The organism is Bradyrhizobium australiense, assembly GCF_013114825.1.
In the GTDB taxonomy this organism is placed as follows: domain Bacteria; phylum Pseudomonadota; class Alphaproteobacteria; order Rhizobiales; family Xanthobacteraceae; genus Bradyrhizobium; species Bradyrhizobium australiense.
In genome coordinates this window covers 674367-730315 of sequence record NZ_JAAVLX010000002.1, presented here as the reverse complement: position 1 = coordinate 730315, position 55949 = coordinate 674367, and the positions used below count along the sequence as shown (strand labels likewise).

General features: G+C 62.5%; 54 protein-coding genes and 1 pseudogene (2 of these 55 cut by a window edge). 22 read left to right on the top strand and 33 right to left on the bottom strand.

What is annotated here, in order from left to right; genetic code table 11:
- Together HCN58_RS07080 and HCN58_RS07075 are read right to left on the bottom strand one after the other, a co-directional pair.
- Positions 1–629, bottom strand: partial view of a PQQ-dependent dehydrogenase, methanol/ethanol family gene (locus tag HCN58_RS07080; protein WP_171578605.1) — the beginning only. The gene continues 1081 nt to the left of window position 1, outside the view; 629 of the gene's 1710 nt are visible here — the first part of the coding sequence; its start codon is at positions 627–629; its stop codon lies beyond the left edge, outside the window.
- Positions 630–815: 186 nt separating this feature from the next.
- Positions 816–1304, bottom strand: a complete 489-nt coding sequence (locus HCN58_RS07075) for a copper chaperone PCu(A)C (RefSeq protein ID WP_171578604.1) — start codon at positions 1302–1304, stop codon at positions 816–818.
- 345 nt (positions 1305–1649) lie between these two features.
- On the opposite strand from HCN58_RS07075, the gene HCN58_RS07070 reads away from it, so the two are divergent.
- Positions 1650–2648: an aldo/keto reductase gene (locus HCN58_RS07070; protein WP_171578603.1), complete on the top strand. Its 999-nt coding sequence runs from the start codon at positions 1650–1652 to the stop codon at positions 2646–2648.
- Positions 2649–2729: 81 nt separating this feature from the next.
- Here the strand turns inward: HCN58_RS07070 and HCN58_RS07065 are convergent, their stop codons facing one another.
- The 11 genes and pseudogenes from HCN58_RS07065 to HCN58_RS07015 form a co-directional block, all read right to left on the bottom strand.
- Positions 2730–3569: an SMP-30/gluconolactonase/LRE family protein gene (locus tag HCN58_RS07065; RefSeq protein WP_171578602.1), complete on the bottom strand. Its 840-nt coding sequence runs from the start codon at positions 3567–3569 to the stop codon at positions 2730–2732.
- Positions 3570–3572: 3 nt separating this feature from the next.
- On the bottom strand, positions 3573–4541 hold the full coding sequence (locus HCN58_RS07060) for a zinc-binding dehydrogenase (protein WP_171578601.1): 969 nt from the start codon (positions 4539–4541) through the stop codon (positions 3573–3575).
- Between the two features lie 31 nt (positions 4542–4572).
- Positions 4573–5568, bottom strand: a complete 996-nt coding sequence (locus HCN58_RS07055; RefSeq protein ID WP_171578600.1) for an NAD(P)H-dependent flavin oxidoreductase — start codon at positions 5566–5568, stop codon at positions 4573–4575.
- Positions 5569–5848: 280 nt separating this feature from the next.
- Positions 5849–6937 carry a ketopantoate reductase family protein gene (locus tag HCN58_RS07050; protein ID WP_171578599.1) on the bottom strand — a complete coding sequence of 363 codons (1089 nt, stop codon included), beginning with the start codon at positions 6935–6937 and terminating at the stop codon, positions 5849–5851.
- A gap of 158 nt (positions 6938–7095) precedes the next feature.
- On the bottom strand, positions 7096–7527 hold the full coding sequence (locus HCN58_RS07045; RefSeq protein ID WP_171578598.1) for a CBS domain-containing protein: 432 nt from the start codon (positions 7525–7527) through the stop codon (positions 7096–7098).
- Between the two features lie 270 nt (positions 7528–7797).
- Entirely contained in the window at positions 7798–9093 is a 1296-nt protein-coding gene (gene oxlT, locus HCN58_RS07040) for an oxalate/formate MFS antiporter (RefSeq protein WP_171578597.1), read from the bottom strand.
- 231 nt (positions 9094–9324) lie between these two features.
- Positions 9325–10824 carry a tripartite tricarboxylate transporter permease gene (locus HCN58_RS07035; protein ID WP_171578596.1) on the bottom strand — a complete coding sequence of 500 codons (1500 nt, stop codon included), beginning with the start codon at positions 10822–10824 and terminating at the stop codon, positions 9325–9327.
- Positions 10825–10851: 27 nt separating this feature from the next.
- Positions 10852–11349, bottom strand: a complete 498-nt coding sequence (locus tag HCN58_RS07030; RefSeq protein WP_171578595.1) for a tripartite tricarboxylate transporter TctB family protein — start codon at positions 11347–11349, stop codon at positions 10852–10854.
- Positions 11350–11537: 188 nt separating this feature from the next.
- On the bottom strand, positions 11538–12551 hold the full coding sequence (locus HCN58_RS07025) for a Bug family tripartite tricarboxylate transporter substrate binding protein (RefSeq protein ID WP_171578594.1): 1014 nt from the start codon (positions 12549–12551) through the stop codon (positions 11538–11540).
- A 486-nt stretch (positions 12552–13037) separates the two neighbouring features.
- The gene (locus tag HCN58_RS07020) at positions 13038–13175 is read right to left on the bottom strand and encodes a hypothetical protein (RefSeq protein WP_171578593.1); all 138 of its coding nucleotides are present in this window, start codon (positions 13173–13175) and stop codon (positions 13038–13040) included.
- Between the two features lie 203 nt (positions 13176–13378).
- Positions 13379–13711: pseudogene (locus HCN58_RS07015) on the bottom strand (CoA transferase); the annotation flags it as partial.
- A gap of 373 nt (positions 13712–14084) precedes the next feature.
- Between HCN58_RS07015 and HCN58_RS07010 the strand changes: the two are divergent.
- On the top strand, positions 14085–14525 hold the full coding sequence (locus tag HCN58_RS07010; protein ID WP_171578592.1) for an EF-hand domain-containing protein: 441 nt from the start codon (positions 14085–14087) through the stop codon (positions 14523–14525).
- A gap of 377 nt (positions 14526–14902) precedes the next feature.
- On the opposite strand, the gene frc is transcribed toward HCN58_RS07010, so the two are convergent.
- From frc to HCN58_RS06995, 3 genes are all read right to left on the bottom strand, one after another.
- On the bottom strand, positions 14903–16180 hold the full coding sequence (gene frc / locus HCN58_RS07005) for a formyl-CoA transferase (protein WP_171578591.1): 1278 nt from the start codon (positions 16178–16180) through the stop codon (positions 14903–14905).
- 63 nt (positions 16181–16243) lie between these two features.
- The gene (gene oxc / locus HCN58_RS07000; RefSeq protein WP_171578590.1) at positions 16244–17974 is read right to left on the bottom strand and encodes an oxalyl-CoA decarboxylase; all 1731 of its coding nucleotides are present in this window, start codon (positions 17972–17974) and stop codon (positions 16244–16246) included.
- 66 nt (positions 17975–18040) lie between these two features.
- Positions 18041–18736 (bottom strand): GntR family transcriptional regulator, encoded by a 696-nt coding sequence (locus tag HCN58_RS06995; protein ID WP_171578669.1) that lies wholly within the window; start codon positions 18734–18736, stop codon positions 18041–18043.
- Between the two features lie 218 nt (positions 18737–18954).
- Between HCN58_RS06995 and HCN58_RS06990 the strand changes: the two genes are divergently transcribed.
- From HCN58_RS06990 to HCN58_RS06980, 3 genes are all read left to right on the top strand, one after another.
- Entirely contained in the window at positions 18955–21120 is a 2166-nt protein-coding gene (locus tag HCN58_RS06990) for an acetate--CoA ligase family protein (RefSeq protein WP_171578589.1), read from the top strand.
- A gap of 197 nt (positions 21121–21317) precedes the next feature.
- Complete coding sequence (locus tag HCN58_RS06985) at positions 21318–22166, top strand: IclR family transcriptional regulator (RefSeq protein WP_171578588.1); 849 nt, start codon at positions 21318–21320, stop codon at positions 22164–22166.
- A 209-nt stretch (positions 22167–22375) separates the two neighbouring features.
- Positions 22376–23437: a ketopantoate reductase family protein gene (locus tag HCN58_RS06980; RefSeq protein WP_171578587.1), complete on the top strand. Its 1062-nt coding sequence runs from the start codon at positions 22376–22378 to the stop codon at positions 23435–23437.
- Positions 23438–23464: 27 nt separating this feature from the next.
- Here the strand turns inward: HCN58_RS06980 and HCN58_RS06975 are convergent, their stop codons facing one another.
- The 4 genes from HCN58_RS06975 to HCN58_RS06960 all read right to left on the bottom strand — a co-directional run bounded on the left by HCN58_RS06975 (position 23465) and on the right by HCN58_RS06960 (position 25159).
- The gene (locus HCN58_RS06975; protein WP_171578586.1) at positions 23465–23719 is read right to left on the bottom strand and encodes a hypothetical protein; all 255 of its coding nucleotides are present in this window, start codon (positions 23717–23719) and stop codon (positions 23465–23467) included.
- A 23-nt stretch (positions 23720–23742) separates the two neighbouring features.
- Positions 23743–24405: a tetratricopeptide repeat protein gene (locus tag HCN58_RS06970; protein WP_171578585.1), complete on the bottom strand. Its 663-nt coding sequence runs from the start codon at positions 24403–24405 to the stop codon at positions 23743–23745.
- Between the two features lie 56 nt (positions 24406–24461).
- On the bottom strand, positions 24462–24821 hold the full coding sequence (locus HCN58_RS06965) for a tetratricopeptide repeat protein (RefSeq protein WP_171578584.1): 360 nt from the start codon (positions 24819–24821) through the stop codon (positions 24462–24464).
- Positions 24822–24916: 95 nt separating this feature from the next.
- Entirely contained in the window at positions 24917–25159 is a 243-nt protein-coding gene (locus HCN58_RS06960; protein ID WP_171578583.1) for a hypothetical protein, read from the bottom strand.
- On the opposite strand from HCN58_RS06960, the gene gcl reads away from it, so the two are divergent.
- The 4 genes from gcl (at position 25158) to HCN58_RS06940 (ending at position 29187) form a co-directional block, all read left to right on the top strand.
- A complete protein-coding gene (gene gcl, locus HCN58_RS06955; protein WP_171578582.1) occupies positions 25158–26957 on the top strand; it encodes a glyoxylate carboligase in 1800 nt (599 codons plus the stop codon). The genes HCN58_RS06960 and gcl overlap by 2 nt on opposite strands.
- A gap of 15 nt (positions 26958–26972) precedes the next feature.
- On the top strand, positions 26973–27758 hold the full coding sequence (gene hyi / locus HCN58_RS06950; RefSeq protein WP_171578581.1) for a hydroxypyruvate isomerase: 786 nt from the start codon (positions 26973–26975) through the stop codon (positions 27756–27758).
- Positions 27759–27785: 27 nt separating this feature from the next.
- Positions 27786–28673 (top strand): 2-hydroxy-3-oxopropionate reductase, encoded by an 888-nt coding sequence (locus HCN58_RS06945; protein ID WP_171578580.1) that lies wholly within the window; start codon positions 27786–27788, stop codon positions 28671–28673.
- Between the two features lie 130 nt (positions 28674–28803).
- On the top strand, positions 28804–29187 hold the full coding sequence (locus HCN58_RS06940) for a DUF1236 domain-containing protein (protein WP_171578668.1): 384 nt from the start codon (positions 28804–28806) through the stop codon (positions 29185–29187).
- 57 nt (positions 29188–29244) lie between these two features.
- Here HCN58_RS06940 and HCN58_RS06935 read toward each other — a convergent pair whose 3' ends face one another.
- From HCN58_RS06935 to HCN58_RS06925, 3 genes are all read right to left on the bottom strand, one after another.
- On the bottom strand, positions 29245–29598 hold the full coding sequence (locus HCN58_RS06935; RefSeq protein WP_171578579.1) for a VanZ family protein: 354 nt from the start codon (positions 29596–29598) through the stop codon (positions 29245–29247).
- Positions 29599–29808: 210 nt separating this feature from the next.
- A complete protein-coding gene (locus HCN58_RS06930) occupies positions 29809–30417 on the bottom strand; it encodes a thiamine pyrophosphate-dependent enzyme (protein ID WP_171578578.1) in 609 nt (202 codons plus the stop codon).
- 8 nt (positions 30418–30425) lie between these two features.
- Positions 30426–30980 (bottom strand): thiamine pyrophosphate-binding protein, encoded by a 555-nt coding sequence (locus HCN58_RS06925; protein WP_171578577.1) that lies wholly within the window; start codon positions 30978–30980, stop codon positions 30426–30428.
- 351 nt (positions 30981–31331) lie between these two features.
- Here HCN58_RS06925 and HCN58_RS06920 point away from each other — a divergent pair, with 351 nt between their 5' ends.
- From HCN58_RS06920 to HCN58_RS06910, 3 genes are read left to right on the top strand one after another with little or no spacing between them, the layout of a single operon-like run.
- Positions 31332–32381, top strand: coding sequence for a hydroxyacid dehydrogenase (locus HCN58_RS06920; RefSeq protein ID WP_171578576.1), 1050 nt, complete (start codon positions 31332–31334; stop codon positions 32379–32381).
- Positions 32382–32410: 29 nt separating this feature from the next.
- Positions 32411–33292: an alpha/beta fold hydrolase gene (locus HCN58_RS06915; RefSeq protein ID WP_171578575.1), complete on the top strand. Its 882-nt coding sequence runs from the start codon at positions 32411–32413 to the stop codon at positions 33290–33292.
- 3 nt (positions 33293–33295) lie between these two features.
- Positions 33296–34132: an SDR family NAD(P)-dependent oxidoreductase gene (locus HCN58_RS06910; RefSeq protein ID WP_171578574.1), complete on the top strand. Its 837-nt coding sequence runs from the start codon at positions 33296–33298 to the stop codon at positions 34130–34132.
- 297 nt (positions 34133–34429) lie between these two features.
- Here HCN58_RS06910 and HCN58_RS06905 read toward each other — a convergent pair whose 3' ends face one another.
- The 8 genes from HCN58_RS06905 to HCN58_RS06870 form a co-directional block, all read right to left on the bottom strand.
- Positions 34430–35722: an aspartate aminotransferase family protein gene (locus HCN58_RS06905; protein ID WP_171578573.1), complete on the bottom strand. Its 1293-nt coding sequence runs from the start codon at positions 35720–35722 to the stop codon at positions 34430–34432.
- A 4-nt stretch (positions 35723–35726) separates the two neighbouring features.
- Positions 35727–36812 carry a phosphotransferase gene (locus tag HCN58_RS06900; RefSeq protein WP_210265883.1) on the bottom strand — a complete coding sequence of 362 codons (1086 nt, stop codon included), beginning with the start codon at positions 36810–36812 and terminating at the stop codon, positions 35727–35729.
- 5 nt (positions 36813–36817) lie between these two features.
- A complete protein-coding gene (locus HCN58_RS06895) occupies positions 36818–37693 on the bottom strand; it encodes a 2-hydroxyacid dehydrogenase (RefSeq protein WP_235983422.1) in 876 nt (291 codons plus the stop codon).
- A gap of 77 nt (positions 37694–37770) precedes the next feature.
- Positions 37771–39378, bottom strand: a complete 1608-nt coding sequence (locus HCN58_RS06890) for an ABC transporter ATP-binding protein (protein WP_171578571.1) — start codon at positions 39376–39378, stop codon at positions 37771–37773.
- A gap of 2 nt (positions 39379–39380) precedes the next feature.
- Positions 39381–40220: an ABC transporter permease gene (locus HCN58_RS06885; RefSeq protein ID WP_171578570.1), complete on the bottom strand. Its 840-nt coding sequence runs from the start codon at positions 40218–40220 to the stop codon at positions 39381–39383.
- Complete coding sequence (locus HCN58_RS06880) at positions 40217–41188, bottom strand: ABC transporter permease (RefSeq protein WP_171578569.1); 972 nt, start codon at positions 41186–41188, stop codon at positions 40217–40219. The genes HCN58_RS06885 and HCN58_RS06880 overlap by 4 nt, the downstream gene beginning before the upstream one ends.
- A gap of 73 nt (positions 41189–41261) precedes the next feature.
- Positions 41262–42815 carry an ABC transporter substrate-binding protein gene (locus HCN58_RS06875; protein ID WP_171578568.1) on the bottom strand — a complete coding sequence of 518 codons (1554 nt, stop codon included), beginning with the start codon at positions 42813–42815 and terminating at the stop codon, positions 41262–41264.
- Between the two features lie 52 nt (positions 42816–42867).
- Positions 42868–43656 (bottom strand): class II aldolase/adducin family protein, encoded by a 789-nt coding sequence (locus HCN58_RS06870; RefSeq protein ID WP_171578567.1) that lies wholly within the window; start codon positions 43654–43656, stop codon positions 42868–42870.
- A 127-nt stretch (positions 43657–43783) separates the two neighbouring features.
- On the opposite strand from HCN58_RS06870, the gene HCN58_RS06865 reads away from it, so the two are divergent.
- Entirely contained in the window at positions 43784–44524 is a 741-nt protein-coding gene (locus HCN58_RS06865; RefSeq protein ID WP_235983420.1) for a GntR family transcriptional regulator, read from the top strand.
- Positions 44521–45546 carry a histone deacetylase family protein gene (locus HCN58_RS06860; RefSeq protein WP_171578565.1) on the top strand — a complete coding sequence of 342 codons (1026 nt, stop codon included), beginning with the start codon at positions 44521–44523 and terminating at the stop codon, positions 45544–45546. The genes HCN58_RS06865 and HCN58_RS06860 overlap by 4 nt, the downstream gene beginning before the upstream one ends.
- A gap of 371 nt (positions 45547–45917) precedes the next feature.
- On the opposite strand, the gene HCN58_RS06855 is transcribed toward HCN58_RS06860, so the two are convergent.
- On the bottom strand, positions 45918–46769 hold the full coding sequence (locus tag HCN58_RS06855) for an Mrp/NBP35 family ATP-binding protein (RefSeq protein WP_171578564.1): 852 nt from the start codon (positions 46767–46769) through the stop codon (positions 45918–45920).
- Positions 46770–46776: 7 nt separating this feature from the next.
- Entirely contained in the window at positions 46777–48816 is a 2040-nt protein-coding gene (locus HCN58_RS06850) for a 4Fe-4S binding protein (protein WP_171578563.1), read from the bottom strand.
- A gap of 189 nt (positions 48817–49005) precedes the next feature.
- Here HCN58_RS06850 and HCN58_RS06845 point away from each other — a divergent pair, with 189 nt between their 5' ends.
- From HCN58_RS06845 to HCN58_RS06810, 8 genes are all read left to right on the top strand, one after another.
- Positions 49006–49740 carry a biotin/lipoate--protein ligase family protein gene (locus HCN58_RS06845; protein WP_171578562.1) on the top strand — a complete coding sequence of 245 codons (735 nt, stop codon included), beginning with the start codon at positions 49006–49008 and terminating at the stop codon, positions 49738–49740.
- 7 nt (positions 49741–49747) lie between these two features.
- Positions 49748–50323 (top strand): DUF6505 family protein, encoded by a 576-nt coding sequence (locus HCN58_RS06840; protein WP_171578561.1) that lies wholly within the window; start codon positions 49748–49750, stop codon positions 50321–50323.
- Positions 50320–51342 (top strand): DUF6352 family protein, encoded by a 1023-nt coding sequence (locus HCN58_RS06835; protein ID WP_171578560.1) that lies wholly within the window; start codon positions 50320–50322, stop codon positions 51340–51342. Before HCN58_RS06840 ends, HCN58_RS06835 begins: the two co-directional genes overlap by 4 nt.
- A 93-nt stretch (positions 51343–51435) precedes the next feature.
- Entirely contained in the window at positions 51436–51945 is a 510-nt protein-coding gene (locus HCN58_RS06830; protein ID WP_171578559.1) for a DUF3305 domain-containing protein, read from the top strand.
- Positions 51942–52607 carry a DUF3306 domain-containing protein gene (locus HCN58_RS06825; RefSeq protein ID WP_171578558.1) on the top strand — a complete coding sequence of 222 codons (666 nt, stop codon included), beginning with the start codon at positions 51942–51944 and terminating at the stop codon, positions 52605–52607. The genes HCN58_RS06830 and HCN58_RS06825 overlap by 4 nt, the downstream gene beginning before the upstream one ends.
- A 121-nt stretch (positions 52608–52728) precedes the next feature.
- Complete coding sequence (locus tag HCN58_RS06820; RefSeq protein ID WP_171578667.1) at positions 52729–53517, top strand: molecular chaperone TorD family protein; 789 nt, start codon at positions 52729–52731, stop codon at positions 53515–53517.
- A 28-nt stretch (positions 53518–53545) separates the two neighbouring features.
- Positions 53546–53755 carry a twin-arginine translocation signal domain-containing protein gene (locus tag HCN58_RS06815; RefSeq protein WP_171578557.1) on the top strand — a complete coding sequence of 70 codons (210 nt, stop codon included), beginning with the start codon at positions 53546–53548 and terminating at the stop codon, positions 53753–53755.
- 10 nt (positions 53756–53765) lie between these two features.
- Positions 53766–55949 carry the 5' portion of a formate dehydrogenase subunit alpha gene (locus HCN58_RS06810; RefSeq protein WP_171578556.1) on the top strand. Its footprint extends 768 nt past the window's final position, so 2184 of the gene's 2952 nt are visible here — the first part of the coding sequence; its start codon is at positions 53766–53768; its stop codon lies beyond the right edge, outside the window.

Genomic DNA, 55949 nt, shown 5'->3' with positions numbered 1-55949 from the left:
TCCTTCTGGGTCGTGAGGTCGGTGGCGGCGATCCAGCCACGGATACCGTACTCGGCGCCGGCCACGCCGGTGATCGCCATGTTCTTGACGATCAACGGCGCGCCGGTGATCACCTCGCCCTTGTCGGGATCGGCAACAGTGCGCTGCCAGGCGACCTGGCCGGTTTCCTTGTTGGTCGCGATCAGCCGGCCATCAAGCGTATGGGAAATGACGAGATCACCCCACAATGCGACGCCGCGGTTGTCGACGCCGCAGCATGCCACAGCACCAGCCCAGTCACGGTCCGTCTTGGGATCCATCTTCCAGAGCAGCACGCCGCGGCCACCATGCGCATCGATCTTGTAGACTGAACCCCATCCATCGGTGACGTAGAGAAAGCCGTTCTCGGCAATCGGAGTGCCTTCCAGCCCGCCATGGCTCCAGATGCCGCCGCCCTCGATGCCGCCGAGATGCATGGTCCAGGCGACCTTCAGGTTCTTCACGTTATCGCGGTTGATCTCCTTCAGACTGGAGAACCGGTGAGCCGAGTAATTCTGATGATGATGGAGCCAGTTGCCCGGCTCCTTGTCGACATTGAGCAGCCGTTCCTGAGTAACCTGGTCTGCAGCGGAGACTGGCAATGCAGCCATCGTGCCTCCGGCAGTAATTGCAACTGCAAGTAGACGCGCCCCCGTGAAGGTGCTTGAGTGACCTGAGAACCTCTTCATGAGCAGTAATCTCCCTTTGGCAGTTCATGCTGGATTGAGCGTCCGGCACATCCGGGCGTTCAGCTGAGAAGCCTTTTGTTCAGCGAACTCTCCGGTCCGCTGTCGCGATCAGGGCGTTCGTGAAACCTGCACCTCCGTTTCTTTGGTCCCGCCATTCTGGAAAACGACGGCGCATGTAAACGTCTCGCCGTCGGCAAGCTTCTGCCGCGTCTGCAGCAGCATCACGTGATATCCGTCGTGCCTGAGTTCGGTCGTCTTGCTCTGCGGGATTGGAATGGACTTGATCTCGCGCATGGCCGGCGCGCCTTCGCCGCGATCGACCGCGTGCTTTACGGCGAAGTTCGCGAACGGACAGCGGACGCGCAACAGGACGTCGGCTTCGGCCGCATCGTTCCTGATCGTCATCACAAGCGGGAGATCGATCCCGATCTGATCGGACGCGGGCACCCGGGCGTTCGTCACTTGCAGCGCGTCACCTGCCGCGGCGAACCCAGGCGTCAGCCAAAGTCCAACAGCAACCAGTCCAAACACAAGAAACGCAATCCGGCCGCGACAAAGATCTGCGCCATCAGCACCTGATGTCGCTATCGCGGTCATCGGCTATGTCTCGGCCAAAGCGAAATGCCGTAAATGCGCAGTTAGTCGAGGGACACAAGCGAGGAATGCCCAAACGAAACTTTTCGTCTTGCACATTGGCGTGCCTCCCGCGATCGATTTTCTTCTTACTTTCTTGGTGTCCCAAGTTACGCTTCTTGAAGGCACAAATTATCCCAAAATAAGGCGGCCAAAGGGCGTTGCGCTTTTTTCCCATCGATGACTAACAAAAAATGCGCCACCACGTTGTTGTGGGTGCGGCTGAGCCGGCATGCGCCAACAAACATCAACGGTTGAGCAACGGCGGTTCAGCACCGCATAATCTCCACCCACTCGGAGGGAACAGCGATGCAATTCCGGACCTTTGGCCGAACGGAGATGCAGCTCTCGGTGCTGGGCTTCGGCTGCGGCGCGGTGGGCGGATTGATGGTGCGCGGCGATGCGGCCGACCAGGAGCGGACTATCGCGCGGGCGATTGCCGCTGGCGTCAATTACTTCGACACTGCGGTGCAGTATGGCGATGGCGAGTCGGAAAGGAACCTAGGCCGGGTTTTGCAGAAGCTGAAACCGGCCGATGTGGTCGTCGGCACCAAGGTCCGGTTGCCGCCACGCGAGCGTGGCCGCATCGATGAGGCCGTGCGGCTATCGCTCGAAGGCAGCCTGGCGCGGCTGCGGCTTGAGCGGGTCGACATCCTCCATTTGCACAATCCGGTTACCGAGCAGGGCGGTGGGCCGGCGCTAAGCGTGCGGCAGGTGCTCGACGAGGTGGTGCCCGCGTTCGAGCGGCTGCGGCAGCAGGGGAAGATCCGGTTTCTCGGGATCACGGCGCTCGGCGAGACGGCGGCGCTGCATCAGGTGATCGATGCCGGCGTGTTCGATAGCGCGCAGGTCGTCTACAACATGCTCAATCCGTCTGCGGCCGGCGAATTGCCGCAAAACTATCCGGCGCAGGATTATGGACGGCTGTTCCACCATACGGAGGCGGCCGGCGTTGGCGTCGTCGGCATTCGCGTGCTGGCCGGTGGTGCGCTGTCGGGCTCGGCCGAGCGTCATCCGATTGCGGGTGCTGCGCCGGAGCCGATCGGCTCTGCGATGCGCTACGATGCCGATGTCGATCGCGCGCGCCGTCTGATGCCGCTGGTCGAGGAGGGGTTTGCCGCCAGCCTGACGGAGGCCGCGACGCGGTTTGCGCTGTCGCATCCGGCGATGGGCACGATCCTGGTGGGCATGGCGACGCCAGGGCAGTTCGAGGATGCGCTCGCTGCGGTGAAGAAGGGCCCGCTGCCGCAGGCGTCGCTCGATCGGCTGTCGGAACTGCGGCAGGCGTTTGCTGGCGAGGCGCGGTGATGAGATGAGCCCTTGCGAAACTGATCGGTATCGTAACTGCGATTAATGGGTATCGCTTCGCTCCACCCATCCTACGGCCTGTCAGGGATAACCGGCACCGGCAACTTCTACATCGACTACGTCGATGCGTGCGGACGATTTGCGTTGTCGCAGTTCTTCGTAGGAGGTGGCTGCGCTCAGGCAGAACAGCGTCTTTCGTTCTGGGCCACCGAGAGCGCAGGCGAGGGCGCGGCGGCCGGGGACTTCGATGCGCTGCAATTCGCGTCCCGCGGCGTCGAGGCGAATGAAGGCGTCTTCTTCGAAGGCTGCGACCCAGACCGCGCCGTCGCGGTCGAGGCAGATGCCATCGGGAGATTTCATGCGCCCGAAGCGGCCGCGCAGTTTCAAGTCGCCGTTCGGCTCGATGGTGTAGTCGGCGAGGCAGGCGCCATCCATCTCGGCCACGACGAGCCGGCTGTTGTCGGCCGAGACCGCGATGCCATTGGGAAACCGCAGTCCCTCGGCGACGACGCGCGTCGCACCGTCGGGCATCACCAGAATGATGCGGCCGGAAGCGCCGCGGTCGGGCGGCGGCGGCAGGTCGAAGCCAAGGTCGCCGACATAGGCGCGGCCGAGCCCGTCGACGATCATGTCGTCGATCGTGCCGGTCGCGGTCCCCGATAGGCCGGCGTAGAGCGAGAGCGCGCCGTCGCGACAGGCCAGCAGGCGCTTGCGGAACATCGTCAGCACGATCAGCGTGCCGTCCGGCAGCACGCCGAGGCCGCACGGCGTGTCGTCGAATTTCGCGTGCTGCTCGCACTCGCCGGATAGTGAGAGGCTGAGCAGCGTGCGCTCCATGCAGTCGACGAACCAGAGCCGGCCCGCATGCCAGCGCGGGCCTTCGTAGTAACGTCCGCCATCGAGCACGTAGCGCAGCGTCATCGCCTACATCGCCACCACGATCTTGCCGAGGTGCTTGTTGGCTTCCATGTGCGCGAACGCTTTGCTGATCTCGGCGAAGGGATAGACCTTGTCGATCGGCAGTTGCAGCTTTCGCGATTCCACGGCCGGCCAGATGTCTTTGCGGACCTCGTCAAAAATCTCGCGGATTTCCTCGATGGTGCGGGTGCGGAAGGTGACGCCGATGTAATTGATGCGGCGGGCGGCGTGGAGGTCGAAATTGAAGTCGGCGTGGGTGCCGCCGAGCCGGCCGACATTGACGATGCGGCCCTTGACCTTGGTGGCCGCGAGATTCTGGTTGGCGACCTTGCCGGAAACTTGGTCGACGATCAGGTCGACGCCTTCGCCGTTGGTGGCCTTCAGCACCTGATCGACCCAGCCGTGGTCGCTGGAATCGATCGCGAGATCGGCGCCGAATTCTTTCAGGCGGCCGCGGCGCATAGCGTCCGTCGAGGAGCCGATCACGAGTTTGGCGCCCTTGAGCTTTGCGATCTGCATCGCCATCAGGCCGACGCCGGAGCTGGCGCCCTGGATCAAGACGCTCTGGCCCGGCTGCAGCGCGCCTGACGTCACGACCGCATTGTGCATGGTGGCGAGCGCGACCGGGAGGGTGGCGGCTTCCTCGAAATTCATGTTGGAGGGCGCGCGGAACAGCCGGCCGTGGTCGGCGAGCGTATATTCGGCGAACGCTGCGCCGCCGGAGCCCATGATCTTGTCGCCGACGTTGACGCCTTTTGCGTCAGGCCCGAGCTCGGCGACTTCGCCGGCCCATTCCATGCCGAGCACGGTGCCAACGCCGCCGGCCGCGCCATGCACGTGGCCCTTGGTCATGCCGAGATCGGCGCGGTTGAGGCCGCAGGCATGGACCTTGACCAGCACCTGCGTGCCTTTTGGTGAAGGTTTTGCGACGTCTGATATTTCGGCGCCGTTGGCACCGTAGACATAGGCTTTCATGGGCTCTTCTCGTTGTTGGCGGAGACCGCTCTTATTCAGCCGCCTGGCGCTGGGCGCCCGACAACATGCCTTCGAACCGGCTGCGGATGATCGCTTCAGCGTCACGCATGATGCGCGACACCAGTTCGGCGCAGGTCGGGATGTCGTGGATCAGGCCCTGCACCTGGCCGGCCGACCAGATGCCCTCGTCGGCGTCGCCGGTCGCGTAGACCATCTTGCCGCGGGCGCCGGCGACGAGTTCGCGGACGTCCTCGAAATTGGCGCCTTCCTTCTCCATCGCCACCACCTTGGTCGAGATCGCGTTCTTGGCGACGCGCGAGGTGTTGCGCATGGTGCGGAAGATCAATTCGGTCTCGCGCTCGTCATTGGCGACGATGCGTTCCTTCACGAGCTGGTGGATCGGGCTTTCCTTGGTGCACATGAAGCGCGTGCCCATATTGATGCCCTCGGCGCCGAGCGCAAGTGCTGCGACCAGGCCGCGGCCGTCGCCGAAACCGCCGGAGGCGATCATTGGAATTTTGACCTTGTCGGCGGCGGCGGGGATCAGGATCAGGCCGGGCGTGTCGTCCTCGCCGGGATGGCCGGCGCATTCAAAGCCGTCGATCGAGATCGCATCGACCCCCATCCGCTCCGCCGACAGCGCGTGACGGACGCTGGTGCATTTGTGGATGATCTTGATACCGTGCTTCTTGAATTCGGTGACGTGCTCCTGCGGCTTGTTGCCCGCGGTCTCCACGATCTTGATGCCGGCCTCGATGATGGCCTGACGATATTCCGCGTAGGGCGGCGGCTTGATCGCGGGCAGAATGGTGAGGTTCACGCCGAATGGCTTGTCGGTCATGCTGCGGCAGCGCGCGATTTCCTTGGTGAGATCCTCCGGCGTCGGCTGCGTCAGCGCGGTAATCAGGCCAAGCGCGCCGGCGTTGGCGACGGCAGCCACCAGCTCGGCGCGGCCGACCCACTGCATGCCACCCTGCACGATCGGGTGCTCGACGCCAACGAGCTCGGTGAATCGCGTCTTGATCATGTCTGCCCTCTGGTTTCCTGCCGCAGTTTCTGTCGTGCGGAATATTGCACACGCATTGTTCCAGGATTCAGGAAGGAGGATGCCGTCCGGCCTGGCAAAAGTCTACCGGGCAGGGGTGGTGGGCCCATGCGGAAATGCGGGGGGATGTCTCGAATTGGCCCGTCGGCTGTCAATGATCGATCGCGTTTTCGAGCGAAGCGGACACCGGTTCGCGTAAAAGAAAACGCGTCGAAACAAGAGACTAGAACCCCCTTCTGATCAATCAGAACCGATAAGGTTCTCACGTCACTGAGATTGGAACACCTCTCGGCGCGCCGGGTCCGTCCGCCACCATGCTCTCATTCAGTTTCTGATTGACGATCTGGACTGTACGGTCGATTTCGTCATTGGGTACGCCAAGCTGATGCGAAATCAGCTTCACCAGCAGGTCGACGCGCTCGATGGAAGGCGCGCCACCAGCGACCGCTCGGGCCGCCGACGAGGGCTTGAGAAGGCTTTCCGCCGCTTTGGCGTATTTCTCGAAAGGTACCTGATCCGTGGGATCGGCGCCCAGACGCTGCGCGATGGCATCGACATGGTCATAGATCGACTGCGAGAGATTGATATCGCCGTGCACCGCGTCGCGGATCGACCGCGGCTCTTGCGGCGTGATACAGCGGTAATTCCCGGTCAACAGCATCGACCATTTGGCCAGAGGGACGAACATCGAAGCGAACACTTTGAGCTTCACCGGAACGTCCCGGCCATCCAGCTTCACCGCATCGATGTCGGCTTCCAGCTCCCGAAGCAGCAAATTATGTTTCTCATCCGCAAATGACGCCGCCTTGAAGTTTGTCGGCAGGCCGACATGGAGAACATTCGCCGCCTCTTCCGGTGGACGGAAGGCCTGCGGATCAGGGGAGCAGAGCGACACCAGGCCCGGCTCGAACCGTTCCCATACCGCGGCATTGGTATAGGCCTCCTCCAATTCCATTTTCGCCAGCGCCGGGATCCGTTTGAGATAGGGCAAGGGCGGCATGTTCATGATCGAAAGGCAAGGCAGCTTCGCCTCGGCGATTTTGATCATCAGAAGCTGGATCGCATGGTTGGTGTATTGCGGTTCCTGCATGGCAAGACCAACCAGATCATAACGGGAGGGATCGACGTCGGCGGGCACGACCGCGTCCAGGATCCCAAGCAGGTCGCGCGAGAAGATCGGCCGATGGGTCGCCTCGTCGCGCAGCTTGATGCGAACTTCGGTGCCGTCGCGATTGATGAGTTCTGCCGTCTGCTTCCGGCAAACCAGGGTCACGTTGTGACCCGCCATCAAAAGCTTTGTCGCTAGCAATGAGCCATACGAGGCTCCAAGGATCAGAATGTTACGCGCCATGCGTCCTCCCACAGATGATGTTTTCCGGCGCGCCACTACTCCGGCGCAGGTTTGCGAGCGCCTGCTTTGCGACAGGAGTTAAGCCGAATGTTGCGGTGCGATCCCGCCTTGACTGGGAGTGCAAACCAAAAAAAGCCGGCGGAGTTCGAAGCGACCGGTCAGGCCGACGCGGCCAGCTTGAAGGGCGTTGCTTCGTCGTCAAACGCGGTCGAGATATCGCGAATGCTGACGACGCCGATCAGGCTGTAATTGTCGATCACCGGCACGTGGCGGATGTGATGCTTGCTCATGAGGTGACGGACGTGCTCGAGCGTATCCGTCGACGTGCAGGAGACGAGCTGCTGTACCGAAATGAATTGCGAAACGCGCATATTCACGCCGGCTGCGCCATACTGGGCAATCGCGCGAACCACATCGCGCTCGGTGAACATGCCGACCGCCGTGTTGCCTTCGGTGCGTACGACATCCTTGACGACAAGCGCGCTGATATTGCTGGAACGCATCAGTTGTGCGGCAATGGCGACGGTCTCGTTCATGCGGACCGTTGCGACACGGGCGGCTTTCTTGCGCAGGATATCTCCGACTTGCATGGCAACCTCCTTAGGTGAATTGTTGCCTCAAGTCTGGTATACATAATGCCAATTGTCAACACGCGGAACGCGGAATTCTCGCCCGCGAGATCGAGTTAAATAGGCAGTATTGCTGACATTTATGGAAAGGCGCAGTGGCATTCCAACAAGAGTGCGGCCCGGTTTTGTAGGTCTAAAATAGCATCAGGTATACCAGCATCCTGGTCGCCAAAAGAAAACGCGCCCACCCCAGGGGGTGAGCGCGCCTTGGTCTTACCGTGGATCGGTAGGTTAGCTCGCAATCTGCGACTTGGCGACCACCGTCTTGCGCCAGGGTTTTAGCAGCCCGATCGCCAGCAGCGAGGCCAGGATATTCGCGCCGGCCGCGACGATGAACACGCTATCCCAGGTGCCCGATGACTGCTGCATATAGTTCGCCACCGGCACCAACAGCGCCGCGGTGCCCTTTGCCGTGTAGAGCAGGCCGGCATTGGTGGTCGCGAACTTCGCGCCGAACGTATCGGTGCAGGTCGACGGGAAAAGGGAGTAAATTTCACCCCAGGCGAAGAACACAAAACCCGACAGCAGCACGAACCACACGGGATCGTGGCCCAGCATGTAGAGGCCCCAGATGCCGATGCCTTCCATGCCGAACGCGATGAACATGGTGTTCTCGCGGCCGATCATGTCCGAGATCCAGCCGAAGAAGGGGCGGGTCAGGCCATTGAGGACGCGGTCGATGGTGGCCGCGAACGTCACCGCCGTCATCGTGACTGCCATTAGCGTGACCGGCACGCTGTCGACCTTCCAGTCGACCGCGATCGGCTTGAGGTTGGCGGTGACCATCAGTCCGCCAGCGCCGACGATCACGAACATGAAATACATCAGCCAGAAGATCGGCTGACGGATCACCTCGGTCGGCTGATAGTTGCGCCGGCTCTGGATGACGTTGGCGTTCTGCGTCACAGCGGGGACTTGTCCTGTCTTCGGCGAGAACAGAAAGAAAGCGAGGAGCACGATGATGATGCCCTGGCCCAGACCGAAATAGAGGAAGGTGGTCTGGAAGCCGGAATCCTTGATCATCGCCTGGATCGGCGCGACCGTCAGTGCCGAGCCTGCGCCAAAACCGGCGGCAGTAATGCCGGCAGCGAGGCCGCGCTTGTCGGGAAACCATTTCAGCGCGTTGCCGACGCAGGTGCCGTACACGCCACCGGCGCCGATCCCCGCGATGATCATGCCGAGATAGTAGCCGTTGAGCGATGTCGCCTGGGCGTTGATCGCCCATCCGAGGGCGCAGAGGATGCCGCCGACGAGAACGACGATGCGCGGGCCGTATTTATCGACGAACCATCCCTCGACCGGCACCAGCCAGGTCTCGAACAGCACGAACAGCGTAAATGCCCACTGGATCGAAGCGCGATCCCATCCGAATTTCTTCTGGATGTCGGGGACGAAGAAAGTCCAACCATATTGATAATTGGCGATCATCACCATCGCGAGCACGCCGATGGCCAATTGCGTCCAGCGGTAGGTATCGCTGACGCGGGCCGCCACAGGGGCTGCCGCTCCGTGCACTGTGTCCGTCATCTTCCCTCCATAGGCTGTTCTATCAATACCCGACAGCTCAAGAGGCCAGTTTGGTATATGTTATGCCAGTAGACAAGAGGAATCTTGAGCGGCCCACTGCAATTCGTCATCGCGCAAGAATGCTGACAGGAATGCTGCGAGCGCGAAAAAGGGCCGCGCCTGAGGTAGCACGGCCCCTGATTAGAGCAGAAAGATGTTTGATTTTATGGCGATAAACGTCCCCGCTTGCGGCTACGCGCTCGCGCCGCGCAAGCGGGTATAGCCCTGCTGGATCACCGACCAGAACAGCGCAATCAACCCTAAGATCATGATCGTGCTGACCAGCGTGTTGGAAAAGAATATGCCGAGCGAGCCCTGGGATCCCAGCAATGACTGGCGGAAGGCCTCTTCCGCCTTGTCGCCGAGCACGATCGCCAGCACCAGCGGCGCGAGCGGATAATTGCACTTCTTGAGCAGGTAACCGATCACGCCGAACACCAGCATCAGCATCACGTCGAACGTAGAGCTGTGGACCGAATAGGCGCCGATCGCGCACAGCACCAGGATTAACGGCGCGATGATGCTGAAGGGGACGCGCAGGATCGCTGCGAAGATCGGCACGCAGGTCAACACGACGAGCAGGCCGACGATGTTGCCGAGATACATCGAGGCGATCAGGCCCCAGACGAATTCCTTCTGTTCCACGAACAGCATCGGCCCGGGCTGCAGGCCCCAGATCAGCAAGCCGCCGAGCAACACCGCAGCCGTCGGTGAGCCCGGCACGCCGAGGGAAAGCATCGGCAGCAAGGCCGACGTGCCCGCCGCGTGTGCTGCAGTCTCCGGCGCGACCACGCCTTCGATTTCGCCCTTGCCGAAATTGCTGCCGTTCTTCGCCACGCGCTTGGCGATGCCGTAGCTCATGAAGGAAGCCGGCGTGGCGCCGGCCGGCGTAATGCCCATCCAGCAGCCGATCACGCAGGAGCGTAACGAGGTTACCCAGTAGGCGGGTAGCTCCTTCCAGGTCTGCAGCACCACGCGCAGATTAATCTTGGCAGTGCCGCCGCGGAAGGCGAGCCCTTCCTCCATCGTCAGCAGGATCTCGCCGATGCCGAACAGCCCGATCACGGCGATGAGGAAGTCGAAACCGTTCAGCAGTTCAGTGAAGCCGAACGTCAGACGCAACTGCCCGGTGATGGAATCGAGACCTACCGCGGCCAGCGCAAAGCCGACCATCATTGCTGCAATGGTCTTGAACGGCGGCTCCTTGCTCAGTCCGACGAAACTGCAAAACGCCAGAAAATAGACCGCGAATTTCTCCGCCGGCCCGAATTGCAGCGCAAAGCTTGCCACCAGCGGCGCGACCAGCGTGATCATCGCGACCGCAAACAGCGCGCCGACGAACGACGAGGTAAAGGCGGCGGTCAATGCCTCGCCGGCTTTGCCCTTCTGCGCCATCGGGTAACCGTCGAATGTCGTCGCCACCGACCACGGTTCGCCCGGTATGTTGAAGAGGATCGAGGTGATGGCTCCGCCGAACAGCGCGCCCCAGTAGATACAGGACAGCATGATGATGGCCGAGGTCGGCGGCATGCTGAAGGTCAGCGGCAGCAGGATCGCCACGCCATTGGCGCCGCCCAGTCCCGGCAGCACGCCGATGATGACGCCGAGCACGATGCCGACGAGCATCACCATGACGTTGAAGGGCTGCAGCGCGACCGCAAAGCCGTGAAACAGATTGACGAGTTCTTCCATCCCGGTGATCCCCAGCGCGCGACGACGTTACAGACCGAGCCACTCTTCGACCGGCCCCTTGGGAAGCGGGACCAGAAACCAGCGCTCGAAAATGAAATAGGTGACGACGGGCATGCCCAGGGCGACCGCCACAACAGTGATCCAAGGATATTTGCCGAGCCATCGCATGAACCATCCGATGAAGATGATCGAGGCGAGATACAGGCCCGTGAACGGCATGGCGCCGACATAGATCGCGGTCGGAATGATGACGCTCATGACCTGGCGAAGTTGTCCCCATTCCGCGAACAGCCCGTCATTGTCTTCGCGCAACCCGTTCCACAGATTTATCGCGCTGGAAACGACGATGAAGATGCCGATGTAGAAGGGAAAGAACCCGGCGCGCGGACCTTCCGCGCCCCAGTTGATGCCGGCCTTCAAGCTGCCGACGATAACGATCACACCGAAGAGAGCGATCAAGAGTGCGATTGCCGCTTCCACCAGCTTGTGAGCCGGGCCGGCATTACTCGAGCTGCCTGTTGTCATAGAAACTCCATGCGAAACCGGGCCCGCGGCCCTAGTGCGAGATGACTATTCTTCGAACCGTCATCCCGCTCTATCTCTTTGATTTGAGCATGATCTCTTCGGAAAACCGGGGCCCAGTTTTCCGGATCATGCTTGAGAGACCCGGCGTCCGCGTTGCAGTCCTGGCTGGGTCAAATCGTTCTTCCCGATCAATTGCCCGCCGAGGCGAGGAAACCGGCATCCTTCATCAGAGCCTCGTGACGCTTCTCCTCGGCCTCGACCCACTTGGCATAGTCAGCACCGGTGAGGAAGGTCGTGTTGAATGCGCCGCTCTTCATGAAGTCCTGCCATTCGGGCGTGGCACGGACCTTCTTGAACAGCTCGACGTAGTACTCGACCTGGTCCTTGGTCGCCCGAGGCGACATGAAGATGCCGCGCAGCATCAGATATTCAATGTCGAGACCCTGCGACTTGCAGGTGGGAATATCTTTCCAGCTCTTGCCGTCCGCGATCTGCTCGTCATAGGCCATCGGCTGCGCATCGAACACGCAGAGCGGACGCACCTTGCCACCGCGCCATTGCGCGACCGCCTCGATCGGATTGTTGACGGTCGAATCGACGTGGTTGCCGACCAGTTGGACGGCGACTTCGCCGCCGCCCTTGTAGGGAATGTAGGTGAACTTGCTGCCGGTGGCCTTTTCGACGGCGACCGTAATGATCTGGTCTTCCTGCTTCGAGCCGGTACCGCCCATCTTCATCGAGCCGGAGGGCGCAGCTTTCACCGCCTCGATATATTCTTTTGCCGTCTTGTACGGCTTGTCGGCGTTCACCCAGAGCACGAACTCATCGAGCGCCAGCATCGCTACCGGCGTCAGATCCTTCCAGTTGAATGGGATGCCGGTGGCGAGCGGGGTGGTGAAGAGGTTGGAGAGCGTGATGATAATCTTGTGCGGATTTCCACCTGACGTCTTGAGGTCGAGGAAACCTTCGCCGCCGGCGCCGCCCGACTTGTTGATGACGACCAGCGGCTGCTTCATCAGATTGTGCTTGGTGACGATGCCCTGGATCGTTCGCGCCATCTGGTCGGCGCCGCCGCCGGTGCCGGCAGGAACGATGAACTCGACGGGCCGCACGGGCTCCCACGCGGCGGTCGCAGGAACGGAAATCCCGACCGCGCATAAGGCAGCAATTGCGCCCAACGCCGTTTGTGCTGTGTGCTTCATTTGTTTCACTCCCATCTCTTTATGGTTGCGCCGGTCTTTGCCAGCTTCTTTTTGTTGTATTCAATGCCGCGGTGGCTGTCTCCTCCGAACGCCCATCAGTTTGAATTGTAAGAGGGGTCCGTCGGCGCGGCACCCGCTCCTTTCGGCCAATCGTGGATTTGCAATACGCAGCAAAGGGAAGTCACAGGACGCACCCCTGTTCCATAGCCGATCGGGCTGCTTGTCCCCGTGAAGCAAGGCCGTCCCCCAACACGCTGTTATTTGATCGGTGCGTGGTGGAGGCATTTTTGTATGCGATATGCCAGGACGCAAACCATTATTGCCGCGGATTGGCGTTCGGGCTGATTTGTCGCAGACATGGTAAAAACCAGTGGCCGGCTGCAAACAAAAAATGGCCCCGGAAAACCGGGGCCATTTGCTCAAACCATCGAAAAATGAGGCCGTTTATCTGAGCGCGTCTGGGCGGAAAGCCCTCTGTTTTCAGGCTCAGAGGCCGAAATGGGGGAGGTCGCCGTTGCGGATCGCAATGCGGCTGCTGGCGGTCAGCAGACGGTCGATGGAGGCCATCAGGCGGCCGAACAGGGTACTGGAAGGCAGGAGGCCGATCGATGCAGTCTTGGACATGTGTGTCCCCTTTTTCTTGCTGCGGAACCATTCCGCTTCGTGATCTAGGGACAGATTATGTATACCAGATACCAGCTACAACAGGCTTGTTTGCATAGCAGCAATTGGTCTGTTGCATTGCAGCAAAATTAACCAAGGTGACATTCCAGATGGAAAAAGGCCGCCGGAAACCGGCGGCCTTTGCATTCTGGGTACAACGGAGCTTACTCCGCCGCCTGCTTCCGCGGTGGATCGAGGGCGCCTGAATCGTGGATCTCCGCGACCTGGTGATCACTGTAGCCGAGAACCTGGCGCAGGGTCTCGTTGGTGTGCTCGCCGAGCAGTGGCGACCTCGTCACCTCGCTCGGTGAGTCCGACAGCTTGATCGGATTGCCGACCGAGATGTACTTGCCGCGGGTCGGATGATCGACCTCGACCACGGTGCCGGTCGCGCGCAGCGACTGGTCTTCGGCGATCTCCTTCATCGACAGGATCGGGCCGCACGGGATGTCGTCCTTGTTGAGGATTTCCATCGCCTCGAATTTTGTCTTGGTCATCTTGCCTGTTGTGCGTAACGCGGACGAGCGCAGCCCCTGCGATGGCTCAGGCGAGGGGAAGGCGGGCAGCTATCACTACTCTGCGGACCTAAGTCCGAATCCGAAGTCCCGTATCACGCCGGTAAGAAAGAAACCGTCGGTGCAAAGAGGACGAGTTCGGGCGGGAGCCACCATTATTTTGGTGGACCGAATCCGAAGTGCCCCATCACATAGGGCCCAAGAAGGATTGATTGGAATGCTCCACCGCCGCGCAACCGATTCCAGCGAGGCGGAGGTTGAACCATTCTCACGGGATTATGAGGGGAACGTAGCCCGTAGACCTGCATTTACGTCGCCGAGGCAGTCCGCTTTGGCACCAAACGAGGAAACACCCATGAAGAAAACCGTTCGCGTCTTGGGAGTGACGATATCTGCTCTCGTGTTGGCATATGGCACCGTCGGTGCGATGGCACAGCCCCAGTCAGACCAACAGGCTCAATCCCATAGCATGGATCAGGAAGAGGGCGGTACGACGGGGCAAGGTGGTATGGGGCAAGGCGGTATGATGTGTGGAGGCATGATGGGTCGCGGCATGATGGGTCGCGGCATGATGGGTGGCGGCATGATGGGTGGCCACATGGGGTCTCCGATGATGTTCCGCATGATGTTCGCTCTGATGGACGACGGCGACGGGCAAATCTCATTGCAGGAGTTTCAGGCGGCCCATGAGAGAATTTTCAAAGCGATGGATAGCAATAAGGACGGCCAAGTGACGCAGGACGAGATGCAAGCCTTTATGCACGGGCGGTCCAGGAGATCGGCCTCGCAGCAGTAGCGCGATCTTTCCCGTCAGCGAATGATGCCATGGCTCGGAACGGCCCCTTATTCCGCAAAGCGTCGTATGTCCCACAAAAGAGCGGCCGCTGGAGCGCCGAATATTGCGCCATTTGCCGACGTAAAGCTGCCAGTCCTTCAAAGGGCTAACGATACGAGCAGTGGGCCAAGTCTGTGGGGGCGTCTGTTGCGGGTCCACGCAAATCAACCAATAGCTGAACAACATTCAGAAACTATCCGTACCGCATCTTCGATGCGACCTCCCCGCGAGCGGGAGAGGTGAAGCGGGTGGCCGCCGTACCGATTCAACCTGACTTCTCTCGCCCTAACAAAAAGGCCGCCGAAACCGGCGGCCTTTCGTGCTGTTCGGATGCGTCGTTACTCGGCCGCTTGCTTCCGCGGCGGGTCGAGGGCGCCGGAGTCGTGGATCTCGGCGACTTGGTGGTCGGAGAAACCGAGAACCTGGCGCAGAATCTCGTCGGTGTGCTCGCCGAGCAGCGGCGACCTCGTCACCTCGCTCGGTGAGTCCGACAGCTTGATTGGATTGCCGACTGAAATGTACTTGCCGCGGGTCGGGTGATCGACCTCGACCACGGTGCCGGTCGCGCGCAGCGACTGGTCTTCGGCGATCTCCTTCATCGACAGGATCGGGCCGCACGGGATGTCGTCCTTGTTGAGGATTTCCATCGCCTCGAATTTTGTCTTGGTCATCGTCCACTGTTCGATGCGGGCGAAGATTTCGTTCAGCCGCGGCAGGCGGGCCGCCGGCTTGGCGTAATCGGGATGAGTCTTCCAGCCGGGTTCGCCGATCACGTCGCAGATCTTCTCCCAGACCGGGGCCTGGGTGATGAAATAGATGTAGGCGTTCGGATCGGTCTCCCAGCCCTTGCACTTCAGGATGCGGCCCGGCTGACCACCACCGGAATCGTTGCCGGCGCGCGGCACGGCATCGCCGAACGGAATGCCTTCGCCGTACTGGCTGTATTCCTTCAACGGGCCATGCGCGAGGCGCTGCTGGTCGCGCAGTTTGACGCGCGCGAGATTCAGCACGCCATCCTGCATCGCTGCGGTGACTTTTTGTCCCCGGCCGGTCATCGTGCGCTGGTAAAGTGCGGCGACGATGCCGAGCGCGAGATGCAGGCCGGTGCCGCTGTCGCCGATCTGCGCGCCGGTGACGAGCGGCAGCCCGTCGCGGAAGCCGGTGGTCGAGGCCGCGCCGCCGGTGCACTGCGCGACGTTTTCGTACACTTTGCAGTCTTCATACGGGCCGGGGCCAAATCCCTTGATCGAGGCGACGATCATCTTCGGGTTGATGCTGTTGATCTTCTCCCAGGGAAAGCCCATGCGGTCGAGCACGCCGGGGCCGAAGTTTTCCACCAGCACGTCGCAACTCTTGATCAACGCGGTGAGGACTTCCTTGCCCTTCGGGTTCTTGGTGTCGAGCGTGATCGAACGCTTGTTGTGGTTCAGCATGGTGAAATACAGGCTGTCCACATTGGGAATGTCCTGCAACTGGCCGCGGGTGATGTCGCCGACGCCGGGTCGCTCGACCTTGATCACGTCGGCGCCGAACCAGGCCAGCAATTGCGTGCAGGTCGGACCCGACTGGACGTGGGTGAAATCGAGAATGCGAACGCCCGTAAGCGCCTTTGTCATCGTCTTTGCTCCGTACTGTGTCTGTCTGCCCTGCACTGCAGGACGAAATGGATCGAAGGGCGGTTATTTCTTTTTCAGAACGCTTTGCGGGTTGAGGTTGCCGATACGGCCGCTCTCGGAACCGGCCGCCGGATCGATCACGGCATTGATCAGCGTCGGCTTGCCGGAATCCATCGCCTCGTTGACGGCGCGCTTCAACTCGTCGGGCGAGGTGGCGTTGACGCCGACGCCGCCGAAGGCTTCCATCATCTTGTCGTAGCGCGCGCCCTTCACGAACACGGTGGTCGCCGGATCGGAGTTGGTGTTGTTCACGTCGGTGCCGCGATAGATGCCGTCATTGTTGAAGATGACGACGCAGATCGGCAAATTGTAGCGGCAGATCGTCTCGACCTCCATGCCGGAGAAGCCGAAGGCGCTGTCGCCTTCTACCGCGAGGACGGGGTTGCCGGTCTCGAGCGCGGCCGCAATCGCCTGGCCCATACCGATGCCCATCACGCCCCAGGTGCCGACGTCGAGACGCTTGCGCGGCTTGTACATGTCGATGACGCCGCGGGCGAGGTCGAGCGTGTTGGCGCCTTCGTTGACGAGGATGGCGTCGGGACGCTCCTTGATGACGTTCTTCAGCACGCCGAGCGCGCCGTGATAATCCATCGGCGACTTGTTGTTCATCAGCTTCGGCGCCATCTTGGCGACGTTCTCCTCGCGCTTCGACTGCACCGCCTTGGTCCAGTCGGCGGGCGGGGCGCTCCAGCCAGAGCCCATGGCCTGAACGAATGCGGAGACGCAGGAGCCGATATCGCCGACCACGGGAGCGACGATCTCGACGTTGGAGTCCATTTCCCTTGGCTCGATGTCAACCTGGATGAATTTCTTGGGCGCTTCGCCCCAGGTCTTGCCCTTGCCGTGCGAGAGCAGCCAGTTAAGCCGCGCGCCGATCAACATCACGACATCGGATTCTTTAAGGACAGTGGAGCGGGCCGCACCGGCACACTGCGGATGCGTGTCAGGCAGGAGGCCCTTGGCCATGCTCATCGGCAGGAAGGGTACGCCGCTCTTCTCGACAAAGCGGCGGATTTCCTCGTCGGCTTGCGCGTAGGCCGCGCCTTTGCCCAGGATGATGAGGGGACGCTTCGCGCTTCTGAGCACATCGAGCGCGCGCTTGACCGAGGCAGGGGCGGGGATCTGCGCCGGCGCCGCGTCGATTACCTTCACCAGCGACCGCTGGCCAGCGTCGGCATTCATGACTTGCCCGAACAGCTTGGCGGGCAAATCGAGATAGACGCCGCCGGGACGGCCCGAGACGGCGGCGCGGATCGCGCGGGCAAGACCGATGCCGATGTCCTGGGCGTGCAGCACGCGATAGGCCGCCTTGCACAGCGGCTTTGCGATCGCGAGCTGATCCATCTCTTCATAATCGCCCTGCTGGAGGTCGACGATCTCGCGCTCGGACGAACCCGAAATCAGGATCATCGGGTAGCAATTGGTGGTGGCGTGGGCGAGCGCCGTGAGTCCGTTCAGGAAGCCGGGCGCCGACACGGTGAGGCAGACGCCAGGCTTCTTGGTCAGGAAGCCGGCGATGCCCGCGGCATAACCGGCGTTCTGTTCGTGGCGGAAGGAGATCACGCGAATACCGGCGGCCTGCGCCATGCGGCCCAAATCCGTGATCGGGATGCCCGGCACATTATAGATAGTGTTGATGCCGTTGAGCTTGAGCGCATCGATGACGAGATGAAAGCCATCCGTCAGCTCTTGCTCGGTGCCCGGTGCTTCGGACTTGGTCGCGGTATTCAGCATGGGCTTCATCTCCCTGATCGTTTTGGTTCGGACGAGTTTTCGTCGTCTTCTGTTGCGAAGTTCGTGTTACGTAAAAAGTTCCTGCCCGTGCGCTTCAACGTAGGCGGCAAGGCCCAGCGTGTGGTCGCGCGCGCGCTTCTCGGCAAGTTCCGTGTCGCGCGCCTCCAGCGCTTCGATGATGCCGAGATGTTCGGGTAGCGAGGTCGCAGTACGATCCTTCCGCCCGATGGTGAGTTGCCGGTAACCGCGCACATGAAGCAGGAGATCGTTGGTCAAATCGACCAGGACGGGCGATTCCGAAAGCGAGATCAGCGCCTGATGGAACGCAATGTTGGCCTTGGAGTATTCCTCGACATGATCCTGCGGCAGCCGGTCCTTGCCAAAATCCTTGAAGAAATCGCGCAGCGCGGTGATGTCCTTCTTGCGCGCGGTGGTCGTGATCAGGCGCGCGGCCATGCTCTCGAGCGCGGCCCAGGCGCGGATCATGTCGACGATCTCGGTCTTGGTGCGCCGGACCACTACGATGCCGCGGCGCGGCACGGTTTTGACGAAGCCATCCTGTTCCAGCATCGCGATGGCTTCGCGAATGGGGGTGCGGCTGACGCCGAGACGCTCGGACAACGCGCGCTCGTCGAGCATCACCTGCTCGGGCGTCGCATAAATGTCCATTTTGAGAATAGCTTCCTTCAAGGCCTCATAAGCCTTGTTCTTGAAGCTCGTCTCAGGCGCAATCCGGACGATTGCGATATCTGCATCTGCCATGACAGGCGGCGCCTTGGTTTGTTTAGGTGCGGGCACGACTCGTCTCCTCCCTGTTTTGGAGACGTCTTCTTAGCAGAAGAAACACCCGAATATTTTTGGCATACCAAATACCAGGATGTCAAGATGCCCGTGTTTTCGCTGTTTCTGCGCGATAGTTTGTCTTGACAATCCAATCTCTGGCATACCAAATGCCATAAATTAGCCCCAGGAGGAAGCCAATGTCAAATTCTGCAGATGCGGCCCGCAAGATCGCCGAGCCGAGCGCCCAAGAGGCTGTCCGCCGGGTGCTCGCTACGGTGAAGGCTGAGAAGCGCACCAGCCTCACCGCGCCGGAAGGCAAGCTGGTGTGCGATGCCTATGGCATTCCGGTTCCGAAAGAGGGCGTGGCCAAGTCTGCCGCTGATGCGTCCAAGATCGCATCCAGCATGGGCTTCCCGGTGGTGATGAAGATCGTCTCGCCGGACATTCTCCACAAGACCGAAGCCGGCGGCGTGGTGGTCGGGGTCAGGACCGCGGCCGATGCCGAGAAGGCCTATGAGACCATTCTCGCCAATGCGAAGAAGTATAAGGCCGACGCCAAGATTGAGGGCATCCAGGTCCAGCAGATGCTGGCCGGCGGCACCGAAGTCATTGTCGGCTCCATCACCGACGGCTCGTTCGGCAAGCTGGTGGCGTTCGGCCTCGGCGGCGTGCTGGTCGAGGTACTGAAAGACATTACCTTCCGCCTCGCGCCCGCCACCAAGGATGATGCCCTGTCGATGCTCGACGGCATCCAGGCCCATGACATGCTGAAGGGCGTTCGCGGCGGCGATCCGGTCAGCCGCGACGCGCTGGCGGACGTCATTGTCAAAGTGTCGCAACTCGTCAGCGACTTCCCCGAAATCGTCGAACTCGATCTCAATCCGGTGTTCGCCACCAAGAAGGACGCGATTGCCGCTGACGTGCGCATCGTCGTCGATTTCGACTACAAGCCGCGCCCGGCGCCGCGCCCGACCGAAGAAATCGTGGCGGCCATGAACCGCATCATGCAGCCGAAGGGCGTTGCGGTGATCGGCGCTTCCGCCGAGGACGGCAAGATCGGCAACTCCGTGATGAAGAACCTGATCAATGGCGGCTACAAGGGCGAGATCTGTCCGATCCACCCGAAGGCCGACGACATCCTGGGTTACAAGGCCTACAAGAGCGTCAAGGACGTGCCCGGCGTGATCGACACCGCGGTGTTCGCTATTCCTGCAAAATTCGTCGCAGGTGCGCTCGCCGAGTGCGGCGAGAAGAAAATTCCCGGCGCCGTTCTGATTCCGTCGGGCTTTGCCGAAGCCGGCGCGCCGGAATTGCAGGCCGAGATCGTCGAGGTCGGCAAGAAGTACAACATCCGCCTGATGGGGCCGAACATCTACGGCTTCTATTATACGCCGGCCAATCTCTGCGCCACGTTCTGCACAGCCTATGACGTCAAGGGCCACGCGGCGCTGTCGTCGCAGTCCGGCGGTATCGGCATGGCGATCATCGGTTTTTCGCGTTCGGCGAAGATGGGCGTTTCCGCGATCGTCGGTCTCGGCAACAAGTCCGATATCGACGAAGACGATCTGCTGGCGTTCTTCGAGCAGGATCCGAACACCAATCTGATCGCCCAGCACTGCGAAGACCTGAAGGACGGCCGTGCCTTTGCGGAGGCCGCCAAGCGCGTCTCCAAGAAAAAGCCGGTGATCGTGCTCAAGGCCGGCCGCACGTCGGCCGGCGCGAAGGCTGCCTCGTCGCATACCGGCGCGCTCGCCGGCAACGACAAGATCTACGAGGACGTGTTCAAGCAGTCTGGCGTGATCCGCGCCCGCAGCTTGCGGCAATTGCTCGAATTCGCCCGCGGAGTGCCGGTGCTGCCGACGCCGAAGGGCGAGAACGTGCTGATCATCACCGGCGCCGGTGGCTCGGGCGTGCTGCTGTCGGATTCGGTTGTGGATAACGGCCTGTCGCTGATGACGATGCCGCCGGACCTCGATGCCGCGTTCCGAAAATTCATCCCGCCGTTCGGCGCGGCCGGAAATCCTGTGGATATCACCGGCGGCGAGCCGCCGATCACCTATGTCAACACGGTCAAGCTCGGCCTGTCGGATGAGCGCATCCACGCGCTGATCCTCGGCTACTGGCACACGATCGTCACCCCGCCGATGGTGTTCGCCCGCAACATGGTCGAGGTGAAGAAGGAGATGGAGGCCAAGGGCTTCGTCAAGCCGATCGTCGCCTCGCTCGCCGGCGACGTCGAGGTCGAAGAGGCCGCCGAATATCTCTACCAGAACGGCATCCCGGCCTATGCCTATTCGACCGAACTGCCGGTCGAGGTGCTGGGCGCGAAATACAAGTGGGCGCGCGGCGCGGGCCTGCTGTAACGACGGGTGAGTCACCTCGCCCCGCTTGCGGGGAGAGGTCGGATCGCATCGTCACATGCGATCCGGGCGAGGGGGCCCTCCGCTTGCTCCCATCTTTCGAATTTGCGGAGGCTGCCCCTCACCCCAACCCTCTCCCCGCAAGAGCGGGGCGAGGGAGTCGGCTAGCGCTTTTGTCTGACTGATGAATGCAGGTCGCGATGAAGAGAGACGTGGTCCGGCGCAAGGCGATCGAGCCGAAACCCAACGCAGACCAGGAAGAGACTGCCCGCGACGGCGGCGTCCAGTCAGTCGATCGCGCTCTCTCCATCATTGAAACACTGGCTGAAGATGACGAAGGCTATCGTTTGAGCGATCTCGCGATCCGCACCGGGCTGTCGACCTCGACCGTGCATCGCCTGCTAGGGACGCTGGAAAACCGCCGCTTCGTGCAGTTCGACCGCACGGAATCGAAATGGCATGTCGGCGCGCGCGCCTTCACGGTGGGGGCAACCTTCGCCCGCCGCCGCAATTTTTCGGCGCAGGCGGTGCCTTACTTGCGCAAGCTGCGCGACCTGACGCGCGAGACCGCCAATCTCGCCGTCGTCGACGATGAATTCATCATCGTGCTGACCCGCATGGAAAGCCGCGAGATCATGCGTTCGCTGACCAAGGTCGGCGGCCGCGTCGCCATGGTCGCCTCCGGCGTCGGCAAGGCGGTGCTGGCGACCTATTCCAACGAGGACGTCAGCGCGATCATCCATCATCACGGGATGCCGCGGTTGACGGAAAAATCGATCGTACGCCCGGGCGACTTGTTCAAGGAACTCGAAAAAATCCGCCGCCGGGGTTTTGCGATCGACGACGAGGAGGCCTGCATGGGCCTGCGCTGCATTGCCGCCGTGGTCTACAACGACTGCGCCGAGCCCTTGGCGGCGATTTCCGTCTCCGGTATGACCAGCCGCCTGACCGACGAGCGGTTGCCGATGCTGGGGCAGACTGTGCGCGAGGTGGCGGCGGAGCTGACGGTAGCGCTCGGTGGCGTGATGCCCGCGGCGAAATCGGCCTGAGTCTCTCCACGTCGCTGAGAGCCAACGGGTCGCGCGAAGGCGCGCCCGATGACAGGCTCCGCGAAGCAATCCATGATTAACGGCATGGCACGGCTCCGCTTTTGGTACAAGGCGGCCGGTTGGCGGGCTGCTCCGATCCGCTAGACTGCCCTCCAACGGACACGCGCACGCGGTTGTGTCCTTTCTCGCAAGAAGACTCAGGGGGAAGCATGGGCCGGAAAATCGCGATCGTCGGAGCTGGCGCCGTCGGCGGGTACGCCGGCGCCCACATGGCGCAGGCGGGGGAGGACGTCACCTTCATCGATCCCTGGCCCGAGCATGTCGAGCACATGCGAAAGCACGGCCTGCGCGTCACCCACGCCATGGACGTCGCGGAATTCTCGGTTCCCGTACGCGCGCTCCACGTAACGGATGCGCAGCAGCTCGCCAAGGAAAAACCGGTCGACATCGCCTTCGTCTGCATGAAGTCCTACGACACGGCCTGGGCGACCATGCTGATCCAGCAATATCTGGCGCCGGACGGCTATGTCGTGTCGCTGCAGAACTGCATGAACGAGGAGACGATCGCCGGCATCGTCGGCTGGGGTAAGACGCTGGGCTGCATCGCCAGCAGCATTACAGTCAATCTGCCAGAGCCCGGCCACATCCACCGCGACGCCGGCAAGGGCGGCGCGGCGCACACGGTGTTCCGCGCCGGCGAAGTGCACGGCCGTATCACGCCGCGGGCGGAGGAAGTTTGTCGCCTGGTCGGCTATTCCGACAGCGCCAAGGTGACGGAGAATCTCTGGGGCGAGCGCTGGTCGAAACTGGTCGCCAACGTCATGGGCAACGGGCTCTCCGCCTGCACCGGCCTGCCGGGCGGAGCAATTTTGCAAAGCGAGCCGCTGCGCCGGTTCTCCACCCGGCTCGGCAGCGAAGCGATCCGGGTCGGGCAGGCACACGGCTACCAACTGGAAGAGATTTTGCACCTGCCGCCCGACGCGATCGCGCGGGCCGGCGAGGGCGATGAGGCCGCGATGCGGGTCTGTGACGAGCAGCGCTTCAAGGACTCCAAGCGTACCTCGTCGCAGCAGCGCCCTTCGATGGGCCAGGACATGCAGAAGGGCCGTCGCACCGAGATCGAATTCCTCAACGGCTTTGTGGTGCGGGAGGGCGAGAAGCTCGGCCTTTCCTGCACCGCAAATGCCGCGCTGACCGACATCGTCAAGCGCGTCGAGCGCGGTGAGCTGAGCCCCGATCCGCGACACATCACGGAACTTCGGATGAATTGAAGGCGGCTCGGTGCCCGGCAATCGTTGTCAGAAGCGAACGTGGTGAATTGCCGCGATGACGAAAACATAGAGGCCGAAGGTCGCGATCGTAGCAATGGTCAGGGCTATTCCGCTTCTGATCGACAATCGTTCGAGCTCGACAGTTTGGCTGCTCGTGAGATAGCGCTGCAGGGCAAACAGCAAAAGGGGAATCCCGATCAGGAATGATTGCAAATATACCCCCAGGCCGAGACCGAGCAGTACCCCGATCCAGCCCGTGACCAGTGCGGACTGCCGGCTCACCGAGCCGATAAGAGTATTGAGAATCAGTCCGCGTCGAGGGGATAGAGTGGCAGCAGGTTGGCTGCATTGACGACGGCGAACATTTCCGCCGCTTCCTTTAGCTGGATTTCGCCGGTTGCCTGATAGATGGCAAAGAGATAGTCGGCGAGGGAGTCGTCGAGCAATCCTTTCCTGAGATAGGCAAGTGCGCGGCTATCGAGAAGGCTGGGATCGCGAGGTCGTATCAGTGATGCCTCATTGCAACCGGCGAGGGCGCTGTCGAATGCGCCGGCGATTGCACGGATGAAACAGCGGTTGTTTAGTGCGCGGGCATTTCTGGGCTCGAGTTCCAACGCTTGTCCAAGGTCTTGGATGGCGCGGTCATAATCACGTTTTGCCTGGAAGGAGGTGGCCTGACGTAAGAATGCAGTGGCGTTCCCAGGATCCGGATCAAGTTCAATCGCCCGGTCGTAGTCTGCCGTGGCGCGATCACGCTGGCCTTTCAGATCGTAGGCGAAGCCTCGTGCATTGAAGTCGGACGGGCAGAGCGGATCCAATTTGATCGACTGGTCGAAATCCTCGATTGCCCGGTCGTATTCGCGTTTGTCGAGGTAGACAATACCGCGAAGCAGGTAGCCACGGGCATTGGCGGGAAAGAGCTTGAAGGCTTCGTCGTAATTTTCGATGGCATGGCCGAATTCGCTCATACCCGCGTAGAGCCCCCATCGTTCGAGAAAGGCGACAGAGGAGCCGGGATCGAGGCTTATTGCATGATCGAGGTCCTCAACGGCTTCCCTGAACTGATGGTGGCCTCGCGGGCGACGCCTCGCTCGGAATAGAAACGCGGGTTTGCTGGATCGGCTTTGATGGCCTCATCAATCTGTTCGACGGCGCGGTCGTAATCGGCCGTGAACTTGAAGCGGGTTGCGGCCAGGATGAAGGTGTAGCCTTTCTTGGTTTCGGGCGATGGCTTTCGGATTTCCCCGAACGCTGCGCGCGGCGGAACGCGGCAGGCCGAAAGGATTTTGCCTGACAGCGGCTCCTCCGCCCGGGCGCGCTCCCCCGTTCCACCCAGGATGGTCAAACATGCCGACAGCGCGGCGAGTTGCCCGAGTGGAGGCATTTGGTGGGAATGCCAGCGATGCGAGCGCCATAACCTTGTGTCCGCGTATGAACGGACCCCTCCACCACTTCCAAACCAAAACATTCGCAATTTCTTCAGCCGACCCTGATGCAACGATAGGATGTATTGTTGCCAAACAAAACAGTTAGCTTGTCTATCCAGCGATATCTCTTAGGTTTGCGGCGTTCCATGCCGCGATGACGGCAACCAACTGATTTATTTCGGCTTTCATCACTCCCTTCCATTCCGCGGGAAATAAAATCGCCCGCGTTGAGATTGCATCTCGCCGCCGCGAAGATCGCCGCCAGAGCCAACACTGTTTGAGCGAGGCGCAACATGGCGAAGATGCGGGCGATCGATGCGGCTGTGCGGATCCTGGAAAAGGAAGGAGTCACCATCGCCTTCGGCGTGCCGGGCGCGGCGATCAATCCCCTCTACTCCGCGCTGAAGAAGCATGGCTCGATCGGGCACATCCTGGCGCGCCATGTCGAGGGCGCCTCCCACATGGCCGAAGGCTATACCCGCGCCAAGGCCGGCAATATCGGCGTCTGCATCGGCACCTCGGGGCCGGCCGGCACCGACATGATCACCGGGCTTTATTCGGCGATTGCGGACTCGATCCCGATCCTGTGCATCACAGGCCAAGCGCCGCGCGCGCGGCTCTACAAGGAAGACTTTCAGGCGATCGATATCGAATCCATCGCCAAGCCTGTGACGAAATGGGCGGTCACCGTGCGCGAGCCGGCGCTGGTGCCGCGCGTGTTCAGCCAGGCGTTCCACATCATGCGTTCGGGCCGTCCGGGACCTGTGCTGATCGACCTGCCGCTCGACGTGCAGCTTGCCGAGATCGAATTCGACGATGAGACCTATGAGCCGCTGCCGGTCTACAAGCCGGCGGCGACGCGCAAGCAGATCGAGAAGGCGCTCGACATGCTCAACGCGGCGGAACGGCCGCTCATCGTGGCGGGCGGCGGCGTCATCAATGCCGATGCCTCCGAGCTTTTGGTGGCATTCGCCGAGACCGTCAACGTTCCCGTGGTGCCGACGCTGATGGGGTGGGGCGCCATCCCCGACGATCACGTGCTGATGGCCGGCATGGTCGGCTTGCAGACCAGCCACCGCTACGGCAACGCAACCATGCTGCAATCCGACTTCGTGCTCGGCATCGGCAACCGCTGGGCCAACCGGCATACCGGTTCGATCGAGACCTACACCAAGGGTCGCAAGTTTGTGCACGTCGATATCGAGCCGACGCAGATCGGGCGCGTGTTCAACCCGGATTTCGGCATCGTCTCCGACGCCAGGGCGGCGCTGGAATTGTTCGTCGCCGTTGCCAGGGAGTGGCGGAAAGCCGGCAAGCTGAGAGAGCGGCAGGCGTGGCCGGCGGCCTGCCAGGACCGCAAGCGCACGATGCTGCGCAAGAGCCATTTCGACGACATCCCGATCAAGCCGCAGCGGGTCTATGAAGAGATGAGCAAGGCATTCGGACGCGACACTTGTTATGTCAGCGTGATAGGGCTGTCGCAGATCGCCGGCGCGCAGTTTTTGGGCGTCTACCGTCCGCGCAACTGGATCAATGCGGGGCAGGCCGGTCCGCTCGGCTGGACACTTCCCGCCGCGCTCGGCGTTCGCGCCGCCGATCCGTCGCGCCAGATTGTCGCGTTGTCCGGCGATTATGACTTCCAGTTCCTGATCGAGGAGCTCGCGGTCGGCGCGCAGTTCAAGTTGCCCTACATCCACGTCGTCGTGAACAATTCCTATCTCGGGTTGATCCGTCAGGCGCAGCGCGGCTTCGACATGGACTACCATGTCCAGCTTTCCTTCGAGAACATCAACGCGCCCGAGCTCGGCGTCTATGGCGTCGACCACATCGCGGTCGTCGAGGGCCTCGGTTGCAAGGCGATCCGCGTCACCGATCCAAACCATGCGCAGGCCGCGTTCGCGACCGCGCGCGAGTGGATGGCGGAATTCGAGGTGCCTGTCGTGGTCGAGTTCATTCTCGAGCGGGTTACCAACATTTCGATGGGCACCGAGATCGACAACATCATCGAGTTCGAGGAGGTGCTCGATCTGCCGCTGGACGACACGCCGGTCAAATCGAGCGTTTCGCAATCCGGCAAGCTGCTGCCGGCTTAAGGGGAGAATCTGACCGTGCCGAAATTTGCCGCTAATCTCACGATGCTGTTCGGCGAACAGCCGTTCCTCGATCGCTTCGCCGCCGCCAAGGCCGCAGGATTTAACGGGGTGGAATATCTATTCCCGTATGATTTCGACAAGGCCGAGCTGCGCGAGCAATTGCACCAGCACGGCTTGACCCAGGTGCTGCACAATCTCCCAGCGGGAAACTGGGGAGCCGGCGAGCGTGGCATCGCCATCCTGCCAGACAGGGTGCAGGAGTTTCGCGATGGCGTCGGACGCGCCATCGACTACGCCAAGGCGCTCGAATGTCGCCAGCTCAACTGCCTCGTCGGCATCGCGCCTGACGGTGCCGATGCGACCGATCTCAACGAGACATTGATAGGTAATCTTCGCTTCGCGGCGGATGCGCTCGCCAAGGAGCAGATCAAGCTTCTGATCGAGCCGATCAATACGATCGATATTCCCGGCTTCTTTCTGAACAAGACCGCACAGGCGCTTCAGCTAATTGCCGACGTACGCTCGAGCAATTTGTTCGTGCAGTACGACATCTACCACATGCAGGTGATGGAGGGTGACATTGCACGGACCCTGCAGAAGCATCTGCCGCGCATCGCTCATGTGCAGCTTGCCGATAACCCCGGCCGCAATGAACCCGGCACCGGCGAAATCAACTATCCCTTCCTGTTCCGCCATCTCGACGCTATTGGTTATCGCGGCTGGATCGGCTGCGAATACAAGCCGAGGACGACGACAGTCGAGGGCCTCGGTTGGCACGCCGCGCTCACGGCGGACACCTGAACAAGAAGCAAAATAAGGGGAGTTGAAATGATCGATATCGGCTTTATCGGCCTCGGCACCATGGGGCGCCCGATGGCGGGCCATCTGCAGACGGCCGGGCATCGCCTGTTCCTGCACGATGTCTCGCCGATTGCACCGGAGCTGGTTGCTGCGGGCGGCGTGGTCTGCAAATCGGGCAAGGAGGTCGCCGAGCAGTCGGACGTCGTGATCATCATGGTGCCTGATACGCCGCATGTGGAGGCGGTCTTGTTCGGTCCGGGCGGCGTCGCCGAGGGGCTCTCGAAGGGCCAGATCGTCGTCGACATGAGTTCGATCTCGCCGCTCGCCACCAAGGAGTTTGCGAAGAAGGTCGAGGCGCTCGGCGCCGATTATCTCGATGCACCGGTTTCCGGCGGCGAAGTCGGCGCCAAGGCGGCGAGCCTGACCATCATGGTCGGCGGACCGGAGCGCGCGTTCAACGCGATGAAGCCGGTGTTCGACAAGATGGGCAAGAACGTCACCCTCGTTGGCGCCAATGGCGACGGGCAGACCACCAAGGTCGCCAACCAGATCATCGTGGCGCTGACGATCGAGGCAGTCGGCGAGGCGCTGTTGTTTGCATCGAAGGCCGGTGCGGATCCAGCGCTGGTGCGCAAGGCGCTGATGGGCGGCTTTGCGTCGTCGCGGATTCTCGAAGTGCATGGCGAGCGCATGGTGAAGCGCAACTTCGAACCGGGCTTTCGCATCGAGCTGCACCAGAAGGATCTCAATCTGGCGCTCGAGGGCGCGCGTGCGCTCGGCCTTTCCTTGCCGAGCACGGCGCTGGCTCAGCAATTGTTCAGCTCCTGCATCGCCCATGGCGGCAAGGCATGGGACCACTCCGGAATGGCGCGCGCACTCGAAATGATGGCAAGCCACGAAATCGCGAAAGCCTGATCTCTTGTGACTCCCTGTGACTGGAACCGCGCCGATATATTGGCGCGGCCCTTTTTGCTGCCGCATTGGAACCGGAACTTTCTCACGCCTTCCGTGGTTGAGACACATCATCAATTTACTGGAGGATGTGATGAATAATCGTTTGGCAATTTCACTGATTGCTGCTTCGTTGCTCACCTCTGGCGCGGCATTTGCTCAATCAACGACGGCGCAAGGTGCAGCGGAAGGCGCCGCGAGGGGCGGTGAAGCCGCTGGCCCGGTCGGCGCGATCGTCGGCGGCACCGTGGGTGCCGCGGTCGGCGCGGCCGTGGAAATTCCGAACGCCGTGATCAATTCGGTCCCGCGCGACCGTTCTGTTGTGGTTCGTGAACGGGTGGCAGTAGGCGAGCCGCTGCCGCCGACCGTCGAACTGCGCACGGTGCCGCGGCACACCGAATACCGCTATGCGGTCGTCAATGATCGCCGCGTGATTGTCGAACCGCGCACGCGCCGGATTGTAAGGATCCTCGACTAACGAACGCAGCTTTTGCCAAGACATCCTCGCGGGACATCGTCCCGCGAGGATTTCGTGTCAGAATGCACTATGGCGCGATCGCCTGATCTTCCAGTCGAGAACAGCAGCAGCCGCAAGTCCGAGGGATGCCGCGAGCGCGTCGACCGCAAAGTCCTCCAGGCGCGCGTGCCGGTCCGGCGCCCAGAACTGCAGGATTTCGATTAAGCCGGTGAAGGCGACGATGAAGGCCGCCGTATGCAACCGGTTGCGCGAGTGAGCCAGTCCGAAAGCCAGTCCCAGCAGTGCAAAAGCGAGCGCATGCTCGCCGTTTTGACCGAGGTTCAAGTGTGGCCGTTGTTCGGCCGGCCCGAGCGTCGCGAAGGCGATGGCGACGGCAAGGCCCCACGCGATAAGTCGAAGGATGATCGTCATCGGGACGGCATAGCACAAATTACGTGCCGAAAGTCCATGCACCCGGAGTGCCAATGCCTGTGGTTAATTTGCCGAGCGCGCCATTCCGGGGTGCCCGAAGGGCGAACTAAGGGGTGCCCTTGCGTCCCTGAGAATCTCGGGATTCTCTGGTACGCAATTGCGCACCATAGTTCGATGCTTCGCATCGTCCCGGAATGACGGTTGCCGGTTTCAGAGCGGGTCCCGTACGCCTATACCGTGCATGAAGCGCTCCCGGATTTGCACGGGATCGCGGCGGGTGGTGCCGACGCCCGGCTTGTCGTCGATGCGCACCCCGATCAGCGCCGGGCCTGCGGCCGACATGGACTGCTCGATCAGGCGCTCGAAATCGTCTTCGTCCGCCGCCCAGCTGCTGTTGGTGAGGCCGCTCGCGACCGCGATGGCAACGAGGTCGGCTGCGGCTGCAGCCGGCGTCGGCTGCGCGCCGGTGATCTGGTAGATGCCGTTGTCCATCACCACCATGGTGAGGTTTTTCGGCTTGAGCGTTGCGATCGTCGAAAGCGATCCCAGTTGCATCAACAGCGAGCCGTCGCCTTCGAGCGCGAACACGCGGCGTTCCGGTTGCGCCAGCGCGACGCCGAGCGCTATCGGGAAGGCAAGCCCCATGCTGCCGAGCATATAGAAATTCTGCGGCCGGTGGCCGGCGGCCCACAGGTCGAAATTGGTGTTGCCGATGCCGCCGATCACGGCTTCCTCGTTCTTCAATTTCGCCATCAGCCGCGAGGTGAGATCGAAGCGGTTCATGACCTTGGTGTTGCGGGCCGGGTTTTCGCTGTTCATGGGATCGCTCACTTGTCGAAGACCTTGCCGCCGGTCAACAGCGGCGAGAGGATCAGCGCCACCGGCGCCTGCGTGGTGATGGCCTGCTTGATCGAGCGGTCGACGATGAATTCCAGTTCATCCAGTCGGGTGATGGTGTGATGCTCCATGGCGAGCGAATCCAGCACCGGGCGCATGGTGCGGCATACCAGCGACTGGCCGTAGTTGAATTCGCCGAGCGTGCCGCGTTCGGACACAAACATGATCAGCGGGATCTGGTAGGGAACGGCCAGCGACGCCAGCACGTTCGCCAAAGTGGCAAATCCGGAAGTCTGCATCAGCACCGCACCGCGCACGCCGCCCATCCAGGCGCCGGAGACGATGCCGACCGCTTCCTCCTCGCGCGCGGTGGGGAAGGTTGTGAAGAAGGGATCGGCGTTCAGGTTCCTGATCAGCGTCGTCAGGACGCGGTCGGGCACGTAGGGGACGAGGCGGATGTCGTTGCGCTTGAGGGTTTGCAGCAGGATGCCGTGCCAGCTCTTCTCAGAGGTTTCGGGCGAGGTTTTTTCCTCCGCAACCGCCATTTTGGTCTCCTTTACCCGCGACATCTTCGTTCGCGCTCATCCCTGGAGCGGCGAAACTTGACGCCATCGGCGGGATTGTCAACATGTCCCGATCGTATCCGGCTCTGCGCCTCGCGGCGCTACACTCGGTATGCGACGATGTGAGATAACAAGAAAAGCATCGATCGGGAGGGGCGATGGCCAGATATATCCGGACTGCTGCGGTAACGGCTGCGCTAGCCGTCACTGCGGGCGCGGCCGCCACATGGCCCGTATTTTCGCCGAGGCTCGCACCCTGATCGAGGTCGCGAGCGGCCATCCCACTATCCCGCCAAGCTCTACGGTTTCCCGAACTGAAAGTTGCCAAGGAAAATGACCGTCAACAACAAGCGCGTGTTCTATGTCAAATATCTCGCCCACGAAATCTATGTCGATATCCTAAAAAGCCGCGCCGACGTGCGGCTCGACCGGCTGGAAAACGACAGCCCGGATACGATCGCAGCGCCGATCTTGTCGGCGGCACATGCCTACCAGGTCGGCGCGGCGCGCGACGAGATCGCCAGGCACTTTCACGTCGACCGGGACCTGCTGCGGCGGGCGCCGCACCTCCTGATCGTCTCCTCGAATGGCGCGGGCTTCGATCCTGTCGACGTCGATGCCTGCACGGCGGCCGGCGTGCTCGTCGTCAACCAGTCCGGCGGAAACGCCAATTCGGTCGCCGAACATGCGCTGGGCATGATGCTGACGCTGTCCAAACGCATCCTCGAAGCCGACCGCGCGCTGCGCCGCCAAGCCAACGTCAATCGGAACGCGCTGATCGGCAATGAGGTGCAGGGCAAGACGGTGGGCATCGTCGGAATCGGCAATGTCGGCCGACGCATCGCCGAGCTCTGCAAGGGCCTGCTGCATATGAAAGTGATCGCTTACGACCCCTTTCTGCCCGCGGAAGAGATCGCCGCCCGCGGCGGCGAAAAGGTCGAGCTTCACGATCTGATGCGCCGCTCGGATTTCGTTTCGATTTCCTGTCCGCTGACCAAAGACAATCGCCGCATGATCGGCGCGCGCGAGTTCGCGCTGATGCAGCCGCACGCATTTTTCATCACCACGGCGCGCGGCTTCATTCACGATGAGGAAGCGCTGTACGAGGCGTTGCGCGACAGACGCATTGCGGGCGCCGGCCTCGACGTCTGGGACAAGGAGCCGCCGCCGCCGGAGCATCCGCTGCTGCAGTTCGATAATGTGCTGGCGAGCCCGCACACGGCGGGCGTAACCAAGGAAGCGCGCATCAACATGGGCCGGATCGCCGCCGAGCAGATTCTCGATGCGCTCGATGGCAAGCGGCCGCCGCGCATCGTCAATCCCGAGGTGTGGCCCGACTACGCCAAGCGCTTCGAGCGGACATTCGGATTTGCCCCGAAATAGGCCATCACCTCCGCGAGGGACGATCCACGATGGCCAAACCGGAACATCGATTTTACGATTCCCAGGGGCTGCGGTTGCACTATGTCGACTGGGGCAACGAAACCGCGCCGCCTTTGATTCTGATTCATGGCGGGCTCGACCACTGCCGTAGTTGGGACGCGATCGCGCAGGCACTGCAGCCCCACTTCCATGTCATGGCGCCGGACCTGCGCGGGCACGGCAATTCCGAATGGGCGAAGGGAAGCAGCTACAGTCTGACCGACAACGTCTATGATCTCACCCGGCTGATGCGCTTTGCGGCGCTACAGGAGGCGGCGATTGTCGGCCACTCGATGGGTGGCATGGTCGCGTTGGCCTATGCCGGCACTTATCCCGAAAGGGTATCGCGTCTGATCGTGCTGGATGGTGCGTTCCTGTCGGGCTCGCAGCCTGCGCCGATCGCCGAGCAGATGTTGCGCTGGATCGATCAGCTCGACCGCATCTCGGAGCATCAAGAGAGCACGTTCCGGACGATTGAGGAAGCGGCGAAGCGGCTGTCCGCGCGCAACAAGCGGCTGACGCCGGCGCTGGCGCTTCATCTTGCCAGCCATGGCGTTCGGAAAGGTGCCGACGACCTCTATCGCTGGAAGTTCGACCATTATCAGCGGGCGAGGGCGCCATACCGGCTGTTGCCGGAGGACTACATCGACTTGTGGTCGCGCATCGCCTGTCCAACGCTGTTGATGTGGGGCGACGAAAGCTTTCTCCCCGATCCCGAAGCTGCCGGCCTGCTCGCGCATTTCAGGCAAGCCGAACTGCAGAAGATCACGGGCGCTGGCCACTGGCTGCACCATGACCGGCTCGATGTGGTTCTGGCGTCGCTGCGACGGTTTCTCGATGCGCCGCAGCCGGCTCAAGCACGGATGGGATGAAAAATGTCCGACAAGATTCGCTATGTCCGCCAGCTAAGCCCGGAGTCCGCAGGTGAAGCGCCGGGCCGCGGGCGCCTTCAGGGCCGCCAGATTCTGGTCGTCGGCGGCGGCCAGCGGACGTTCGACGCCGCCACCGATCCGGTTGGCAACGGCCGGGCGATGTCGCTGCTGTTTGCGCGGGAAGGTGCCCACGTCGCGGTTGCGGATATGAACCGCGCCAGTGCCGACGATACTGTGTCGCGCATTGCGGCCGAGGGCGGCCGCGCATTTTCGATCGAAGCCAACATCGCGCATGAAGCCGATGTCATCAGGATGATCGATGAGGCGATCGAGGGGCTCGGCGGCTTTGACGGCATGGTGCTCAATGTCGGCATCGGGCTCGGGTCGCTTGATCTGGACGGGGTCGATCTCAGGGAGTGGAACGAGACATTTGCGGTCAATCTGACCGGTCCGATGCTTTGCTGCCGCAAGGCGCTCAAGCATATCGCCGACGGATCTTCGATTTTGTTCATCTCGTCGATCGCGGCACTTCGTTCCGGCTCGGGACTGGCTGCCTATGATGCGTCGAAAGCGGCGCTCGGCGGCCTGATGCGCAATGTGGCGAGGGAAGGTGCGAGGCGCGGCATACGTGCCAACACCATTTGTCCCGGGCTGGTTGACACGCCGCTCGGCCGCCACGCCAGCGCCGGTCGGCCGTCGCGAAGCGCTGAGGGCGTGCCATTCGGGCGGATGGCGACCGGCTGGGAAGTGGCCTATGCCGCGCTGTTCTTCATTTCCGAGGAGAGCGTCTACATTAATGCCCAGACGCTGGCGGTCGACAGCGGCATCACCGGGCTATGAGGTCAGAATCCGGGAGAAAATTTCATTCGTGGGCGGCCTGATCGCGGCAATAATTTCACTGCCGGCCGGCTTCCAGACGAAGTGGGCGTTGCTATTTTCCCTGACATCTCGACTAGTTAGCGGCTTGGGACCATTTTCCCTGTGCGCCTAGCCCCCGGCGCATATGGAAGATCAAGAGATGCGACAGGTTCGTTCATTGCTGAGCAGCGCGTCCTCCCGGATCGGCCGCCGGCTTTCCCAGATCGTGGCCATCGCGGCCGCCAGCCTGCCGGCTGCCGGCGCTTGAGGCGCGCCCTTCTACTCCGCCGCCACGCTTAATTCCGCCAGAGCCTGATCGAGCGTATCGACCAGCAGGTCGGCATGCTCTTTTCCGAAGACCAGTGGCGGCCGGATCTTGAGCACGTTACCGTGCGGGCCGGCCGAACTGATCAGCACGCGCCGTTCGCGCAGCAAGTTTACGATGCGCGCGGCTTCAGTGGTGGCGGGCGTTCCCATAGCGCCGCCATGCCGCAGTTCGACGCCGACGAACAGGCCGGCGCCGCGTATCTCGGCAATCAACTCATGCCGTGCCTGCAACTCGCTGAGCAGCTCGACCAGATATGCGCCGGTGCGTTGCGCGTTCTCCATCAATCCTTCTGAAGCGATCACGTCGAGCACCGCAATGCCGGCCGCGGCGGAAACCGGGTTGCCGCCGAAGGTGTTGAAGTAGCGCGACCTTCGGCCGAACTCCGCCAGAAGTTCCGGACGCGCGGCCATGCCGGCGACCGGATGGCCGTTTCCCATCGGCTTGCCCATGGTGACGAGATCGGGGACGAGGCCGTGGCGCGCAAAACCCCACATGTGGCTGCCGCAGCGACCGAAGCCGGGCTGCACCTCGTCGGCGATGAACAGCGCGCCGGCCGCACGTGCGGCCTCAACCGCCGGGCGCAGGAAACCGGGCGGGTCGGCGAACACGCCATCGCTGGAGAAAATGGTATCGACCAGAAGTGCTGCCGGCCGAATTCCGCTGTACCTCATGTCGTCCAGCGCGTCGCTGACGTGCTGCGCAAACACTTCGCCGGTACCGTCTCCCGAACCCGGCGCCGGTATCAGTCGCGCGTGACTTCCTTCCTGCAGTGGATGACCAAGCGAGGGAGATAACTCCGTGAGCGCGCTGGTCACGCCATGATAGGCGTTTGCCGTGACGATGAATCCGGTGCCGCCGGTGCAGGTTCGCGCCACCCGCAAGGCGAGGTCGTTGGCCTCGCTGCCGGTGCAGGTGAACATGACGTGGCCGATCTCGGACGGAAACGTCGCCAGCAGCCGTTCCGCGAAGTCGAGAACGGTCTCGTGCAGATAGCGCGTATGCGTGTTGAGGGCCGCTGCCTGCCGCGCAATCGCCTGCACGACGTGCGGATGGCAGTGCCCGACGGACGCCACGTTGTTGTAAGCGTCGAGATAGCGATCACCGGCTGCATCGTAGAGCCAGACGCCTTCGCCGCGGACGAATTGTACCGGCTGTTCGTAGAACAGCCGGTAGGCCGGACCGAGCAGGCGATTGCGACGCGCGATCAGGTTTCGTGTCGACGCGGCCTCGTCGGCGGCGGTCATGTCCTTACTCTCCATGGCAGGCGCGCTGGATCTGAAGTCTCGCCTGGTCTCGCGACAGCGCCGCCATCCGGCGCAGCCGCGCCCAGGCCGCGGCATTGTTGCGTAGTATGTATTCCCGGTTAGCAGGATAGCGGGCGGCCCGCCAACTGCTGATCACGACCGTCATGGCCATGCGCGTGGCGATCAGGTCAAACAGCACATCCAGTTCAGCCGGTTGGAGCGGCAGTACGGCGTGGTAAGCCGCGATCATATCGCAGGCCGTCGCAAGCGGATCGTCGGTATCGGCAACCTGATACGCGGCCGTAATCGCGAGGTCATTGATCCGGGCGGTATGGGTGAGATCGCCAAAATCGATAATCCCGGCAACACCCGTGTGGGTTTCGTGGTCTACGACCACATTGTGCGGATTGAGATCGTTATGGACGGGCTGGCTGGGCAAGTGTCGAAGCATCGGAAGGGCGCTGGTTTCGAAACCGCCGAGAACGTGCTCGACCAGGCCGCGCCGCTCGCTCGGGACAGCGTCGATCAACTGATACAGTTCGGCGGCGTGCTGCAGGTCCCACAGCAGTTTATGATTGGCGCCGCAATGGCTGAAATCGGAAAGGCCCCGCGCCAGCCGTGCCGCGCAGCGGCCGAGGCTGCGCCGCAGCTCGGCGGATGTTTCGACCGCGTGCATCGGAGTTCCCGCCAGAAAGGACAGCAGGCGAACGACCCTGATCGAACCGTCGTCGAACGCAATATCAAGTTCAGTCATGCCGTTTCGCGCCGGAAAGATGCGCGGGACCGGCAGATCGGGGTCTACAGCCGCCAGATGGAGCAGGGCCTCCGTCTGCAGATTGGTCACGGCGCGGTCTTCTGCGGGGTTGGCGATCTTCAGGACATGTTCCTGGCCGCTCAGTGAGCGCAGCCGAAAATTTTGGTCCCGCTCGCTGTCGAGCCGGTGCACGGCAGCGATCAGGCCGTAGTGCTCGGCCGCCAATCTTTGGGCGAGCGCTTCCAAAACGGCGGACGCGGCGCGGAGGCCGTCGATCGGATGCGCGGTGGCATTCGCAGGGGCGGAGCCCGGCGCGACAAGATCGGTTTGCGTCATCGCGCTCAATAGCCCCGTTCGCGGTCGATGGAGTGCGGCGGCCGGCGGCCGGCCCGTATCGCTTCCGCGGTCGCACGAAACGTCGCGCCGATCGCTTCCACGCGCACCTCGCAGGCATCGTGCGGCGTGACGACGATGCGCGGGTGCCGCCAGAACGGATGGCGCGGCGCCAGGGGCTCGGTTGCGAAGACATCGAGTGCGGCGCCGGCCAGTTGCCCGTCCTCCAGCGCCGCGAGCAGGTCGGCGTCGACCAGATGCTCGCCGCGGCCGACCTGGATCAGGTAGCCGCCGCGATACATTCGGGCGAACGTTTTGCGGTTGAGGATGCCCCTGGTCTCCGGCGTCAGCGGCAACAGGTTCACGAGGACTTCGGTCTGGCCGAGCATGGCCTCGAGGCCTGCGGCGCCGTCGAAACCGCGGACGCCCTGCGGCGCCGGCTTCGCGGTACGGCTCCACGCCATGACAGCGAAACCAAGCAGAGCGAGATCGGCGGCGACCCGGCGTCCGATCTCGCCAAAGCCCAAAATGCCAACCGGCACGTCTTGCGCCCGGCGCAGGCCGAGACGTTGCCACTGCGCCTCACGTTGCTGCGCCTGATAAGTCGCAAAGCGCCGCTGATGTCCGATCACGTGCCAGGCAACGAAGCCCGACATCATCTGGGCCTGCGCCGGGTCAACGACGCGGATCACCTCAATATCGGGGCGCAGGCTGGGGCACGCCAGAATATTGTCGACGCCGGCGCCGATCGAGCAGACGGCCTGCAGATTCGGGTAGTGATCGAATGCGTCATCCGGCGGGTGCCAGGCCACCGCCAGCCGCACGTCCGTTGCCGGGCCTTCGTGGGGGTGGCTGACGATTTCGATGCGGTCGGCGGCGCGCATGAATTGCGGGCCGAGATAGCCGCGAAGATCGAGGCTCTTGCTGACGAGAACACAACGCATGGTTCAAGCAGCCCTGCTCATGCAGCTTTGGATGACGACGTTTGTCCGGGCACGGCGGAGAGCAACTCGCGGGTGTAAGCGTGCTCGGGGGCCGCGAACAGGAGCGATGCGGATTTTAGCTCGACGATCGTGCCGTGCTGCATCACGGCGATGCGGTCGCAGATCTGCGCGGCCACGCGCAGGTCGTGGGTGATGAACAGCATCGACAGGCCAAGGCGGGCCTTCAAGTCTTCGAGCAGGTCCAGAACCTGCGCCTGAACGGACACGTCGAGCGCGGAGACGGCTTCGTCAGCGACGAGGATTTCCGGATCGAGCGCCAGAGCGCGGGCGATTCCGATGCGCTGTCGCTGTCCGCCGGAGAATTCGTGCGGGAAACGCTCCATCGCGCCGGCATTCAGCCCGACGAGGCTGAGCAACTCGCCGGCGCGCTTGCGTGCCGCCGCCGGATCGACGCCGTGCGCAATCGGCCCATCGGTGATGATGTGGCCGACTTTCCGGCGCGGATTGAGCGAGGCGAACGGGTCCTGAAACACCATCTGGATGCGGCGGCGCTGTTCGCGCAACGCCTTTCCGCCGATCTTGGTGAGGTCGACGTCGCCGATGCGGACAGTGCCGGCATCTGGTTCGATCAGGCGCATAACGAGCCTCGCGACGGACGATTTTCCGGAACCGGATTCGCCGACCAGACCGAGCGTCTCGCCACGAAAAATGTCGAAGCTGACTTCCTTTGCTGCTTGCACGCGCCGCTCGCTGCGGAACCATCCGCCGCCGCTAACATAGGTCTTGCCGAGGCCGATCACTTCCACCGCCTTGCTGCGGTCGAGCAGGGACACCCGCTGCGGGGGCTGCAGGGTTGGAACGGCGGCCAGCAATGCGCGGGTATAGGGATGTTGCGCGCGGAGCAGCACGTCGTCGGCGGTGCCTTGTTCGACGACCTTGCCGTGCTGAAGCACGACCACGCGATCGGCAATCTCGGCGACGACGCCAAAGTCATGGGTGATGAACATGACGGCCATATTGCGGCGGCGCTGCAGGTCGCGGATCAGCTTGAGGATCTGCGCTTGCGTCGTGACGTCGAGCGCCGTCGTCGGCTCATCTGCCACCAGCACGGCCGGCTCGAGCGCCAGCGCCATCGCGATCATGGCGCGCTGGCGCTGGCCGCCGGATAGCTGATGGGGATAGGCGCGCACCGCGCGCTCGGGATCGGGCAGGCCGACTTCGCGGATCAAAGCGAGGGCTTTTTGCCGGCGCTCCTTCGGCGTCAATAGGCCATGCGCCTCGAACATCTCGGCGATCTGGTCGCCGATCCGCATCAGCGGATTTAGCGCGGTCATCGGCTCCTGGAACACCATGGCAATGTCGCGGCCGCGCAGCGCCAGCCATTCCGTCGGGCTGAGCGCCAGCACGTTCTTTCCTTCGAACCGAATCTCTCCGGATTCCGGCGTCACCGTTTCCGGTAGCAGGCCCATCAGCGCATGGGCGCACATCGACTTGCCGGAGCCGGATTCGCCGACCACGCACAGGATTTTGCCGGCTGATAGTTCGAACGAGACATCATCCACTGCGTAAGCGCGGTCGCCGCCGGGCGGCAGCGCCAGTTTCAGGTTCTTGATGGCGACGGTCATGCTCAGCGCCCCCCTTTGGCGAGGCGCGGATTGAGCGCGTCGTTGAGGCCTTCGCCGATCAGGTTCAGCGCCAGCACCGAAACGAGAATGGCGATGCCCGGAAATACTGTGATCCACCAGGCTTGGCGTATGACAGTGCGGCCGGCACCGACCATGTAGCCCCACGACATCAGGTTGGGATCGCCGAGGCCGAGAAAGGAGAGCGAGGATTCCAGCAGGATGGCGGTCGCAACCATCAGCGAGGCCAGCACAATGACGGGAGAGAGCGCATTCGGCAGGATCTCGCGCCAGATGATCCACCAATTGGTTTGGCCGGTAACGACGGCGGCCTGGACGTATTCGCGCGTGCGCAACGACAGCACTTCGCCGCGCACCAGCCGCGCTACCGGCGGCCAACTCACGATGGCGATGGCTGAAACGATCGAGACGATGGACGGTTGCATGATGGCGACAAGGACGATCGCCAGCGCAAAGCTCGGAACGGTCTGGAAGAACTCGGTGAAGCGCATCAGGGCATCGTCGATCCTGCCGCCGAAATACCCGGCCACCGCACCGAGCGGTATGCCGACCGCGAGCGAGGCCAACGTCGAAATGAGGCCGACCAGCAGCGAGACGCGCGCGCCGTAGATGATGCCGGCCATGACGTCGCGGCCGAGCGCGTCGGTGCCGAGCGGAAAGCCGGCAAGCGTGAACGGCGGCAGGAAAGGCCGCTGCACCATGCGCCAGGGGGAGGTCGGAAACAGCAACGGGCCAATCAGGGCGACAGTCACCGCAACGATGAGGATCGCGATGCCGATCATGCCGCCGGGGTTGCGCAACAGCACTCGCCAAACCTGTCTCATGCGGCAAACTCGATGCGGGGATCGACGGAGCGATAGACGAGGTCCGTGATCAGGTTGAAGGCCAGCACCATCGCCGAGCACACGACGAAGACGCCGAGCAGCAGATTGTAATCGCGCTGCAGCAGCGCCTCGTACATCAGGCGGCCGATGCCGGGCCAGGCGAACACGGTCTCGGTCAGCACCGCACCGCCGACCAGCGTGCCGGCCTGCAGGCCGGCGAGCGTGACTACCGGCAACAGCGCGTTGCGCAGCACATGACGGCGCTGGATCACGGTGTCGGACAGGCCCTTGGCCCGCGCAGTCTTGACGAAATCGAGCCTGCCGACCTCGAGCATCGAGGCGCGGGTCATGCGGGCATAGGTCGCCATGAAAAACAGGCCGATGGTCGTCGCCGGCAGGATCAGATGGGCGGCGACATCGAACACATGCGTAAGGCCGGTATAGCCTGCACCGACGGTCTCGTAGCCAAAACTCGGCAGCCAATCCATCGCCACCGAAAACAGCAGGATCGCCATCAGCGCGACCCAGAACAGCGGCGTCGCATAGAAGATCAGTGCCGCCACCGTGATCGCGGTGTCGGCCCAGGTGCCGGCAAAGCGCGCCGCCAATGCGCCGAACAGGATGCCGAAGGCGAGCGAGATCGCGAACGCGGTCCCCGTCAGCAGCAGCGTTGCCGGCAGCCGTTGCAGGATCAGCGTCGAGACTGGCATCTGCTGGCGAAACGAGAATCCGAGATCGAGGCTGAGAATGCCTTTGACATAGAGAAACAGTTGCACCGGCAGCGGTTGGTCGAGGCCGAACTTCTCGCGCAACTGGACGATGAAGAGCTGGTCGCCCGCGCCGGCTTCGCCCGCCATCACCACCGCCGGATCGCCGGGCGCCATCCGGATCAGGAAGAAGTTGAGAACGACGAGGGCGAGAAGGACGATGATGGCCTTCGCGATCCGCTGGGCGATGAAGGAGATCATGGGCTGTCGCTTCCGTTGGAGACGCGGTATCCGGGCGTCAGACCTGAGGCCTGGCGCCCGGCGAGTGGCGGGATTACTTCTCGATCCAGGCGTCGCGGAAACCGTCGTTCACACCGATGCCGGTCGTGATCAGGTTCTTGACGCTGCAGCGGGTGATCGTCGGGAATTGCAGTTCGAGCATCCACGCGACAGGCACGTCCTCGACCAGAATCTTCTGCGCCTTGGCGTAGATCTCTTCGCGTGCAGAGTCGGGGAAGGCGACCGCGCCATCGGCGAACAGCTTGTCGATCTCGGAATTCGAATAGCCTTCGACGTTGTTGAACGGCGAGCCCTTGGCGATCTGGCTGGAGACATAGTTGCGGCCGACGCCGAGCGCGGGATCACCGTACTGATAGAGATAGGTAAAGGCGATGTCGTAGTCCCACTCGGAAACCTTCTGGTTCCAGCCGGGGACATCGGTCGCGATCATCTCGACATTGATCCCGACGTCCTGAAGGTTCTGGCGAACCATTTCGGCCCAGCGCTGCCAGGTCTCGCCATAGGGCAGCGGCAGCATGCGGACTTTCTCGCCGTTATAGCCGGCTTCCTTGAGCAGGGCCTTCGCCTTGGCCGGATCGTAATCGTATTTCGGCACCGCGCTGGTATAGTACTTGATGGCCGAGCCGGACGGACCGGTCGCGACCTTGCCGAGGCCGTTCCAGACCACGTCCTTTGCCATATTGCGGTCGATCGCGAACATCAGCGCCTGACGGAATTTCTTGTTGGCGGTCGGACCTGAGCGGTTGTTGAGCCAGAGCCAGGAATGCGGGCTGAAGAATTCCCAGCCTGCGCCGGTGACGCAGGTGTTCTTGAGTTTGCTCAAGCGCGGCACGTCGAAATTTTCCACCGAGCCGCCGGGCAGCACGTCGACCTTGCCGGTCTCGTACGCAACCGACCGCGCGGCCGCGTCGGGGATGACGTTCCAATAGATCTCGTCGATATTCGGCTTGCCCTTGACGTGGTAGTTCGGATTCTTGACCAGGCGGATGAACGAGCCCTTCTGCCATTCCTTGAACATGAAGGGGCCGGTGCCAACAGGCGTGTTGTTGGCCGGATTGGTCTTGAAATTGGTGCCTTCGTAAATGTGTTTCGGAATCATCGGCAGCGAGCCGACTTCGAAGATGCCGATGAAGGGGCCGAAGGGCTGCTTCAGCGTGAAGACAACGGTCGACTCATCCGGCGCTTCGACCTTGTCGAGCTGCACGAGATTGCCGCGGGCGCGCGCATGGGTCTGCTTCAGGAATTCGATCGAGAACAGGACGTCGGCTGAGGTGAACGGCTTGCCGTCATGCCAGGTCACGCCCTTGACGAGTTTAAACGTGTAGACCCTGCCGTCCTCGCTGACTGACCAGGTCTCGGCGAGGCCGGGGAGGGGATCGAGCTTGGGGCTGTAGCGCAGCAGGCCTTCATAGATATTGCCGGCCACCATCTGCGTCGGGCCATTCTGCACCAGACCCATCATCAGGCTGGGAGGCTCCGGCTGAATGACGGCATTGACCACGCCGCCTGGCTTCGGCCCTTCGGCCACTGCCGCGGTGCTCAAGACACACATCGTGGCGAGGCTCATCAAAATCTTACGCTTGGACATCGCATACCTCGTTAAAGAAAAGGGACTTCGGCGCTCTCAAATTGGCGCGTTGTCAGTTCGCAAAGTCGGGATCCGTCCGCTCGAGCATCCGCTTGAAGGCAGCCCATTCGCTGTCGGGCACGCCGCCCAGTTCGATCGCGTCGTAGAAGCTGGCGTATTGGCCGGCGGTCTTGCGGGCCACGGCGTCTGACAGCGGGATAGTCTGGGCGCCAGACGATTGCACGGCGAGTTGGGCGCGGCAGGAGCGTTCCAGGTTGTGCATCAGCTTGAAGGCTTCGGCGACGGAGCGCCCGCAGGTCAGCATGCCGTGGTTGCGCAGCACCATCACGAACTTGTCGCCGAGATCGGCGACCAGGCGCGCGCGTTCATCGAGATCGAGCGCGATGCCTTCGTAGTCGTGGTAGGCGAGGCAGTCGGTAAACTGCAGCGACCATTGATTGAGCGGCAGCAGCCCTTGCTTCTGACAGGCGACGGCGATGCCGGCGACCGTGTGCGTGTGCAGAACACAGATCGCATCATGCCGCGCGGCATGGATCGCGCTGTGAATGGTGAAGCCGGCCGGATTGATGCCGAGCCCCATCGGGTCGTCAATCACGTGCCCGTCGAGGTCGACCGTCACCAGGTTGGAAGCCGTGACTTCATCGAAACGCAGCCCATAGGGATTGATGAGGAAACGGTCGTTCCGGCCCGGAAGGCGGACGGAGATGTGGGTGTAGATGCTGTCGTCGAGACCAAGCCGGTGAATCAGCCGGTAGGCCGCCGCGAGGTCGATCCGGATTTGGAGTGTCTGGTCTTCCACCGCAGGCCATGCCTTTGCGGTGTTTTGAGCTGCGTTGGTCATTTCCGCCTTTGTCCACGTTCAACGTTTTCAGCTTGCGTGCGGCACAGCATTAGGGCAAGACTAAACTGTCGACAATCGACGATTAAAAAATATACGCAGATTGACGCGGGTTTAGCCAATGCGACCTATGTCTCTTCCTGTTGGATTACCGGCACTTGCGGACAGTGATCTGGTCGGCCAGGTCGCTCGCATCCTGACCCAGGCGGTCGTTCAGGGGCGCCTGCCGCCGGGGTCGAAAGTGGTGGAAGCGGGGATTGCCCGCGAATTGGGCATCAGCCGCGCACCGGTGCGGGAGGCGGCGCGGCTATTGGAGAAACAGGGGCTGCTGGTGGCGCGACCGCGCCGCGGCTTTTTCGTGCGCAAGCTCGAAATCAAGAATATCGACGAGATCTACGATTTACGGCTTTGCATCGAACGGCACGCCAGCGTACTGGCGGCGCGCAAGCTGACGACGGAATCGCGCGACGCGTTACGGCGGCAAATCGACGTTCTGCACCGGACCGCCGATCTCGACGATCCCGCCCGGCAGGTCGAAGAGGACTATCGCTTTCACCGGCTGATCTTTGAGATTGCGGATAACCGGCGCTTGCTGCGGTTGTTCGATGACCTGGCAGCGGAGTTGCGCATGGTGATCGGGCTGATCGGCCGCCTGTACGACGATCCGCACGAGATCGCCCGGACGCACGAGCCGCTGCTGGCCGCCATCGAAGCCGGGCATCCCGAGCGCATCACCGCACATGTCGATTATCATATCGGTCACGCCTGGCGGGAAGTCGGCAAGCTGGTCCGCGAACTCGCGCCGCCGGTCAGCGATGCCGGCGTACCGCCGGGCCTGATTCTGGATCCAGCCAACGGAGTTACCGTGTGAAGGCCGTCTATACCGAACTGCATCGAAGCCACGATCCGCAATTCTTCCTGGTGCGCGGCCTCGTCAAGCGCACCACCGAGCAGCCCGAACGCGCCGACCGGTTGCTTGCGGGGCTGAAGGCCGGCAAGCATTCGCTCGTCGAGCCGACGGTGTTCGGTCAGGGGCCGCGCGCGCGGGTGCATAGCCCCGAATACCTTCGTTTCCTCGAGGAAGCCTGGGACGCCTGGATCGCGCTCGGCGATGCCGGTCCCGAGATGATTGCCAACGTCCACCCGGTGCGTAACGCTGGCACGTATCCGACTCACATCGTCGGCCGCCTCGGTTGGCACACGATCGATACATCGTGCCCGATCGGCCCCGGCACCTGGGCTGCGGCCTGTGCGGCGACCGATGTTGCCGCAACCGCCGCCCAGCTCGTCATGGACGGCGAAGATGCGACTTACGCGCTCTGCCGGCCGCCCGGTCATCACGCCTATCGCGATCTCGCGAGCGGATTCTGCTTTCTTAACAACAGCGCAGTCGCGGCGGCTCAACTTAAGCTGAAGCACGAGCGGGTCGCTGTTCTCGATGTCGACGTGCACCATGGCAACGGCACGCAGGGCATCTTCTACGAACGGCCCGACGTTCTCACCGTTTCGATCCATGCCGATCCCGTCTTCTTCAATCCGTTCGTCTGGGGATATGCGCATGAGCGCGGTGCCGGACCTGGCCTTGGCGCCAATCTGAACATCCCATTGCCGAAGGGCACCGGGGACGACGACTATATAGAGGCCATCGGCGAGGCGGAAAAAACCATCCGCGCGTTTGCGCCCGGCGCGCTGGTGGTGGCGCTCGGTCTCGATGCTTCGGAGCACGATCCGCTCGCGGGCCTTGCGGTGACGACCAATGGCTTCCGGCGAATTGGCGCCGCGATCGCGCGATTGGGCCTGCCGACCGTTTTCGTTCAGGAGGGCGGTTATCTCTCGGAGATTCTTGGGGCCAATCTCACTGCTGTGCTTGGCGGTTTTGAAGAGGCGCGTTAGCTCACACATCGGCTCGTGCCACGGCTGCTTGCAGGTGTGGTACGATTTCCTGTTGCCCAAATCTCGACATTGGCCATGGGCCGATCTAGGCTCAGGGCGCGATGCAACGCAGAACGGTCCGAATGCTCTCAGCTTTGCGGGCTCCACTGGCTCCATTCTGGAGCTATTCCCGAGAGCGGACGGCTGCGCCGCGCGATGCGGCCAACAGGTCGGCATCGCCACTTCTGATTTACGTCGCTGCCGCTCTTTCCTTGATCCTGTCGATCCTTGTGATCGATCTGCACCGGGATGAATTCCGAGCACTCGGTCTTGCCGACGGAGCAGGGCCGATCAATCCGGTCTTCATGAGCCCGTGAGTTACTGCGCGGCGGCTACTCGATGACGATGCGCGGCGGCGGCCGGTGTGCCGCGCCGGTGACGATCGCGGTCCAGATTTCATGCGCAATTTTCACATAATGCTTCGCATGGACGCCGTCGGGCGCGACGGCGACGATCGGGCGGCCCTCGTCGGAGGTCTGGCGGATCTGGATATCGAGCGGGATTTCGCCGAGATAGGGAATGCCGCGGCGTTCCGCCTCGCTCCGCGCGCCACCGTGACCGAAGATCGGCGTGACATGGTTGCAGGTCGGGCAGCAGAAGCTCGACATATTCTCGATCAGGCCAAGGATCGGAATGCTCACCTTCTGAAACATCGCGATGCCGCGCCGCGCGTCGATCAGGGCGATATCCTGAGGCGTCGAGACGATGACCGCGCCCGCAAGCGGCGCCTGTTGCGCCATGGTGAGCTGCGCATCGCCGGTGCCGGGCGGCAGATCGACGACGAGTATATCGAGATCGTCCCACGCGACCTCGCGCAGCATCTGCGTGATCGCCGAGATCACCATCGGCCCGCGCCAGATCATGGCGCTGTCTTCCTCGACCAGAAAGCCGATCGACATCACCTTGACGCCGAAGCGTTCCAACGGCTCCAGCATGCGCGGGCCGAGCTGGCGTGGCTTGCCGCGCAGCCCGAACAGTTTTTGTTGCGACGGGCCGTAGATGTCGGCGTCGAGAATGCCGGTTTTCAGTCCGAGCGCGGCGAAGCCGAGCGCGAGGTTGCAGGAGGTGGTGGACTTTCCGACGCCGCCCTTGCCGGAGGCGACCGCGATGACGTGCTTGACGCCGGGAATGCCGGCGGCTGTCGACGTTGCGCGTCCCTTGAGATCTGGAGGGGTGGCGGACACTTGCTGCTCACGATCCAAGCGGATCGTCCTTCTTAACTTCGCGCGCGCGCAGATAATCTTCCGTCGACATCACCGGCGGGCGCTGCGGCGCGGCATGCGGGTCAAAGCTCTCGTTCACCACGGCTTCGACGCGGCAATCTGCGCACATCTTGATGACCTCGAGGCGCCGCGCGTTGGCGCCCCGGAACATCCAGTGCTTCTCGCCGCCGAGTTTGGCCAGCACGCGCTCGATCGAGCTCCTGGTGCCGAACGGTTTGCCGCAGGCGATGCAGTTGAACGGCTCTTCTTCCTTCAGCACGCGCTGCGGGTTATTCCAGGCTCGGAAGTCGAGGCGCGGTTCGATGCTGATGACCTTCTCGGGACAGGTGGATTGGCAAAGCCCGCACTGCACGCAGAGGCTTTCGGTGAAGCGCAGCATCGCGCGGTCGGGATTGTCTGATAGCGCGCCCGTCGGGCAGGCGGTGACGCAGGCATGGCACAGCGTGCAGCCTTCGACATTCAGGTTCACGGTGCCGAAGGGAGCGCCTGGCGCCAGCGGTACGACATCGACGGGGGCCGGCGCGGCGAGATGAAGCTCGCGAAACGTCGTTTCCAGCACGCCGCGTTTCGCCCCGCGCGGCACAAAGCCGGCCGGCTTTTGCGTGGCGACGCCGTGAGGGGCGGCATCCAGCATGGCGCGCAGTTGATCCGGATCGTCGGTCTCGATGATTTGGATGATGCCGGCGCCGAAGCCGAGAGCGCTAACGATCCGATCCGACGTCTCGACCGCGCGGCGAAGCGCCGTGACGTCGTGGCGCGGTTTTGCGCGCGTCAGCAGCGCGACGCCGCTGCCGCCATAGGCGAAGACGGACGCGATGATCTCTGGTCCGACCTGCGTCACTTCGTTGACGCGCAGCGGCAGTACGTTGGCCGGCAAGCCCTCGCCGAACCGTGCCAGGGCATCGATGATGTCCTCGCCGTGCTCGCCGTCGTGAAACAGCACGACACCGTCGCTTCCACCCGCCTTGCGGTAGGTTAGCAGCAGCGTGCGCAGCCGCCGCATCAGCGCGTCCGCGCTTGGCAGCGCATAGGAGGCCGCACCGGTCGGGCATACAGAGGCGCAGGAGCCGCAGCCAGCGCAAACACTGGCGTCGATCGCAACCGCGTTCCCGTTCGGCGTGATCGCGCCGGTCGGACACAGGTCGAGACAGCGCGTGCATCCGGTAATAGACGAGCGCGAATGCGCGCACAGCGACGGCTCGAAATTAACAAAGCGTGGCTTGTCGAAGGTGCCGACCAGAGCGCCGGCATCGGCTATCGCGCGCTCGACGGCAGCGCGGTTGCGCGGATCGGCGCGCAGATAGCCGGGGCGCAATTCATGCGCGGGAAACAGCGGTGTGCCGCCGGAGAGATCGAGGATCAGATCGCAGGTCGAGGTGGCGCCGTCGCGCGAGGGCCCGAACACGAGCTTCGCGCGCGAGGAGGGCGATGGAATGGCGTAGTCGTCGATTGCAAGCTCGAACCTTCCGAGGTGTCCGCGCGCATTGCGGATCGTCCCCTTGAGCACGGGAAATTCGTTCGTGCGGCGTGGGGTCACATCGCCGGGCCTGGTCAGAAGCACGGTAATGTCCAAACGATCGGCGAGTCGCTGCGCCGCCTCGATGGCGATTTCGTCGCGGCCATAGATCAGTGCAACGCCGCTGCTCTCGAGCGTCACCAGCGAGAGCGGGGGCATCTCTTCGCCGGCTGCGGCAATCAGCGCCGCCGCTTTCGGACCGGCTGCGGCGGCGTTCTTCGACCAGCCGCCGGTCTCGCGGATGTTGACGAAGGTGAGCTGGACTTGCGGGGAATTCTCCGCGACTTCCTGAAACAGCGGCGCTTCCTGCATGCAGGCAACCGTGATCGGCCCGCCTTCGGCGAGCGCCTCCTTGAACCGGTCGAGGTCAAGGCCGCAAAGCTGGTTTGTCTGCGTGATGTTCGCCGTGCAGCCACGCCCGATCGCTTCCGCGTCGAGCGGCATGGTTTTCTCGCAACTGCAAACCAGGAGGCGAGATGTCGCCGCACTCATGTTGAAATACCTTGAACCCGGAGCATCAAGCGGGTTGTTGCTTCATCCTACGGTTCTGCGGTAACCGCTCGGACGGATATCTGCAAGATACAAAGGCCGCTCGCGTGGCCAACTTGCGCGGGATAGCATACACAAGCGGCTCGCGGAGCAATTAGGGGCTAGCCGCTCGTGATCGTTCGTCCAAGAGATATGGAACAGACGCTCGATTTGCCACCCGGTTATACTTTGGTCGCGTTGCGCGAGCTCGGCGACGCCTTTGCGCACGGCTGCGAGATAGCGGGCGAGGCGGGGGCCGGGACGCTAGTTTGGGTTCGCCGCTACGATCTGGTCGAATTCGCGGTGGTGCTTGAACCCGACGAGCCGCTCAAGTCGGCGCGCCGGGCGTTCTTTGCCGGCATGAACGCGCTGGCGGACGCGATTGCCGCCCATTGTCCACCGGAGCGGGAGGTCAGTTTCGACTGGCCCGACGCGATCCGGTTTGACGCGGGATTACTCGGCGGCGGGCGGCTCGGCTGGCCCGCTGAATGCACCGAATACGACATACCCTCATGGCTCGTTTTCGGCGTGATCCTGCGCGCCGCCGCCATGGCGCATCTTCCAGAGGTGCAGGCGGCCTCGGGCGTGTCCCTGCTGAGCGAAGGTTTCGAACTGGTCGATACCGATGGGATCATCGAAAGCTTCGCCCGCCACCTGATGACGGCGTTCGACCGCTGGAAGGAGCGCGGCTTCGAGGCGATCGCGCGGGACTATCTGGAACGGCTGCCCAAGCGCAAGGCCGGCGAGCGCCGGGGCATCGACCTCAACGGCGATCTACTGGTCAGTCTGCCGGCTGGCAGTGGAGCGCCGGAGCGGAGCAGTCTCGTGGATGCGCTGGGACGCGCCGCTTGGTATGATCCGCGGGCACGCGGTCCGAAATTCGGATGAGGCGGATATGCTGAAATTTCCGCGAACAATAAGGCTGGACCCATCCGATACCTTGGTGTTCGAGCGGGCGGCGGAACCCGGCGAATGGGCGGTTTCCGGCGCGTTCGTTTTCTGGAACCGGGATCCGGCCTCGCTCGGCCAGAAGCAGCGCGTGGCGCTGCGTTCCGGCTTTCTCGGGATCGACAGTTTGGGATGGTCGACACTTGCCGTGGTTACCGAAGCGAGCGAGGCGGAGCGGCAGGCGATGGTCGAGCGGCTGGCCGCGCAGTTGATGGAGAAATTCGGGGCACCCGATGCCGAGGCCGCGCGCCTTGCCGCCGAGGAAGAGATCGCGTTTGCGGCGTCGCTCTGCGAACATCCGCCGCAGACGCTGCTTGCCGTGCAGCGCAGCGTCGAAAACGGCGAAATCCGCGAACGCTTTCGTACCCTCAAGCCGCGCCCGGCCGCCGCGGATACCGACCAGTTGCACGCCCATGCCAGCGCCTTTACCTTCCATGAAGTCGAAGGTGATGTTGAACCTGCCGAAGAGGTCGATCTTCTTGGGCTGATCAGGAGTGACGCCACTACGACGGATCGTACATGAGAGAATTCTGGGTCGCCTCGGGCCATCACCTCACGCGCCGCGCCGACCACGGCGGGTTGGTCGCCACGCCCGAACTCATTATGGCCTATCTGGCACGGCCCGAATTGATGCCGCCGGCCGACGCCTGCGAGGCCGAGCGCCATCTGCATGCAACCCTGATGGCCGATCCGTTGCGACCGGTTTCGAGCGCGGAGATTGCCGCGCTCGCCGACGCCGACGCGCGGGAAAACTGGTCCTTCATGGTGCATTTCCGCGACCGGCTGATAGCGGCGCCGTCGCTGGAAGCGGTCTATGTCGCGCTGGCCCGCAAGGGGACTGGCGATCTGCCGCCGATCTTTCTGTCGCAGCTGTGCCACCTGATCCTGCGCAACGCGCTCGAAGGCTGCGACGACCCTTATATGTTGCGTGCTGCGGAGTTGTTCTATCGCAGCCAATTGGCCGCCGTTCACGAAGGCACGTTGCTGCTCGCCGATGCGGAAGTCATCGAGGCGGAGCAGCATGCCCACCATGACCTGCATTCATCGCCGCTGACAGCCATGCTGCAGCAGCCGAAGTCCTTTGGCGAGATGGACGTCATGGACGACGAAAACGCCTGGACCTACTGGTCGCGGTCGGACGCGCACGCGATGGTGATGAACATCGGCGGCAACAAAAAAGCGCGCGCCGGGCTGTGCCGGGTTGTCGAGCGCTGGATCGCTCATCTGCTCGGCGTTACCGTCAGCGTCGAAACCATCGCCTCGATCGAGGACCGGGACTGGCGCTGGTTCGTCGGCCTCGACAGCGAGGCGACGCGGATCGGCAATGCGCTGTGGCGCGGCGAGCGGCTGGAGAACGGCGTTGCCGAACGAATCGTTGCCCTGATGCGGCTGACCTTCGAGGATGTGCGGCTGGTCGACGAGCGGGTCGGCGACAAGCCGGTCTACCTCATCCTCGCCATGGGCGCGGACAGGGTGGTGAGATTGAAGCCGCAGAATCTGGTCGCGGGGTTGCCGCTGTCAGCGGCCGCGAATGTCGCATGAGCGGTCACCAAATGGAGGATCGAGCATGGCAATGACCGCATGGTCCCGTGAAATCGGTATGGAATTGCTGATCAAGTACCTGGAGTCTTCAAGTTGAGCACGACACCCTTGTTGCGCATTCCCGTAGGCGTCGTGGTCGAACGCCACAAAGCCGATTCCCCATGGATTGATTTCGTCTGGCGCGGCATCGGCGTTTTGCCGGATGAACCTGAGATGAAGCCGTGGACGCTGCTGCGCGAGGAGGACGAGACGGCGATCTATTATGCCGGCAGCGCCACCGTCGATCTCTACCGTTCCGAAACGGAGCGCTATCGAGATAATCTTGCGTCCCGCTCGCCCAGCATCTGGGTCGTGTTGAGCCCTTCAGAGGGGCCCTGGCCCTACGCAGTTTCGGCGGTCACCGCCGATCCCGCGGAAGGAGAGGCCTTCACCATAGCAGGCGTCAACCTTGTCGAAGCGGTGCCGATGCCCGAAGTATGTCGCGAGGCGATTGAAAAGTTCATTGGCGAGCACCACGTCGAACGAGAATTCGTCAAGCGAAAGCTCGGTCGCGCAGATCCGGAAGCGCTTGCGCGGCGTCATCAGGAAGGCGGGCACGAATGAGCGACGAGGAATTCCTTGCGCGCTGGTCTCGCCTAAAGCGGGAAACGAAGTCCGGCAACGATGCTTTGCCGCCGGCCGAGCCGACGCCGGCGCCCAGCCCGGCCCCTCCCTCGAATGCGGCTGAAGACCCGGGAGCGTCGGAGGTCGATCTGTCGAACTTGCCGCCAATCGATTCGATCGATGCCGGCACGGACATCACGGCTTTCCTCCGCAAAGGCATTCCACAGGAATTGAGCCGTGCGGCGCTTCGTCGCGCCTGGACCGCCGATCCTGCCATACGGGATTTTATCGGGCTTGCGGAGAACGCCTGGGATTTCAATGATCCGAATGCGATGCCTGGATTCGGACCGCTCGACTGCTCAGAGGCGGAGCTTCGTGGGCTCGTCGACCGGATCGTCGGAGGTGTCAGGAAGGCTGCCGAGGCGCTCACAGACCCAGTCGGAGAGGTCAAGGAAGTCGGGCGGCTGGCTTCTTCCGGGCGCAATCCCGCGGAAGAGCCGAATCCTACGGAAGTGATAGGCGCGCCGAATACGGCGGAGGAGTCCACGCCGGCTGAACCGGCGACAAGTTCTGCTGCATCGCAACCGTCGACCGCAGAGGCAAGCGACAGCGAGGACCCTCCCATTCGGCGCCGCACACATGGCGGTGCGCGACCTCGTTAGCTTGCGACGAAATGCTATAGTTTCGGACTATACCTACCGATTGACCGCTCGGGAACCCCCGTTTAGAATTCTTCCAACTAAAGCGATATCAAGCGCTTGGCACCTGGGATGGGAGGTCCACATGCGCGATGCGGGCCTAGATCGTGCCATTGATGCAGCAGGCGGCGTTGCTCAGCTTGCCCGCAAAATTGGCATTGCGCAGCCTTCGGTCTCAAATTGGAACAGGGTGCCTGTTGGAAGGGTGATTGCGGTGGAGACCGCGACCGGCGTGCCGCGTCAACAACTTCGTCCCGATCTCTATGCCGAGTCCGCTGTGCCAGACAATATTATCGATATTATCGATCCCGTCGATGCCGCTCGCGCGCGGGAATACGAACTGCTCGCCGTATTGCTTTCCAGTCCGCCGTCGAACGCCTTGCTTGGTGAGATCGCGCATTTGCGCGGCGACACAACGCCGCTTGGTCGCGCCCATGCCGCCTTGGCTGAGGCCGCATCGGAGGTCGTGACCACCGGTGTCGAGCGCGAATATTTCGATCTGTTCGTAGGTCTCGGGCGTGGCGAGCTGTTGCCCTATGCTTCCTACTATCTGACCGGCTTTCTCAACGAACGCCCACTTTCCCGTCTTCGCGATGACCTCGCCGCACGCGGCATCGAGCGCGTCGAGAACAATTTCGAACCCGAGGATCATGCGGGCACGTTGTGCGAGATCATGGCTGGATTTGCGTCTGGCCGCTTCCCGGCATCGGAAGCAAGCCAGCGCGCTTTCTTCGAGAAGCACATCGTCTCGTGGATGGGGCGCATGTTCGCCGACATGGAGCGGGCAACGAGTGCCAAGTTTTACAAATCGGTCGGGACGCTCGGCCAAGTGTTTATGAAAATCGAAACTGAATCTTTTACCTTCGCCAACTGACCAGGGGCGCTGGTCCGGGAGAGATGCGATGAGGGACGAGAAGAAAACGACAGTTGGTCGCCGCGATTTCTTGCGCAAGGTCGGCGCGGGCGCGGTCGGTGCCGGTGCGACGCTGGCGACGCCATTGATCACGCCCGCGCATGCCGACAGCGAGAACAATGATGAAAAGCGCAAGGCGCGCTACAAGGAAACCGATCACGTGAAGGCGTTTTACCGCGTCAATCGTTATCCTGCTTGAGGAGGCCGCCGTGCTGATCAGGAGAACAGAACAACGTTCCGAATCTGGCCGTCGCGGATCAGTTGCGCAGGCCTTGTTGGGGCAGGGCGGCGGCGGTCTCGATCGCCGTGCTTTCCTGCGCCGCTCTGGCCTTGCCGGCGGCGCGCTGGCTGCGCTGAGCACGCTGCCGGTCGGCAGCGTCCGCAAGGCGGAAGCTGCCGCGGCCGGGCCGCTCACCTCGGGGGCGACCGTCCGCAAGAGCATCTGTACGCATTGTGCGGTCGGGTGCACCGTGACTGCGGAAGTGCTGAACGGAGTTTGGATCGGGCAGGAGCCGAGTTGGGATTCGCCAATCAATCGCGGATCGCATTGTGCCAAGGGCGCATCGGTGCGCGAACTGGTCCACAGCGAGCGGCGGCTTCGCTATCCAATGAAGCTCGTCAACGGGCAGTGGACGCGGGTCTCGTGGGAGACGGCCGTCAACGAGATTGGCGACAAATTCACGGCAATTCGTGAAAAGTCGGGCCCCGATTCCGTCTATTGGCTGGGATCTGCCAAGATGACGAATGAGGGCTCCTATCTGTTCCGCAAGCTCGGCGCGTTCTGGGGCACCAACAATACCGATCATCAAGCGCGTATCTGCCATTCGACGACCGTCACCGGCGTGGCCAATACCTGGGGCTACGGCGCGATGACCAACAGCTTCAACGACATCCGCAATGCGAAAACCCAGGTCATCATGGGCGGCAATCCGGCCGAGGCGCATCCGATATCGATGCAGCATCTGCTCGAGGGCAAGGAGCTGCAAAAGGCCAACTTTATCGTCATCGACCCACGCATGACCCGAACCGCCGCTCACGCGACCGAATATGTGCGCATGCGGCCGGGCACCGACATCCCGGTGCTCTACGGCATGATGTGGCACATCCTCCAGAACGGCTGGGAGGACAAGGAGTTCATCAAACAGCGCGTATACGGTTTCGAGGAGCTCCGCGAGGAAGTGGAGAAGTGGAATCCGGAAGAGGTCGAGCGCGTCAGCGGAGTTCCTGGCGAACAGCTCAAGCGCGTTGCAAAGATGTTTGCGACGGAGAAGCCGGCAACGCTGATCTGGGCCATGGGCCAGACCCAGAAGACCGTCGGCACCGCGAACGTACGGGCGAGTTGCATCGCCCTATTGATGACCGGCAACGTAGGCAAGGCCGGCACGGGAGCCAACATCTTCCGTGGCCATGACAACGTGCAGGGAGCAACCGACGTCGGGCTCGATATCGTCACGTTGCCGTTCTATTACGGCCTCGCCGAAGGTGCCTGGAAGCATTGGTCGCGGGTTTGGGAAGTCGATTACGAGTTCTTGAAGTCGCGCTTCGACTCCAAGCAGATCATGGAAACGCCCGGCATCCCGCTCACCCGTTGGTTTGACGCGGTGACGCTGCCGAAAGATCAAGTCGCGCAGAAAGACAATGTGCGGGCGGTGTTCGTGCAGGGACATGCCAGCAACAGCATCACGCGCATTCCTGAATCCCTCAACGGCCTGAAGGCGCTCGAGTTGCTCGTCATAGCCGACCCGCATCCGACCACCTGGGCCTCGCTCGCCGTCGAGGCGGGACGCAAGGATGGCGTCTACATTCTCCCGGTTGCCACGCAATTCGAGTGCAAGGGTTCGCGCGTTGCCTCGAACCGCTCGCTGCAGTGGGGCGAACAGATCGTCAAGCCGATCTTCGAATCGAAGGACGATCTTGAGGTGATCTATTTGATGGCGAAGAAACTCGGATTCGCCGACAAGATGTTCAAGAACATCAAGGTCGAGAATAATCTTCCGGAAGCCGAGGATGTGTTGCGCGAGATGAATCGCGGAAGCTGGTCGACCGGCTATTGCGGGCAATCGCCCGAGCGGCTCAAGGCGCACATGAAGAACCAGGCGAAGTTCGACATGCTGACGATGCGGGCGCCCAAGGACGATCCTGAAGTCGGCGGCGACTATTATGGACTGCCGTGGCCGTGCTGGGGATCTCCGGAAGTCAAGCATCCGGGCACGCCGCTGCTCTACAACACCAATCTCTCGGTGATGGACGGCGGCGGCACGTTCCGGCCGCGTTTCGGCGTCGAGCGCGAGGATAAGCTTCCCGACGGCTCGACGCGAAAGGTTAGCCTGCTGGCGGATGGCTCCTATTCCAAAGATTCCGGGATCCAGGATGGCTATCCGGAGTTCACCTTG

What these genes read in the sequence shown, in the direction of transcription:
- HCN58_RS07075 (WP_171578604.1), bottom strand. Translation starts at nt 1,304, where the DNA reads ATGACCGCGATAGCGACATCAGGTGCTGATGGCGCAGATCTTTGTCGC.
- HCN58_RS06960 (WP_171578583.1), bottom strand. Translation starts at nt 25,159, where the DNA reads ATGTTGCGCCTCGCTCAAACAGTGTTGGCTCTGGCGGCGATCTTCGCG.
- HCN58_RS06920 (WP_171578576.1), top strand. Translation starts at nt 31,332, where the DNA reads ATGACCGTCAACAACAAGCGCGTGTTCTATGTCAAATATCTCGCCCAC.
- HCN58_RS06925 (WP_171578577.1), bottom strand. Translation starts at nt 30,980, where the DNA reads ATGGCGGTTGCGGAGGAAAAAACCTCGCCCGAAACCTCTGAGAAGAGC.
- HCN58_RS06835 (WP_171578560.1), top strand. Translation starts at nt 50,320, where the DNA reads ATGAGAGAATTCTGGGTCGCCTCGGGCCATCACCTCACGCGCCGCGCC.
- HCN58_RS06940 (WP_171578668.1), top strand. Translation starts at nt 28,804, where the DNA reads ATGAATAATCGTTTGGCAATTTCACTGATTGCTGCTTCGTTGCTCACC.
- frc (WP_171578591.1), bottom strand. Translation starts at nt 16,180, where the DNA reads ATGACAAAGGCGCTTACGGGCGTTCGCATTCTCGATTTCACCCACGTC.
- HCN58_RS06980 (WP_171578587.1), top strand. Translation starts at nt 22,376, where the DNA reads ATGGGCCGGAAAATCGCGATCGTCGGAGCTGGCGCCGTCGGCGGGTAC.
- HCN58_RS06910 (WP_171578574.1), top strand. Translation starts at nt 33,296, where the DNA reads ATGTCCGACAAGATTCGCTATGTCCGCCAGCTAAGCCCGGAGTCCGCA.
- HCN58_RS06905 (WP_171578573.1), bottom strand. Translation starts at nt 35,722, where the DNA reads ATGACCGCCGCCGACGAGGCCGCGTCGACACGAAACCTGATCGCGCGT.
- HCN58_RS06870 (WP_171578567.1), bottom strand. Translation starts at nt 43,656, where the DNA reads ATGACCAACGCAGCTCAAAACACCGCAAAGGCATGGCCTGCGGTGGAA.
- HCN58_RS06930 (WP_171578578.1), bottom strand. Translation starts at nt 30,417, where the DNA reads ATGAACAGCGAAAACCCGGCCCGCAACACCAAGGTCATGAACCGCTTC.
- HCN58_RS06840 (WP_171578561.1), top strand. Translation starts at nt 49,748, where the DNA reads ATGCTGAAATTTCCGCGAACAATAAGGCTGGACCCATCCGATACCTTG.
- HCN58_RS07050 (WP_171578599.1), bottom strand. Translation starts at nt 6,937, where the DNA reads ATGGCGCGTAACATTCTGATCCTTGGAGCCTCGTATGGCTCATTGCTA.
- HCN58_RS06935 (WP_171578579.1), bottom strand. Translation starts at nt 29,598, where the DNA reads ATGACGATCATCCTTCGACTTATCGCGTGGGGCCTTGCCGTCGCCATC.
- HCN58_RS06970 (WP_171578585.1), bottom strand. Translation starts at nt 24,405, where the DNA reads ATGAGCGAATTCGGCCATGCCATCGAAAATTACGACGAAGCCTTCAAG.
- HCN58_RS06845 (WP_171578562.1), top strand. Translation starts at nt 49,006, where the DNA reads ATGGAACAGACGCTCGATTTGCCACCCGGTTATACTTTGGTCGCGTTG.
- HCN58_RS06900 (WP_210265883.1), bottom strand. Translation starts at nt 36,812, where the DNA reads ATGACGCAAACCGATCTTGTCGCGCCGGGCTCCGCCCCTGCGAATGCC.
- HCN58_RS06850 (WP_171578563.1), bottom strand. Translation starts at nt 48,816, where the DNA reads ATGAGTGCGGCGACATCTCGCCTCCTGGTTTGCAGTTGCGAGAAAACC.
- HCN58_RS07020 (WP_171578593.1), bottom strand. Translation starts at nt 13,175, where the DNA reads ATGTCCAAGACTGCATCGATCGGCCTCCTGCCTTCCAGTACCCTGTTC.
- HCN58_RS06945 (WP_171578580.1), top strand. Translation starts at nt 27,786, where the DNA reads ATGATCGATATCGGCTTTATCGGCCTCGGCACCATGGGGCGCCCGATG.
- HCN58_RS06895 (WP_235983422.1), bottom strand. Translation starts at nt 37,693, where the DNA reads ATGCGCGCCGCCGACCGCATCGAAATCGTCAGCCACCCCCACGAAGGC.
- HCN58_RS06885 (WP_171578570.1), bottom strand. Translation starts at nt 40,220, where the DNA reads ATGAGACAGGTTTGGCGAGTGCTGTTGCGCAACCCCGGCGGCATGATC.
- HCN58_RS06820 (WP_171578667.1), top strand. Translation starts at nt 52,729, where the DNA reads ATGCGCGATGCGGGCCTAGATCGTGCCATTGATGCAGCAGGCGGCGTT.
- HCN58_RS07035 (WP_171578596.1), bottom strand. Translation starts at nt 10,824, where the DNA reads ATGGAAGAACTCGTCAATCTGTTTCACGGCTTTGCGGTCGCGCTGCAG.
- HCN58_RS07010 (WP_171578592.1), top strand. Translation starts at nt 14,085, where the DNA reads ATGAAGAAAACCGTTCGCGTCTTGGGAGTGACGATATCTGCTCTCGTG.
- oxlT (WP_171578597.1), bottom strand. Translation starts at nt 9,093, where the DNA reads ATGACGGACACAGTGCACGGAGCGGCAGCCCCTGTGGCGGCCCGCGTC.
- HCN58_RS07030 (WP_171578595.1), bottom strand. Translation starts at nt 11,349, where the DNA reads ATGACAACAGGCAGCTCGAGTAATGCCGGCCCGGCTCACAAGCTGGTG.
- HCN58_RS07065 (WP_171578602.1), bottom strand. Translation starts at nt 3,569, where the DNA reads ATGACGCTGCGCTACGTGCTCGATGGCGGACGTTACTACGAAGGCCCG.
- HCN58_RS06875 (WP_171578568.1), bottom strand. Translation starts at nt 42,815, where the DNA reads ATGTCCAAGCGTAAGATTTTGATGAGCCTCGCCACGATGTGTGTCTTG.
- HCN58_RS07045 (WP_171578598.1), bottom strand. Translation starts at nt 7,527, where the DNA reads ATGCAAGTCGGAGATATCCTGCGCAAGAAAGCCGCCCGTGTCGCAACG.
- HCN58_RS07055 (WP_171578600.1), bottom strand. Translation starts at nt 5,568, where the DNA reads ATGATCAAGACGCGATTCACCGAGCTCGTTGGCGTCGAGCACCCGATC.
- HCN58_RS07025 (WP_171578594.1), bottom strand. Translation starts at nt 12,551, where the DNA reads ATGAAGCACACAGCACAAACGGCGTTGGGCGCAATTGCTGCCTTATGC.
- HCN58_RS06915 (WP_171578575.1), top strand. Translation starts at nt 32,411, where the DNA reads ATGGCCAAACCGGAACATCGATTTTACGATTCCCAGGGGCTGCGGTTG.
- HCN58_RS06890 (WP_171578571.1), bottom strand. Translation starts at nt 39,378, where the DNA reads ATGACCGTCGCCATCAAGAACCTGAAACTGGCGCTGCCGCCCGGCGGC.
- HCN58_RS07070 (WP_171578603.1), top strand. Translation starts at nt 1,650, where the DNA reads ATGCAATTCCGGACCTTTGGCCGAACGGAGATGCAGCTCTCGGTGCTG.
- HCN58_RS06880 (WP_171578569.1), bottom strand. Translation starts at nt 41,188, where the DNA reads ATGATCTCCTTCATCGCCCAGCGGATCGCGAAGGCCATCATCGTCCTT.
- HCN58_RS06985 (WP_171578588.1), top strand. Translation starts at nt 21,318, where the DNA reads ATGAAGAGAGACGTGGTCCGGCGCAAGGCGATCGAGCCGAAACCCAAC.
- HCN58_RS06865 (WP_235983420.1), top strand. Translation starts at nt 43,784, where the DNA reads ATGTCTCTTCCTGTTGGATTACCGGCACTTGCGGACAGTGATCTGGTC.
- HCN58_RS07060 (WP_171578601.1), bottom strand. Translation starts at nt 4,541, where the DNA reads ATGAAAGCCTATGTCTACGGTGCCAACGGCGCCGAAATATCAGACGTC.
- oxc (WP_171578590.1), bottom strand. Translation starts at nt 17,974, where the DNA reads ATGCTGAATACCGCGACCAAGTCCGAAGCACCGGGCACCGAGCAAGAG.
- HCN58_RS06815 (WP_171578557.1), top strand. Translation starts at nt 53,546, where the DNA reads ATGAGGGACGAGAAGAAAACGACAGTTGGTCGCCGCGATTTCTTGCGC.
- HCN58_RS06825 (WP_171578558.1), top strand. Translation starts at nt 51,942, where the DNA reads ATGAGCGACGAGGAATTCCTTGCGCGCTGGTCTCGCCTAAAGCGGGAA.
- HCN58_RS06995 (WP_171578669.1), bottom strand. Translation starts at nt 18,736, where the DNA reads ATGGCAGATGCAGATATCGCAATCGTCCGGATTGCGCCTGAGACGAGC.
- HCN58_RS06990 (WP_171578589.1), top strand. Translation starts at nt 18,955, where the DNA reads ATGTCAAATTCTGCAGATGCGGCCCGCAAGATCGCCGAGCCGAGCGCC.
- gcl (WP_171578582.1), top strand. Translation starts at nt 25,158, where the DNA reads ATGGCGAAGATGCGGGCGATCGATGCGGCTGTGCGGATCCTGGAAAAG.
- HCN58_RS06965 (WP_171578584.1), bottom strand. Translation starts at nt 24,821, where the DNA reads ATGCCTCCACTCGGGCAACTCGCCGCGCTGTCGGCATGTTTGACCATC.